General features: G+C 68.1%; 44 protein-coding genes (1 of these 44 running past the window's edge). 21 read left to right on the forward strand and 23 right to left on the reverse strand.

Annotation, left to right across the window (positions count from 1 at the left end; all coding sequences use genetic code 11):
• The 10 genes from SAHL_RS08050 to pilM form a co-directional block, all read right to left on the reverse strand.
• On the reverse strand, window positions 1-1,409 hold a 1,409-nt coding region (locus tag SAHL_RS08050; protein WP_123590897.1), incomplete at its 3' end, for an FAD-dependent oxidoreductase.
• Window positions 1,410-1,486: 77 nt separating this feature from the next.
• The gene (gltB, locus tag SAHL_RS08055; protein WP_123590898.1) at window positions 1,487-5,947 is read right to left on the reverse strand and encodes a glutamate synthase large subunit; all 4,461 of its coding nucleotides are present in this window, start codon (window positions 5,945-5,947) and stop codon (window positions 1,487-1,489) included.
• Between the two features lie 222 nt (window positions 5,948-6,169).
• The gene (gene aroB / locus SAHL_RS08060) at window positions 6,170-7,267 is read right to left on the reverse strand and encodes a 3-dehydroquinate synthase (protein WP_123590988.1); all 1,098 of its coding nucleotides are present in this window, start codon (window positions 7,265-7,267) and stop codon (window positions 6,170-6,172) included.
• Window positions 7,268-7,365: 98 nt separating this feature from the next.
• Window positions 7,366-7,896 carry a shikimate kinase AroK gene (gene aroK / locus SAHL_RS08065; protein ID WP_123590899.1) on the reverse strand — a complete coding sequence of 177 codons (531 nt, stop codon included), beginning with the start codon at window positions 7,894-7,896 and terminating at the stop codon, window positions 7,366-7,368.
• A 62-nt stretch (window positions 7,897-7,958) separates the two neighbouring features.
• Window positions 7,959-9,722 (reverse strand): Ig-like domain-containing protein, encoded by a 1,764-nt coding sequence (locus SAHL_RS08070; RefSeq protein WP_148045521.1) that lies wholly within the window; start codon window positions 9,720-9,722, stop codon window positions 7,959-7,961.
• Window positions 9,723-9,770: 48 nt separating this feature from the next.
• On the reverse strand, window positions 9,771-11,843 hold the full coding sequence (pilQ, locus tag SAHL_RS08075; RefSeq protein WP_245968451.1) for a type IV pilus secretin PilQ: 2,073 nt from the start codon (window positions 11,841-11,843) through the stop codon (window positions 9,771-9,773).
• 74 nt (window positions 11,844-11,917) lie between these two features.
• Entirely contained in the window at window positions 11,918-12,424 is a 507-nt protein-coding gene (locus SAHL_RS08080; protein ID WP_123590902.1) for a pilus assembly protein PilP, read from the reverse strand.
• Window positions 12,421-13,062, reverse strand: a complete 642-nt coding sequence (locus SAHL_RS08085) for a type IV pilus inner membrane component PilO (RefSeq protein WP_123590903.1) — start codon at window positions 13,060-13,062, stop codon at window positions 12,421-12,423. Before SAHL_RS08085 ends, SAHL_RS08080 begins: the two co-directional genes overlap by 4 nt.
• Window positions 13,059-13,667: a PilN domain-containing protein gene (locus SAHL_RS08090; RefSeq protein ID WP_123590904.1), complete on the reverse strand. Its 609-nt coding sequence runs from the start codon at window positions 13,665-13,667 to the stop codon at window positions 13,059-13,061. Before SAHL_RS08090 ends, SAHL_RS08085 begins: the two co-directional genes overlap by 4 nt.
• Window positions 13,664-14,701, reverse strand: a complete 1,038-nt coding sequence (gene pilM, locus SAHL_RS08095; protein ID WP_184947532.1) for a type IV pilus assembly protein PilM — start codon at window positions 14,699-14,701, stop codon at window positions 13,664-13,666. The genes SAHL_RS08090 and pilM overlap by 4 nt, the downstream gene beginning before the upstream one ends.
• Before the next feature lie 278 nt (window positions 14,702-14,979).
• Here pilM and SAHL_RS08100 point away from each other — a divergent pair, with 278 nt between their 5' ends.
• Genes SAHL_RS08100 through SAHL_RS08115 form a run of 4 tightly spaced genes read left to right on the forward strand, consistent with a single transcriptional unit; the run spans window position 14,980 to window position 19,924 of the window.
• A complete protein-coding gene (locus SAHL_RS08100) occupies window positions 14,980-17,361 on the forward strand; it encodes a penicillin-binding protein 1A (protein ID WP_123590989.1) in 2,382 nt (793 codons plus the stop codon).
• Window positions 17,362-17,405: 44 nt separating this feature from the next.
• The gene (locus tag SAHL_RS08105; protein WP_123590906.1) at window positions 17,406-18,038 is read left to right on the forward strand and encodes a hypothetical protein; all 633 of its coding nucleotides are present in this window, start codon (window positions 17,406-17,408) and stop codon (window positions 18,036-18,038) included.
• Window positions 18,016-19,491 (forward strand): DHA2 family efflux MFS transporter permease subunit, encoded by a 1,476-nt coding sequence (locus tag SAHL_RS08110; RefSeq protein ID WP_123590907.1) that lies wholly within the window; start codon window positions 18,016-18,018, stop codon window positions 19,489-19,491. Before SAHL_RS08105 ends, SAHL_RS08110 begins: the two co-directional genes overlap by 23 nt.
• Window positions 19,451-19,924 carry a universal stress protein gene (locus SAHL_RS08115; RefSeq protein WP_123590908.1) on the forward strand — a complete coding sequence of 158 codons (474 nt, stop codon included), beginning with the start codon at window positions 19,451-19,453 and terminating at the stop codon, window positions 19,922-19,924. The genes SAHL_RS08110 and SAHL_RS08115 overlap by 41 nt, the downstream gene beginning before the upstream one ends.
• 263 nt (window positions 19,925-20,187) lie before the next feature.
• Here the strand turns inward: SAHL_RS08115 and cysQ are convergent, their stop codons facing one another.
• Both cysQ and SAHL_RS08125 read right to left on the reverse strand, forming a co-directional pair.
• Window positions 20,188-20,985 (reverse strand): 3'(2'),5'-bisphosphate nucleotidase CysQ, encoded by a 798-nt coding sequence (gene cysQ, locus SAHL_RS08120; RefSeq protein ID WP_123590909.1) that lies wholly within the window; start codon window positions 20,983-20,985, stop codon window positions 20,188-20,190.
• Window positions 20,986-21,044: 59 nt separating this feature from the next.
• Window positions 21,045-22,364 carry a DEAD/DEAH box helicase gene (locus SAHL_RS08125; protein WP_123590910.1) on the reverse strand — a complete coding sequence of 440 codons (1,320 nt, stop codon included), beginning with the start codon at window positions 22,362-22,364 and terminating at the stop codon, window positions 21,045-21,047.
• 335 nt (window positions 22,365-22,699) lie between these two features.
• Here SAHL_RS08125 and trxA point away from each other — a divergent pair, with 335 nt between their 5' ends.
• Together trxA and rho are read left to right on the forward strand one after the other, a co-directional pair.
• The gene (gene trxA, locus SAHL_RS08130) at window positions 22,700-23,026 is read left to right on the forward strand and encodes a thioredoxin TrxA (RefSeq protein WP_123590911.1); all 327 of its coding nucleotides are present in this window, start codon (window positions 22,700-22,702) and stop codon (window positions 23,024-23,026) included.
• Between the two features lie 355 nt (window positions 23,027-23,381).
• Window positions 23,382-24,638 (forward strand): transcription termination factor Rho, encoded by a 1,257-nt coding sequence (rho, locus tag SAHL_RS08135; RefSeq protein ID WP_123590990.1) that lies wholly within the window; start codon window positions 23,382-23,384, stop codon window positions 24,636-24,638.
• Between the two features lie 85 nt (window positions 24,639-24,723).
• Here rho and SAHL_RS08140 read toward each other — a convergent pair whose 3' ends face one another.
• The 9 genes from SAHL_RS08140 to rph form a co-directional block, all read right to left on the reverse strand.
• Window positions 24,724-25,326: a PqiC family protein gene (locus tag SAHL_RS08140; protein ID WP_123590912.1), complete on the reverse strand. Its 603-nt coding sequence runs from the start codon at window positions 25,324-25,326 to the stop codon at window positions 24,724-24,726.
• Window positions 25,323-26,963 (reverse strand): intermembrane transport protein PqiB, encoded by a 1,641-nt coding sequence (gene pqiB, locus SAHL_RS08145; protein WP_123590913.1) that lies wholly within the window; start codon window positions 26,961-26,963, stop codon window positions 25,323-25,325. The genes SAHL_RS08140 and pqiB overlap by 4 nt, the downstream gene beginning before the upstream one ends.
• Window positions 26,964-28,223, reverse strand: a complete 1,260-nt coding sequence (locus SAHL_RS08150) for a paraquat-inducible protein A (RefSeq protein ID WP_123590914.1) — start codon at window positions 28,221-28,223, stop codon at window positions 26,964-26,966.
• 76 nt (window positions 28,224-28,299) lie between these two features.
• Complete coding sequence (locus SAHL_RS08155) at window positions 28,300-29,595, reverse strand: citrate synthase (RefSeq protein WP_123590991.1); 1,296 nt, start codon at window positions 29,593-29,595, stop codon at window positions 28,300-28,302.
• A 34-nt stretch (window positions 29,596-29,629) separates the two neighbouring features.
• Entirely contained in the window at window positions 29,630-30,901 is a 1,272-nt protein-coding gene (locus SAHL_RS08160; RefSeq protein ID WP_123590915.1) for a malic enzyme-like NAD(P)-binding protein, read from the reverse strand.
• Window positions 30,902-31,021: 120 nt separating this feature from the next.
• Complete coding sequence (locus tag SAHL_RS08165) at window positions 31,022-31,210, reverse strand: CPXCG motif-containing cysteine-rich protein (protein ID WP_123590916.1); 189 nt, start codon at window positions 31,208-31,210, stop codon at window positions 31,022-31,024.
• The gene (hemW, locus tag SAHL_RS08170; RefSeq protein ID WP_245968453.1) at window positions 31,210-32,397 is read right to left on the reverse strand and encodes a radical SAM family heme chaperone HemW; all 1,188 of its coding nucleotides are present in this window, start codon (window positions 32,395-32,397) and stop codon (window positions 31,210-31,212) included. The genes SAHL_RS08165 and hemW overlap by 1 nt, the downstream gene beginning before the upstream one ends.
• Window positions 32,384-32,992 (reverse strand): RdgB/HAM1 family non-canonical purine NTP pyrophosphatase, encoded by a 609-nt coding sequence (gene rdgB / locus SAHL_RS08175; protein ID WP_123590917.1) that lies wholly within the window; start codon window positions 32,990-32,992, stop codon window positions 32,384-32,386. Before rdgB ends, hemW begins: the two co-directional genes overlap by 14 nt.
• 1 nt (window position 32,993) lies before the next feature.
• Window positions 32,994-33,719, reverse strand: coding sequence for a ribonuclease PH (gene rph / locus SAHL_RS08180; RefSeq protein ID WP_123590993.1), 726 nt, complete (start codon window positions 33,717-33,719; stop codon window positions 32,994-32,996).
• A 130-nt stretch (window positions 33,720-33,849) separates the two neighbouring features.
• Here rph and SAHL_RS08185 point away from each other — a divergent pair, with 130 nt between their 5' ends.
• The 7 genes from SAHL_RS08185 (at window position 33,850) to SAHL_RS08215 (ending at window position 44,485) form a co-directional block, all read left to right on the forward strand.
• The gene (locus SAHL_RS08185) at window positions 33,850-34,713 is read left to right on the forward strand and encodes a YicC/YloC family endoribonuclease (RefSeq protein ID WP_123590918.1); all 864 of its coding nucleotides are present in this window, start codon (window positions 33,850-33,852) and stop codon (window positions 34,711-34,713) included.
• A gap of 342 nt (window positions 34,714-35,055) precedes the next feature.
• Window positions 35,056-35,910 (forward strand): cyanophycinase, encoded by an 855-nt coding sequence (locus SAHL_RS08190; protein ID WP_123590919.1) that lies wholly within the window; start codon window positions 35,056-35,058, stop codon window positions 35,908-35,910.
• A complete protein-coding gene (gene cphA, locus SAHL_RS08195; RefSeq protein WP_123590920.1) occupies window positions 35,907-38,540 on the forward strand; it encodes a cyanophycin synthetase in 2,634 nt (877 codons plus the stop codon). Before SAHL_RS08190 ends, cphA begins: the two co-directional genes overlap by 4 nt.
• 40 nt (window positions 38,541-38,580) lie before the next feature.
• On the forward strand, window positions 38,581-39,765 hold the full coding sequence (iadA, locus tag SAHL_RS08200) for a beta-aspartyl-peptidase (protein ID WP_123590921.1): 1,185 nt from the start codon (window positions 38,581-38,583) through the stop codon (window positions 39,763-39,765).
• Between the two features lie 96 nt (window positions 39,766-39,861).
• Entirely contained in the window at window positions 39,862-41,166 is a 1,305-nt protein-coding gene (locus SAHL_RS08205; RefSeq protein ID WP_123590922.1) for an ATP-grasp domain-containing protein, read from the forward strand.
• The gene (locus SAHL_RS08210; protein ID WP_123590923.1) at window positions 41,163-43,205 is read left to right on the forward strand and encodes a CocE/NonD family hydrolase; all 2,043 of its coding nucleotides are present in this window, start codon (window positions 41,163-41,165) and stop codon (window positions 43,203-43,205) included. Before SAHL_RS08205 ends, SAHL_RS08210 begins: the two co-directional genes overlap by 4 nt.
• Complete coding sequence (locus SAHL_RS08215) at window positions 43,205-44,485, forward strand: ArgE/DapE family deacylase (protein WP_123590924.1); 1,281 nt, start codon at window positions 43,205-43,207, stop codon at window positions 44,483-44,485. The genes SAHL_RS08210 and SAHL_RS08215 overlap by 1 nt, the downstream gene beginning before the upstream one ends.
• A 26-nt stretch (window positions 44,486-44,511) precedes the next feature.
• Here SAHL_RS08215 and SAHL_RS08220 read toward each other — a convergent pair whose 3' ends face one another.
• Window positions 44,512-46,197, reverse strand: a complete 1,686-nt coding sequence (locus SAHL_RS08220) for an ectoine synthase (RefSeq protein WP_123590925.1) — start codon at window positions 46,195-46,197, stop codon at window positions 44,512-44,514.
• Between the two features lie 535 nt (window positions 46,198-46,732).
• On the opposite strand from SAHL_RS08220, the gene gmk reads away from it, so the two are divergent.
• The 6 genes from gmk (at window position 46,733) to SAHL_RS08255 (ending at window position 54,610) form a co-directional block, all read left to right on the forward strand.
• Entirely contained in the window at window positions 46,733-47,326 is a 594-nt protein-coding gene (gene gmk / locus SAHL_RS08230) for a guanylate kinase (RefSeq protein WP_245968454.1), read from the forward strand.
• Between the two features lie 70 nt (window positions 47,327-47,396).
• On the forward strand, window positions 47,397-47,762 hold the full coding sequence (rpoZ, locus tag SAHL_RS18395) for a DNA-directed RNA polymerase subunit omega (protein WP_123590928.1): 366 nt from the start codon (window positions 47,397-47,399) through the stop codon (window positions 47,760-47,762).
• A 131-nt stretch (window positions 47,763-47,893) separates the two neighbouring features.
• On the forward strand, window positions 47,894-50,056 hold the full coding sequence (locus SAHL_RS08240; protein ID WP_123590929.1) for a RelA/SpoT family protein: 2,163 nt from the start codon (window positions 47,894-47,896) through the stop codon (window positions 50,054-50,056).
• 93 nt (window positions 50,057-50,149) lie between these two features.
• Window positions 50,150-50,545 (forward strand): RidA family protein, encoded by a 396-nt coding sequence (locus SAHL_RS08245; protein WP_416235846.1) that lies wholly within the window; start codon window positions 50,150-50,152, stop codon window positions 50,543-50,545.
• Window positions 50,523-52,646, forward strand: a complete 2,124-nt coding sequence (gene recG / locus SAHL_RS08250) for an ATP-dependent DNA helicase RecG (protein ID WP_123590930.1) — start codon at window positions 50,523-50,525, stop codon at window positions 52,644-52,646. Before SAHL_RS08245 ends, recG begins: the two co-directional genes overlap by 23 nt.
• 23 nt (window positions 52,647-52,669) lie before the next feature.
• Window positions 52,670-54,610: a CASTOR/POLLUX-related putative ion channel gene (locus tag SAHL_RS08255; RefSeq protein WP_123590931.1), complete on the forward strand. Its 1,941-nt coding sequence runs from the start codon at window positions 52,670-52,672 to the stop codon at window positions 54,608-54,610.
• Window positions 54,611-54,686: 76 nt separating this feature from the next.
• Here the strand turns inward: SAHL_RS08255 and SAHL_RS08260 are convergent, their stop codons facing one another.
• A complete protein-coding gene (locus SAHL_RS08260) occupies window positions 54,687-55,394 on the reverse strand; it encodes a ComF family protein (protein WP_123590932.1) in 708 nt (235 codons plus the stop codon).
• A 69-nt stretch (window positions 55,395-55,463) separates the two neighbouring features.
• Here SAHL_RS08260 and bioB point away from each other — a divergent pair, with 69 nt between their 5' ends.
• Entirely contained in the window at window positions 55,464-56,525 is a 1,062-nt protein-coding gene (gene bioB / locus SAHL_RS08265) for a biotin synthase BioB (protein WP_123590933.1), read from the forward strand.
• 7 nt (window positions 56,526-56,532) lie between these two features.
• Window positions 56,533-57,671 carry the 5' portion of an aminotransferase class I/II-fold pyridoxal phosphate-dependent enzyme gene (locus SAHL_RS08270; RefSeq protein ID WP_245968455.1) on the forward strand. Its footprint extends 64 nt past the window's final position, so the window shows 1,139 of its 1,203 coding nt (coding positions 1-1,139); it begins with the start codon at window positions 56,533-56,535; its stop codon lies beyond the right edge, outside the window.

The following is a 57,671-nucleotide window of genomic DNA, read 5'->3' on the forward strand; positions in this document are numbered from 1 at the left end:
CAGACCTCGAGGTAGTCGAGGATGCCCTTGGCAGCCTCGCGGCCCTCGAAGACGGCCGTGACGACCAGATCCGAGCCGCGGACCATGTCGCCGCCGGCGAAGATCCGCGGATTGGTGGTCTGATACTTGAAGCGCCCCTGTTCCGGAGCGATCACGCGACCGCCGTCGTCGATCTCGATCGCCTGGCTGTCGAACCATTCCTGCGGATTCGGCCGGAAGCCGAAGGCGATGATCACGCGATCGGCCTCGATGACTTCCTCCGTGCCGGGGACGGGTTCGGGACGGCGCCGGCCGCGCTCGTCGGGCGCGCCAAGCTTGGTGGTGACGACCTTGATGCCCTCGACGTGGGTGTCGCCGATGATCTCCACCGGCTGGCGGTTGAACATGAACTCCACGCCTTCCTCGCGCGCGTTCTGGAATTCGCGCGCCGAGCCCGGCATGTTGTCCTCGTCGCGGCGATAGGCGCAGACGACCTTCTTCGCGCCCTGGCGGATCGAGGTGCGGTTGCAGTCCATGGCGGTGTCGCCGCCGCCGAGCACGACCACCCGCTCGCCCTTCATGTCGATGTAGTCGCGCGGGTTCTTCTCCAGGCCCAGAACGCGATTGATGTTGGCCACCAGGAAGGGCAGGGCCTCGTGGACGCCGTCCAGATCCTCGCCGGGGAAACCGCCCTTCATGTAGGTGTAGGTGCCCATGCCGAGGAAGACGGCGTCGTATTCGGCCATCAGATCCGCCATGGTCACGTCCCGGCCGATCTCGACGCCGAGACGGAATTCCACGCCCATGCCTTCCATGATCTCGCGCCGGGTCTCCACGACGCTCTTCTCGAGCTTGAAGGGCGGGATGCCGAAGGTCAGCAGCCCGCCGATGCGCGGATACTTGTCGAACACCACGGCCTGGACGCCGTTTCGGACCAGGATGTCGGCCGCGCCCAGGCCGGCCGGCCCGGCGCCGATGACGGCGACCTTGCGATCGGTCCAGACCACGTCCGAGACGTCGGGCCGCCAGCCTTGCTTGACGGCTTCGTCGGTGATGTATTTCTCCACCGAGCCGATGCTGATCGCGCCCAGCCCGTCGTTCATGGTGCAGGCGCCTTCGCAGAGACGGTCCTGCGGGCAGATGCGACCGCAGATCTCGGGCAGGGTGTTGGTGGCGTGCGACAGCTCGGCCGCCTCGAACAGATTGCCCTCGTTGACGAGCTTGAGCCAGTTCGGGATGTAGTTGTGGACCGGGCACTTCCACTCGCAGTAGGGGTTGCCGCAGGAAATGCAGCGCCCGGCCTGCTGGGCGGCCGTCTCCTTGTCGAACTGGCCGTAGATCTCGGCGAATTCGTGAATCCGGACCGGCACTTCGACCTTTTTCGGGTCCTGGCGCGGGGTTTCCAGAAACTGCAGATGATTCGTTGCCATCGGTTACCTTTTGGTGACGCAGTCGCGCCCGCCGCCGCGCGATGACGCGGCGGGGGCACGGGTCGCGGTCTGTTCGATCAGGCCGCGCGGTTGAGCGTGTCCAGAATCGTCTCCACGCTCTCGGCCTTCGGCTTGACCAGCCAGAACTGGCCGACGTAGTCGCGGAAGTTTTCGAGAATCTCGTGGCCCCAGGCGCTGTCGGTCTCGGCCACGTGGGCCTCGATCAGGTCGCGCAGATAGTGGCGGTGGGCCTCCATGTTCTCCGAGACCACGCGGTGGATGTCGATCAGCTCGTGGTTGTAGCGGTCGACGAACTCGCGCTTCTCGTCCAGCACATAGGCCAGCCCGCCGGTCATGCCGGCACCGAAATTGATGCCGGTATGGCCGAGCACGACCACGCAGCCGCCGGTCATGTACTCGCAGCCGTGATCGCCCACGCCCTCGACCACCGCCGAGGCGCCGGAATTGCGCACGCCGAAGCGTTCGCCGGCCTGGCCGGCGGCGTAGAGTGTGCCGCCGGTCGCGCCGTAGAGGCAGGTGTTGCCGACGATCGCGGCCTCGCGGGCGACGAAACCGGCGCGCGGCGAGGGCCGGATGACGATACGCCCGCCGGCCATGCCCTTGCCGACGTAGTCGTTGGCGTCGCCCTCCAGATAGAGATGCAGGCCGCCGGCGTTGAACACGCCGAAGCTCTGGCCGGCGGTGCCGGTCAGGTCGAGCCGGATCGGCGCATCCTCCATGTCGAGGTTGCCGTGGCGGCGGGCGATCTCGCCGGACAGCCGGGCGCCGATGGAGCGGTTGTTGTTGTGCACCTCATAGGCGAACGTGCCGCCGGAGCGGTTCTCGATCGCGTCGAGCGCGTCGGCGACCATGCGCTCGGCCAGTTCGCCCTTGTCGAAGGGCTCGTTGTGCGGCTCGAGGCAGTACATCGGCACGTCTTCGGCGAGCCCGCCGTCCGACAGGATCGGCGACAGGTCCAGGCCCCGCTGCTTGGGCGTCTCGCCCGGCAGCAGTTCGAGCAGGTCGGTGCGGCCGATCAGCTCCTGCAGCGAGCGCACGCCGATCGCGGCCATGAGTTCGCGGGTGTCCTGGGCGATGAACGAGAAGAAGTTCTGCACCATCTCGGGGATGCCGATGAAATGGCGCTCGCGCAGGGTCTCGTTCTGGGTGGCCACGCCCGTGGCGCAGTTGTTGAGATGACACACGCGCAGATACTTGCAGCCCAGCGCCACCATCGGCCCGGTGCCGAAGCCGAAGGACTCCGCGCCCAGAATCGCGGCCTTGATCACGTCCAAACCGGTCTTGAGGCCGCCGTCGGTCTGCACCCGGACCTTGTCGCGGAGCTCGTTGGCGCGCAGCGTCTGGTGGGTCTCCGACAGGCCGAGCTCCCAGGGCGTGCCGGCGTAGCGCACCGAGGTCAGCGGGCTCGCGCCGGTGCCGCCGTCGTAGCCGGAGATGGTGATCAGATCGGCGTAGGCCTTGGCCACGCCGGCCGCGATCGTGCCCACGCCCGGGCCCGAGACCAGTTTGACCGAGACCAGCGCCTTGGGGTTGACCTGCTTGAGGTCGAAGATCAGCTGGGCCAGGTCTTCGATCGAGTAGATGTCGTGATGCGGCGGCGGCGAGATCAGAGCCACGCCCGGCTTGGAGTAGCGCAGCCGCGCGATCATCTCGTTGACCTTGTGCCCCGGCAGCTGGCCGCCTTCGCCGGGCTTGGCGCCCTGGGCGATCTTGATCTGCAGGACCTCGGCGTTGACCAGATAGTGCGGCGTGACGCCGAAGCGGCCCGAGGCGACCTGCTTGATCTTCGACATCTTGTCGGTGCCGTAGCGTGAGGCGTCCTCGCCGCCCTCGCCGGAGTTGGAACGCCCGCCCATGCGGTTCATGCCCTGGGCCAGCGATTCGTGCGCCTCGGGCGAGAGCGCGCCGAGGCTCATACCGGCGGAGTCGAAGCGCGGCGTGATCGCCTCGATCGCTTCGACCTCGTCGATGTCGATCGGCTCGATGTCCTCGCGCAGCTTGAGCAGATCCCGCAGCACGGATGCCGGCCGGCCCTGCACGATCGAGGCGTATTCGCGGTACTTGTCGTACTCGCCGGAGGACACCGCCTCGTGCAGCGTGGCGATCACGTCCGGGTTGTAGCAGTGGTACTCCTCGCCGTGGACGAACTTGAGCAGGCCGCCCTGATTGATCGCCACGCGCGGATTCCAGGCGTTTCGGGCCAGATGCGCGGCATCCGCCTGCAGATGCGCGAAGCCGGCGCCGGCGACGCGGCTGACCGTGCCGGCGAAGCACAGATCGACCACCTCGTCGGCCAGGCCCACGATCTCGAACAGCTGGGCGCCGCGATAGCTGGTGACCGTGGAGATGCCCATCTTGGACATGATCTTGTACAGGCCCTTGTTGATCCCCTTGCGGTAGGTCGCGCACAGGTCGTCGGCGTTGCGGCCGTCGATCTGGCCGCAGCGGATCAGGTCGTTCAGGGACTCGTAGGCCAGGTACGGATGGATCGCGGTCGCGCCGTAGCCGATCAGGCAGGCGTAGTGATGCGCGTCGCGGCAGCTCGCCGTGTCGACGACGATGTTGGCGTCGCAGCGCAGGTTCTCGGCGGTCAGGCGATGATGCACCGCGCCCGTGGCCAGCAGCGCCTGGATCGGCAGCCGGCCCTCCACGATCTCGCGGTCGGAGAGCACGAGGATGGTCTTGCCCTCGTCGCGCACGGCGGCCACGGCGCGGTCGCAGACCGCCTCGATGGCCGCCTGCAGGTCGGTGTCGGCGTCGTAGTTGAGGTCGATGACGGTGTGGGCGTAGTCCGCGTCGGTCAGCGACAGCAGGCGCCGGAACTTGCCGGTGGACAGCACCGGCGAATCGACCACCAGGCGCTTGGCGCGTGCCTCGTTCTCCTCGAAGACGTTGCGCTCGCGGCCGAAGCAGGTCTCCAGCGACATCACGATGCGCTCGCGCAGCGAGTCGATCGGCGGGTTGGTGACCTGGGCGAACTTCTGCCGGAAATAGTCGAAGAGCACGCGATCCACGCGCGAGAGCACCGGGAATGGGGTGTCGTCGCCCATGGAGCCCGTGGCTTCCTGGCCGGCCTCCGCGATCGGGCGCAGGACCTGATCGCGTTCCTCGAAGGAGACGTGGAAGAGCTTTTCGTAGACCTTGACCGTCCAGCGCTCCATCCAGGCCTCGTCGCGCGTGTCGCTCATGCGCGACTCGAGCATGCGGGCGTGCTTCTTGAGCCACTGCTTGTAGGGCGCCCGCGAGGCCAGGCGTTCGTCGATCTCGCGCGGCTGGATGAGCTCGCCGTTCTCGGTGTCCACGGCGATCATGTCGCCCGGCTTGAGCCGTCCCTTGGCCACCACCCGCTCGGGGTCGTAGTCCCAGACGCCGATCTCCGAGGCCAGCGTGATGTGGCGATCGTCGGTGATCACGTAACGCGCCGGCCGCAGGCCGTTGCGGTCCAGGCAGCAGGCCGCGTAACGGCCGTCGGTGAGCACGATGCCGGCGGGGCCGTCCCACGGCTCCATGTGCATCGCGTTGTATTCGTAGAAGGCGCGCAGGTCGGCGGACATGTAGTCGACGTTCTGCCAGGCCGGCGGCATCAGCAGGCGCATGGCGTAGAAGATGTCCATGCCGCCGGCCAGCAGCACTTCCAGCATGTTGTCCAGGCTCTGCGAATCCGAGCCGTTCATGGACACCAGCGGCAGGATCGATTCCAGCTCCGGCAGCTTGTCGGACTGGAACTTGGCCGCCCGCGCGGTCGACCAGTTGCGGTTGCCGGTGACCGTGTTGATCTCGCCGTTGTGGGCCAGATATCGGAACGGCTGCGCCAGACGCCACTGTGGCAGCGTGTTGGTGGAAAAGCGCTGGTGGAAGACACACAGCGAGGTCTCCAGGCGCTCGTCGGCCAGGTCCTTGTAGAACACGGTCAGATAGCTGGGCATGACCATGCCCTTGTAGGAGAACACCTTCGCCGAGAGCGACGGCACGTAGAACACGTCGTCGTCGGTCAGCGCGTTCTCGGTGCGCCGGCGGGCGAACACCAGCTTGGCCTCGAACAGGGCGGAGTCCATGTCGTCCGGCGCGGTCACGAAGACCTGCTCGAGATGCGGCAGCGTGGCCAGCGCCTGAGCGCCACAGGCCGATTCGGCGTCGATCGGGACCGCGCGCCAACCGGCCACGGCCAGGCCCTCGGCCTCCAGCTGCCGGCCGAGCTCGGCCTTGGCGGCTTCCGCGCGATCCGATTCGGGATGCAGGAAGATGATGCCGCTGGCGTACTGGTCGGCGAGTTCGATGCCGGCCTCGGCGGCGAGCGTGCGCAGGAAGGCATCCGGTTTCTTCATGAGGATGCCGCAGCCGTCGCCGGTCTTGCCGTCGGCGGCGACCGCCCCGCGGTGGGTCAGACGCTCGAGCGCGCCGATGGTGGTCTGAACGAGCCAGTGGCTCGGCTTGTCGTCCATGTTGGCGATCAGGCCGAAACCGCAGGCGTCCTTCTCGAACTCCGGAGAATAGAGTCCGCCGTTCATCTGATGCATATCGTTGTCCTCGCCTCGGGTCGGATTCGGCGCCGGTCGTGGCCGGTCGCGGCGCCCGGTGGAGCACCGGGCCGGACGCCGGGGGAAGGGCGTTGCGTGCCGGCGTAGCGCGCTTGGGGGCGGCCGGATCGGACGCCCGGGGCGTTCCTCTCGTGAACTTGGAGTATAAAAGGCGCCCCCGCCTCGATCAATCGGCGGGGCCCGGCGCCGGCCTGCCGGCGCTCAGGCCGCGAGATAGCGCGCCAGCGTTGCGTCCAGCGCCTGCTCGTCGGCGTCCACGACCTCGGCGTGGCCGATGGCGCGCAGCAGGATCAGGCGCAGGTCGCCGGCCAGCGCCTTCTTGTCGCGCGTCATCAGGGCCCGAATACGCGCGCGGCTGACCTCGGCCGGCGGTGCCAGCGGCAGATTCGCGCTCTCGATCACGCGCTCGATGCGGGCGACGTCGTCGGCGTCGAGCCAGCCCAGGCGCTGCGAGGTGTCCGCGGCCATGCACAGGCCGGCCGCGACCGCCTCGCCGTGGAGCCAGGCGCCGTAGCCCAGCTCGGCTTCGAGCGCGTGGCCGTAGGTATGGCCGAGATTGAGCAGCGCCCGGCGACCGGCCTCGCGTTCGTCGGCGGCCACCACGGCCGCCTTGTTGGCGCAGGAGCGACGGATGGCCTCGACGACGACGGTCGGCTCGCGCGCGTTGAGCGCGGCCATGTTCGTCTCCAGCCAGTCGAAGAAGGGCGCGTCGCCGATCAGCCCGTACTTGATGACCTCCGCCAGCCCGGCGGCGAATTCCCGTGCCGGCAGCGTCTCCAGCACGTCGGTGTCGACGAGCACCCGCCGCGGCTGATGGAAGGCGCCGATCATGTTCTTGCCGAGCGGATGATTGACGCCGGTCTTGCCGCCGACAGAGGAGTCGACCTGGGCGAGCAGCGTCGTCGGCAACTGGACGAAGTCGATGCCGCGCTGATAGCTGGCGGCCGCGAAGCCGGCGATGTCGCCGATCACGCCGCCGCCCAGGGCAACGAGCGTCGCGTCCCGGCCGTAGCCGCCCTCCAGCAGGCGGTCGTAGATGCGCTCCAGCGTGGCCAGCGTCTTGTAGGCCTCGCCGTCGGGCAGCTCCAGGATCTCGACTTCGTGATCGGCGGCCAGCGCGGCCGCGACGCGGGCCGAGTAGTGCCGCGCGATGGTGTCGTTGGTGACCACGAGCACGCGGCGCGCACGGATGGCGCCGCCGTAGGCCGCCGCCTCGGACAGCAGCCCGGGCGCGATCCGAATGTCGTAGCTGCGCTCGCCGAGATCGACGGTGAGCGTCGCGGCTGCGGTGTCGGTCATCGACAGCTCTCCCTGGACTCGATCCGTGGTGCGGCCGGGCCCGCTTCCGGTGACGGATGCGGCCTGTTCGGAATCACGCCGCGGCGTGCCGGCGCCCATCAGGCCGTACCGATGGCCTCGAGCTGCTCGACGATCTCGCGCGCCAGACGCCGCGCCTGCTGATCGCCGGTGGGCACCACGATGTCCGCGATCGAGCGATAGAGCGGATCGCGCTCTTCCATCAGACGAGTCAGGGTCGCCTCGACGTCTTCGCTGCCTTCGAGAATCGGGCGGTTGCTGGCCTTGCGGGTCCGCGAGATTTGCTGCTCCAGCGACGTCTCGAGGTAGACCACCACGCCGCGCGCCGAGAGCAGATCGCGGGTGGCGGACTCGAGCACGGCGCCGCCGCCGGTCGCCATCACGGTGTTCGGCAAGTCCGACAGCTCGGCGATCATTTCGCGTTCGCGCTTGCGAAAGCCCGCCTCGCCTTCCATGTCGAAGATGAAGGAGATGTCCACGCCCGTGCGTTTTTCGACTTCGTGATCCGAGTCGACGAACGACATGCCCTTGATCTCGGCGATGCGCCGACCGATCGTGGTTTTACCGGCCCCCATCGGGCCGACAAGATAAATGTTTGGATTAGCTGCCATACAATTTTTGTTGGTAAGACCTCTTTTGGAGATTACGCTGTATCGTCATTGCGGTAACTGAATTACCGGTCGACCGCGCAGTCGTATTCAAACGGGTTATCACCTGACGGCGAGCCCTCAAGATCGAATTCTAGACTCTCATCGCCTTCACTCCCGGCCGAATCGGCGGTAGCGGTCAACCGTACCTTGACGCGCTCTGCAAAACGCGAAAGATATGTAATATCGAAACGCGCCACACCACTACCGTCGAGCTCCGGTGAGGATGGCACCGTAACTACTTGGCCGGGGTCGAGCGTCTCATTATCGTTCCTATCCTCCCGCGGGTCGAGTACACCGTTGTTGTTTTCGTCCTCTGTCCTGCAACCGGTATCCGGCGAATCATTGGCTCGGTAGGCTATAGCTCGGACATTTAGACGCAACGTCGCGTCCGAAACGGGATTGCCGGCCGCATCACTGATCAGCGCCGCGTAGGGCGCGTCGTAGGTAGTGCCATCAGATGCCAACTCAGCCGGGCCACCGGTGCCTAGGCGAATACTCAGGGCCTCGCCGGCGACAGTGATAGTGGTCGAATCTTCGAGGGTCTCATCGGTTGCGACGCTCGAAACGATCTCTACTGGTTCGCTTACTGAACTCGGTGGGGCAGTGTATACCACCCGCGCTGTACCGCTCGTATCCGTGCGTGTCTGCGAAGAGGAAAGTGTGCCGGCACTATCCTCGCCCAGTCGGAAATTGATGGTCTCGTTCGCCACCGGATTGCTGAATCCATCGCGTGCGGTTGCGGTCAGGTTGGTCGTCGAATTGCCGGTTATCGTCGCCGACGCGGCGTTGAGTACCAAGGTAGCGGGTTCTGCCGCCATGAATCTGATAATGCGGGATGCCCTCTTCCCGTCGACCGACGCCGTGACGTTGGTCGCGCCGGCGACATTGGATTGGATCTGTGTAGTCGCTTCACCCTGGGAATCAGTAGTGACGACATCGTGTCCGAGTGTTCCACGTGATGCCGTAAAGGTTATGTCGCTGTCTGCGATCGGGCCGTTATTCCCGCTGTAAACTACCGTGATCTGTTCAGTGTCTCCGACAGTGGGGCTGTCATCTTCTTCGTCGGCCTGGCTGAAGGAGAGACCTTTGCCGCCCACAGTAATCTGCTTTTCTATTTCGGCGCCCCGACTTGAAACGCGAATAGTGTTCCGTCCAGCTTCCTGCTCGCTTACAGTGAAAGTCGCCTCGCCCGCGCTGTTCGTGTCCATCGTGCTCGCGCTCACTTGGGCAGTCGGGTCGGTGTCTACGTCGATGGTCGCGGCCGTGATGGGGTCTCCTGAAGAATCGCTCAGGCGCGTAGTGAAGGTTGCGCTTTCGCCGCGGGCAATGGCGTCAGGGCCTTCAAGCGTGAGTTCGGTGCCGGTGACATCGACTCTGATCTCATCACGGATGCCATCGGCTTCAGCTTGCACCGTAATTGTTCGGTTGGCGTGATCTGGGTCATTGAATAATACGGCTGTCGCGCTTTCTGTGCCTGCAGATTCGGTCTCGAGCCGACCCGCATCGGAACTGAAGGCTACATCTGGTTCGACGACTGAATTGTTGTTCGCATCTCGTAGGAGTGCCGTTAGGTCGACGCCGTTCTCAGACTGGATGGCGGCGGAGGGAAGCGAGGTCGAGCTCGCTATAAGATCGATTTGGGTGGCCGTGTTTCCATTTGGATTCTCGCCGTCCCCGGACTCCGAATCTCCGTCATCGTCTCCGCCGGACGTGGACCCTCCGCAGCCGGCGAGTGTGAGCACGAGAAGTATGAAAACCGAGATTTGAGAATATTTGCGAAAAGTCAAGGTAGCTCCCCCAAAAATAGTATCTTTCCTGATCTGGGCAGTTTATGCTTAGCGGTCGAGCTGAAGCGATTCTTTGAGAATCTTTGGCGTCACGAATAGCAGAAGCTCGCGCTTGTCGCGCTGGCGCTCCGTGCCTCTGAATAGCGCACCAACTAAAGGTAGTTCGCCAAGCAGGGGGACGCGGTCTGTCACATCGCGATTCTCCTGCTCATATATCCCGCCTAAAACGACAGTTTCGCCATCTTTCACTAGTACTTGCGTTTGGATGCTACGGGTATCGATAGCAGGTGCTGATCCTCCGCCCTGTACTGGAGCATCTTGGCCTCTAGAATCTTGGCTCACATCCAAACTCATTATTATTCGGTCATTAGGTGTAATTTGGGGTGTAACTTTTAGACTAAGTACGGCTTTCTTGAATTGCGTTGTCGCTGTGCCCTGCTCGGTAGCTTCGAGGTACGGAATTTCTTCGCCTTGCTCGATATTTGCTTCTTGTCCGTCGGCAGTAATCACTCTTGGAGCAGAAATAATATCGCCCCGATTCTCGGACTCTAGAGCAGAGAGTGCTAAGTCTAAATTGAAGGTATCGCTGATGATGCTGGTGGTGATTATGCCGGCGGGATTTGAAACAGGAAGTTCTACGGAATACCCGGAGTCGACGAGATAGTTTCCCCCGGTGGCGGACTCATAGGCGGCGTTGTCGATGGCGCTCGAAGATACGCCCAGATTCCGGGAAAAGTTCCGGTTGGCCACCACGATGCGCGACTCGATCAGCACCTGGCGCACCGGGATGTCCAGGCGAGCCACCAGCCGGCGGATGTCGTCGATCTTCTCGCGGGTCTCGTTGATGAGCAGGCTGTTGGTGCGATCGTCCACGGTCACCTGGCCGCGCGCGGACAGGAACGACACGTCGCGGCCGCCGGTTTCACCGGTGGCGGCATTGCCGTTGCCGTTTTCGGCCCGGCCGGCGCGCAGAATGTTGGCGATGTCCGCCGCCCGTGCGTAGTTGATCTGGATGATCTCGGAGCGTAGCGGGGCGAGATTGCGGGTGGCCTGGCGGGCGGCCAGTTCGGCCTGCTCGCGGGCGGCGATCTCGGCCAGCGGCGCGACGCTGATGACGTTGTTCTCGCGCCGCATGCCCAGGCCCTTGGCGTTCATGATGATATCCAGCGCCTGATCCCAGGGGACCTCCTCGAGCCGCAGCGCCATGTTGCCGGTGACGCTGTCGGAGACGACCATGTTGACATCGGCGACGTCGGCGATGATCTGCAGGACCGCCCGCACGTCAACGCTCTGGAACGACAGCGAGATCTTCTCGCCGGTGTAGCTTTCCTGCTCGGCTTCGCGCTCGGCCTTCTCGGCCGCGGTCAACGGCTGCAGTTCGACGATGAAGGCGTCGTCGGTCTGATAGGCGACCTGTTCGTACTCGGCATCGGCGACCGGCGTGATGGCGACCTGCGCGCCGCCGTTGCGGGCCAGCGTGTCGATCGCCTCGACCGGGGTCGCGAAGTCCAGAACGTCCAAGCGTTTCTCGAGGCGCCGCGGCAGGGCCACGCCCGGCAGTCTCGCCACGACCCGGCCGCTGTCGTCCGTGTCGACGTCCACGGGCGTGTCGACACCCTGGAGCCCGATCTCGACGCGGCCGGCGCCGTTCTCGCCGCGCCGGAAGTCGATATCGTCGATCGCGGGTCCGTTCGTGCCCGGCCGGGCGGGCGTCGAGGCGGGCACTGGGGCGGACCGCTCGGCGGCCGGTGCGCGCGCCGTGGGGCGGCCGCCGCCGATGTCGACGCGGACCTCATCGCCGCGCCGGTCGATGGCGTAGTCGACCATGTGTGTGAGTTCGACCACCACGCGCGTGCGGCCGCCCGCGGCCGCCAGGGCGACGGCCTGGACCGGCCCGGTATCGATGCGCTGATAGCGTTCGGCCACGTCCAGGTCGGTATTCGGCAGGTCGATCGACAGCCGGGCCGGTTCGTTCACGGTGAACACCGAGGGCTCCGGTGCGGTGCCGGCCAGCTTGAGCCGCAGCGTGACGCGCTGACTGCTGCGCTCGGCGGCGTCGATCGATATCAGGCGGTTGTCTGCGGCCTGCGCCGCGGTTGTGGCCAGCGCCCAGAGCAGCACGACCAGCCACCACCGGTGCCGCGGTGTGCGCAGAGGCGGGGGCGATAGCATTCGGCTCATACTGCGTGCTTCCCTCATTGCGTGGGTGCCAACGCGGCCGGCTGCTGGACATAGCCGCCGGCGCCGTCGGACACGATCTCGCTCAGGGCGATGCCATTTTCGGATACGGCGGTGACCTCGCCGTAATTCTGGCCCATGTGGTCCCCGCGCTTGATCCGGTGAATGACGTTGTCCGGCGCCTTGATCAGCGCGTACATGGTACCGCCCCGACTGATCGTGCCGACCATGCGCAGCGCATCCAGCGGATAGGCCTCGAGCGGCTCGCGCTCGCGATCCGTGTCCGGTGTCGGCCCGCTTCCGCCCCGCTCCGGCTCGGGCATGTTGGGCGTGAACGGGCCGCGGCGGTCGTCGGCGCGGTAGGTGTAGGGGGTATAGTCGGCGATCTCGGGGATCGGCTCGATCGGCTCGCTGGGACGAGCGCGCACTTCGGCGACGTAGCGCTCGAGGTCGCTGTTGTCGCCGCCACAGGCCGCTAGGCCGAGCGCGACCGCCAGCAACAGCACGACGGCGCGCCGAGTCATGGCGTGTCTCCGCTGGATTCGGTGGTCGCGCCGTCCTCTTCGAGATAGCGATAGGTGTTAGCGGTCATGCTCATGCGCAGCTCGCCGGTGCGCCCGTTCTCGTCTCGCAGGGGCTCGATCTCGACATCGCCGATGGTCACGATGCGCGACAGCGCCGCCACGCCGGAGACGAAACGGCCGAGTTCGTGATAGCCCCCGGTCACGATCAGGTCGTTGGGCAGTACGGCGTAGAAGTCGCGCATTTCCTCCGGACGTGGCTTGAACAACTCCTCCTCGAGGCCGCTGGCGATGCGGGTCTTGGAGATGTCGTTGAGCAGGCTGGGCACTTCGGTGCGGCTGGGCAGCTGCTGCAGCAGCTCGCCGAACTGGGCCTCCATCGTTTCGAGCTGGTCTCGGTAGGCGTCCAGATTCGCGACCTGCCGCTGCTTGATCTCGAAACGCTGCTTGAGCTCGCTTTCCTGTTCGCGCGCCTCGGCGAGGGTGTCCTGCTTCGGTAGCACGAAATACCAGGTGCCGATGCCCATGATGGTCAGCGAGACCACGGCGATCGCCAGCACGTAGGCGTACAGCGGCCAGCTGCCGATGTTGTGCTGGTCCAGGCTGCGCAGCTCCTCGAAGTACTCGTTAAGCGACTTCATGAGCGTGACTCGCTGTCCGGCGTGGTCGTCGCGGCTTCGTCGTCGGCCAGGTTCGGATTGGTGCTGTCCACGGTCAGTGTGAAATCCGCGTAGCGCTTAGGCCCGGTCTCGCTGGACTTGATCACGATCAGGCGCGGGTCGGCGAACCAGTCGGAGTCGTCGAGGTTGACCATGTAGTCCGAGACCCGGGCGTTGGACTCGGCCACGCCGTTGAGCGTGGTCGTGTCGCCCTGCTGGGACAGGGCGGTCAGATAGACGCCGTCCGGCAGCGTGGCCACCAGCTCGTCGAAATAGTGCACGATCGCCGAACGCGACTGCTGGAGCTGCTCGATGATGCGCATGCGCGTGATCAGCGCATCGCGGGTCTGCTCCAGTTCGCGGATTTCGCTGAGCTGTGCGTCCGCGGTCGCGATCCTGGCCTCGAGGAAATCGTTGCGCTCGCGCTGGTCGTCGATCAGGTGATCGTAATAGAGCATGGGCACGACACCGACGAGCACCACGCTGCCCAGCGCAGCGGCGACCAGCACCGTGAGGAAGCGCCGGCGCTTGGCCTCGCGCCGGGCCGCGCGCCAGTCGAGCAGATTGATGCGGACGATGTCGCTCATCGGACCGAACGCATCGCCAGACCCGTGGCGACCATCAGCGCCGGGCCGTCGTAGTCGACGTGGTTGCGGCGGGCCGCGGTGCTGGCGAGCATGCCGGCCAGCGGGTTGCCGACCGTGACCGGCCAGGACAGGCGCGAGGCGACGGCCTCTTCGATCCCGGGAAACAGGGTGGTGCCGCCCACCAGTACTACCTGATCGATGGTCTCCTCCTGACTCCCGGCCGACATGTAGAACTGGAGCGCGCGCTCGATCTGTCCGGCGGCCCGATGGGCGAACGCGTCGACTTCGTCGGCGATCGCCTCGGGCGCGATCTCGCCCGTACGCAGACGTCCGCGCAGTTGGTCGATCTCGCTCAGGTCGTGGCGTTCGAGCAGATCGCCGGCCAGCTGACGGCCGCCGAAGGACAGCTCGCGCGAATACACGTTGCGGCCGCCGTGGCTCACGCTCAGACGCGTCTGCTGATCGCCCAGATCGAACACGGCGACGTTCGCCCCCGCGGCCGCCAGCGCCGGCGACTGTTCGATCAGCAGGCTGCAGGCGTTCTGCAGGGCGTAGGTCTCGATGTCGACGATGCACACCTCGAGCCCGGCCATTTCCATCGCGCCGACGCGCGCCTCCACGTGGTCGCGTCGGCAGGCCACCAGCAGCACGCGATTGACGTCGGGATTGTCGGTATCGCGTTCGAGCACCTGGAAATCGAGGTTGACCTCTTCCTTGGGATGCGGGATGTACTGTTCCGCATCGAAAGCGATCTGCTGCTCGATCTCCGCGTCGCCGAGCTCGGCCGGCATGTCGATGATCTTGCTGATCACGGCCGGTCCCGAGACCGCGATCGCGGCGCGTCGCGTGCGGCTGCCGCTGCGCTCGAGCGCTCGTTTCATGGACGCCGCCACGGCCTCGGCATCGACGATCTGTTCGTTGGCGATGGCTTCGGCGGGCAGCGGCTCGCTGGCATAACTGAGCACGCGATGGGTGTCGGCACGACCGTCCAGTTCGAGCAGCCGGATTCGCGAGGCGCTGATGTCCACGCCCATGAAAGATCGTGGCCGTCTGTTGAACAATTGCCCGAAGCGCGTCATCGAATTACCTGAGCCCGGATACGGCCGCTCGCGCGGTCTCTCGGCAGGTATCGGCTTGAATCGGAAAACGTTGAGTCCGCCGCGCGAATCACGTCCGGCCGCTCGGCGGCTTTGGCGGGCGGCGACACCGGGTGTCCCGCCTGCGCCGAACCGCGGGCGCGCAAAAACCGACGGGCGTCGGTATCATGCGCTGCGGTTGTATTGTTCAGCGGCCCGCGGGCCGAGAGATGCCGATGAAAGCCATGCCGCGTGCGGCCCGTTTCGTGGTCTTTTTGATTGCCGGCCTGCTGTCCGCGGCAACGCTGGTCGTCTGCGCGGTGGCGGGCGTCTATCTCTATTTCGGCCCGCAGCTGCCCCAGGCCGGCGATATCGGCGAGACCGAGTTCAACGAGCCCCTGCGGATCTACACCGCGGATCGCAAGCTCATCGGCGAGTACGGCGTCGAGCGACGGCTGCCGCGCACCTACGACGAGATCCCGAAGGCCGTGGTGGATGCGTTCGTGGCCGCCGAGGACGATCGTTTCTTCGAGCACCCGGGCGTGGATTACCAGGGCATCATCCGGGCCGCGATCCATCTCATCGAGACCGGGCGCAAGACGCAGGGCGGCTCGACCATCACGATGCAGCTGGCGCGTAATCTCTATCTGACCAACGACCGCACCTATGTGCGCAAGATCAAGGAGATCATCCTCGCCCTGCGGCTGGAGTCGAAGCTGAGCAAGGAGCAGCTGCTCGAGCTCTATCTCAACAAGATCTACCTCGGCAACCGAGCCTATGGCGTCGGGGCGGCCTCGGAGGCGTACTACAACAAGCCGCTGGACGAGCTCGACGTCGCGCAGACGGCGATGATCGCCGGTCTGCCCAAGGCGCCTTCGCGCTATAACCCGCTGGCCAGCCCGGAGCGTGCCAAGCAGCGGCGCAACTATGTCCTTTCGCGCATGCAGGCGCTGGGCATGATCAGCGACGAGACCTACGAACAGGCCATCGACGCGCCGGTGACCGCGGGCGAGAACGACACCGAGCGCGAGGATCGACAGGAGGTCGATTACGTCGCCGAGATGGTTCGTCAGGATATGCTCGCGCGCTACGGCGACAAGGCCTACACACAGGGATTCGACGTCACCACGACGATCGAAAGCGGGCGCCAGCGCGCCGCGGATCGTGCCCTGCGACGCGATCTGCTGGCCTATGATGCGCGCCACGAATGGCACGGTCCGGAGAAGACGCTGGACAAGTCCACGCTGGACGACGCGCAGGCACTGCGCGAAGCGCTCGAGAAGATGTCGTTGATCGGAGGCCTCGTCCCGGCCGTGGTTGAGCGCGTCGCTCAGCGCAGCGCGACCCTGGCCACCGAACGCTACGGCGAGGTCACGCTCGACGCCGGCCAGATGCCCTGGCTCGGGCAGGGCCAGTCCGCGGGCGCACTGGTCGAGCGGGGCGACGTCGTCCGGCTGGCCCACACCGGCAGCGACGACGAGGATCAAGCCTGGACGCTGGCCGCGATCCCCGAGGTGCAGGGCGCGATGGTCGCCCTGGATCCGGATACCGGCGCGATCGAGGCCTTGTCCGGGGGCTTCGACTTCGACGCATCGAAATTCAACCGCGCGGTTCAGGCCCGGCGTCAGCCCGGGTCGTCGTTCAAGCCCTTCCTGTATTCCGCCGCGCTCGACAACGGATTCACGCCGGCCAGCATCATCAACGATGCGCCGGTCGTCTACGGCGGCGGTCTCGGAGAGGCCTGGCGGCCGCAGAACTACAGTGGCCGCATTCACGGCCCGACGCGGATGCGCGAAGGTCTGGTCCACTCGCGCAATTTGGTCTCGATTCGGCTGCTGCGCAGCATCGGTATCGACGCCGCGATTGACCATATCGCCAAGTTCGGTCTGCCCGCCGAACAGATGCCGCGGGACCTGTCGCTTGCGCTCGGCAGCGCGAGCTTTTCGCCCCTGCAGATGGCCCAGGCCTATGCCGTGTTTGCCAATGGCGGCTACGGCGTCAAGCCCTACTACATCAGCCGCATCGAGGACGGCCGCGGCGATGTCCGTTTCGCCGCGGAACCGCGTGTCGCCTGCGCGCGGGTCGCAAACTGCCCGGCGCTGGAGGCCACTGGCGGCGACGCCGACAGCGACCGGCTGGCGCCGCGTGTGGTGGACGCCGCCAACGCCTGGCTCATCGGTGACATGATGCGCGACGTCATTCGCCGGGGCACGGGCCGCCGCGCGACCACGCTCGAGCGGTCCGACCTGTCCGGCAAGACGGGCACGACCAACGACCAGATCGACGCCTGGTTCGTGGGCTTCAATGCCGACCTCGTGGCGATCAGCTGGGTCGGTTTCGACGAGCTCACGCCCATGGGATCGAGCGAGACCGGCGCGCACGCCGCGCTGCCGATGTGGATCGACTTCATGCGCGACGCCCTGGCCGGCACGCCCGAGGCGATGCCGCCGCGCCCGGCCGATCTGGTCACGGTCAACATCGACCCGGAATCCGGCCAGCGTGCCCTGGGCGGTGGCGGCATTCCGGAGACATTCCGGCCGAACAACGTGCCCTCCGAGGAGGAAGCGCGGCGCTCCGGGGACAACGCGCCGTCCAGCGAGGTCGAGAAACTGTTCTGAGCCGGTCGTCGCCAGGCGCCCGCGGTTCGTTTTCGGAGTCCGTCATGGCCAGTGCCCGCAAGCAGTCCGCCCAGCGCCAGCACATGGCGCAGCTCGCCGCCCGGCTGATGGCCGAGCAGGGCATCCGCGATTTCCGCGTCGCCAAGCAGAAGGCGGCCCAGCATCTGGGCATCGACGTGCGCAACAGCATCCTGCCGCGCAACAGCGAGATCGAGGCCGCGCTCGCCGAACATCACCGGCTGTTCGCCGGTGAGGAGCAGCCGCAGCGGCTGCAGGCCATGCGCGAGGCCGCGGTCCAGGCGATGCGCCTGTTCGCCGATTTCCGCCCGCGCCTGGTCGGCGACGTGCTCTCCGGCCTGGCTGACGCCCATTCGGATATCCAGCTGCACGTCTTCGCCGAACAGTCCGAAGCCTTCGATCTGTTTCTCCAAGGGCAGGGCATTCCCTACGAGATCGTCGACCGGCGCTATCGTTTCGCCGAGGGCCATCGGTTCTACCCGGCGTTTCGTTTCGTGGCCGGCGAGCATCGCTTCGAGGCGACGCTGTTCGGGGCCACGGAGATTCGCGAGGCGCCGCGCAGCCTGGTCGACGGCGCGCCGATGGCGCGCGCCAACGTGGACCGCGTCGAGCGCCTGATCGCCGACGAGCAGCTGCGTGCGCGCCTCGCCGACCTCTGAGCCGCCCGCGACCGAGGCCCGCAAGTGGCCGGTGACCGTCACGGTGATCCTGGGCACGGTGGCGGTGGTGCTGAACGCGACCGTCGTCAACGTGGCCATTCCGCCGATCATGGCCGATTTCGGCATGAGTCAGATGGCCGCGCAGTGGCTGGCCACGGGCTTCATGGCGGCGATGACCGCGACCATGCTCGCCAGCGCGCGGGTGATGGAGCGCTTCGGCCAGCGACGCACCTTCGAGGTCTCGCTCTGGGTCTTTCTGGCAGCGTGCGTGCTCGCCGCGGCCAGCCCCAGCGGCGGCGTGATGATCGCCGCCCGCCTGCTCCAGGGCGCCACCGCGGGCATGATCCAGCCGCTGGCGCTGGTGCTCATCTTCGATGTCTTCCCCGATCGTGAACGCGGCAAGGCGCTGGGGCTCTACGGCATGGGTGTGGTGCTGGCTCCGGCGCTCGGGCCGGCGGTCGGCGGCGTGCTCATCGACTGGCTGTCCTGGCGCGCGGTGTATCTGCCCGGCATCCCCTTCGGTCTGGCCGCGCTCTGGGGCGCGCGCCGGTATCTGGTCGAGCGCCGCTCGAACGCCCCGCTGGCCTTTGACTGGCTCGGCCTGCTGCTGCTTTCCGTCGGCCTGGCCGCGCTGCTGCTGGGGCTGTCGATGCTGGCCGGTACCGGGCAATGGGCTCTGCCCGCCGTCGTCGCCGGGCTCGCGCTGCTGGCCGGCTTCGTCTGGCGGGCTGCCACCGCCGAGGCGCCGCTGATTCAGCTGCAGGTCTTCGCCTATCCGCGCTTCGCCCTGGCCAGCCTGCTGGCGATGGCCTACGGCGCCGGCCTGTATGGGTCCACCTATCTCGTGCCGCTGCTGATGCAGGGCGTGCAGCAGTTCTCCGCGACCGCCACCGGGCTGGCGATGATGCCGGCGGGGCTGTCGCTGACGGTGATCTTTCCGCTCGCCGGCCGGCTGGCCGATCGTCTGCCGGCCCATCGCCTCATGCTCGTGGGGTGTGCCGGCTTTGCCTTCGGCATGCTGGGCCTGGCGTTCAGCCGGCCGGACACCGGCTTTCTGGCGCTGGTGCTGTGGATCGCCTTCGGCCGCATGGCGCTCGGCGTCATGATGCCGGCGTTGAACATCGACGGCCTGCGCAGCCTGCCGGCGGCGCACACACAGCAGGGGTCTGGGGTCATCAACTTCGCCCGCCAGCTGGGCGGTGCCCTGGGCGTGAACCTGTTCGCACTGCTGCTGGAATCACGCATCGGCGCGCGCCTGGAGGGTGCCGTCGATCTGCATCGTGTCTACGACCGCGCCGGCGATGGTCGCGACCTGCTCCCGGCCTTGACAAAGGGCTTTTCCGAGACCTTCATGGTATTGGGATTAGTGTTCGTCCTGGCGATGATCGCCGCGGGCTGGATGGGGTATCTGCATGCAAAACTTCGAAAAGATTCTGCTGGCCTACGACGGTAGCGAACAGGGGCGCGTGGCGCTGCGCCGCACCCTGCCACTGCTGGGCACCGGCGAGGTCGAGGTGCATCTGCTGGCGGTGGTGCCCCTGACCGGGGCGGTGGCCGCGGCCGAGGGCTTCTACACCGAGAGCATGTACGAGGCCGAACGCGAGCGCATCGAGGCGATCCTCGACGAAGGCGTGGATCTGCTCAAGCAGCGCGGCGTGGACGCGGAGGGCCATCTGCGCGCCGGCGAGCCGGCGCATCAGATCCAGCGGCTGGCCGACGATCTGGCCGTGGACCTGGTGGTCGTGGGCCACCAGCGCCGCGGGCTGCTGGCGCGCTGGTGGCAGGGCTCGGTCGGGGCCTCGCTGCTCGACCGGCTCAACTGCAGCCTGCTGGTGGTCCAGGCCGCGGCCGAGGAGCTGCCCGGGCGCGACGAGCCGGCGTCCTGAGCGAGCGCGCCGGGCCGCGACCGGGCGGATGCGGCCGTATCGCCGAGCCGTTCGATGCGAGGTTCCGCGCTCGCGACGCGGAATGATCGCAGGCGCCTTGCGGCGCGACCGGCGCAGAGGCGGGCCAGCGCATGACGGCGGGGCGCAATGCGATGTCCCGGCTTCGGCGCGTCCGCGGTGGCCGGCTTGGCGCATGGCGTGGCCGGCGTGCCGAGGGGGATGCGGGGCCGTGCGATCGTTAACGCGGGGCCTGTCGCTCGACGCTAGTCGCTGAGGTAGGCCCGCCAGTCGTGCTCGGTGTCGCCGAAGGCGATGAAGTGCGGGTTGAGTATGCTGTCGCCGTCGTTGTAGGCGAGCGCGTGGCCGTGCAGATCGGTGATGGCGCCACCGGCGGCGCGCAGCACGGCGTCACCGGCGCCGGTATCCCATTCGCTGGTCGGCCCGAGACGCGGGTAGAAATCGGCCCGGCCCTCGGCGATGACGCAGAACTTCAGCGAGGAGCCCATGGTCACGGGCTCGTAGTCGGGCATGCGCGCCAGCACGGCGTCCACTTCGCTGCCGCGGTGCGAGCGCGAGACCAGCACGCGCGGCGTGTCGGCCCGCGTCGACACGGCGATGCGCCGCGGCGCGTCGTCGCCGGTCTGGCAGAAGGCGCCGAGCGCGCCGGCGCCGAACCAGAGCGTATCCAGCACCGGCGCGTAGACCACGCCCAGCACCGGCACATGATCGCGGATGAGGGCGATGTTGATGGTGAACTGGTCGTTCTTGTTGACGAATTCGCGGGTGCCGTCCAACGGGTCCACCAGCCAGTGCTCGGCCCAGCCGCGACGCTCGGCGTAGGGTGTTTCCGCGCCTTCCTCGGACAGCTGCGGCGTGTCCGGCGTCAGCCGCGTCAGGGCGGCCTGGATGTGGCGATGGGCGGCGAGATCGGCCTGCGTCAGCGGGCTGTCGTCGTCCTTGGTCTCGACGTCGAAGTCGCTGTAGTAGATCGGCAGCGTCAGCTGGCCGGCCTCGACGGCGATGTCGCACACGGCGTCGAGCAGATCGCGGGTCAGTTCCATGGGTCGCGGTGGCTGGGAGTCCAGCGCCGCATCATACCGGCTGAGACAGCCGCCGTGGTTCAGCCGCGCCCGCCGCTGTGACGCCGCGGCCGGCCGCCGTCACGGCGGCCCCGGGGCTTGCGCCGGCGCGGCGCGGGTCGTTCGATCTCGTCGGCGAAATGGTCCGCGGGCGGCATCTCGGCGTCGATCTTGTGTTCGATGTAGGCTTCGATGTCCGGCAGCGAGTAGACGTATTCCTCGCAGGCGAACGAGATCGCGCTGCCGGTCTTGCCCGCGCGTGCGGTCCGGCCGATGCGGTGAACGTAGTCCTGGGCGTCCTGGGGCAGGTCGAAGTTGATCACATGGCTGACGTCCGGGATATGCAGACCGCGGGCGGCCACGTCGGTGGCGACCATGATCGGCAGTTGGCCGTCCTTGAATTCCTCGAGCAGCCGCAGCCGCTTGTTCTGGGCGACGTCGCCGGACAGCGTCGCCGCGGTGAAGCCGTTGGCGTTGAGGGTGTCCTCGATGCGCTCGGCCATGCGCTTGGTGTTGATGAAGATCAGCGTGCGCTCGGCCGCCAGGCGTTGCAGCGTGCCCACCAGCAGCGTCATCTTGTCGTCCTTGGACACGTGATACAGCTTCTGCGTGATGGCGCCGATGTTGACCGTTTCGGTATCGGTGCGCACCAGCTTGGGGCTGTTCATGTGCTCGTAGGCGAGCTCGAGCACGCGATGCGACAGCGTCGCGGAGAACAGCAGGTTCTGGCGCGCGTCCGGGGCCGGCATCTTGCGGAACAGATAGCGGATGTCGTTGATGAAGCCGAGATCGAACATGCGATCGGCCTCGTCGAGCACGGCGACCTCGATCGCCTGCAGCGTGTAGATCTTCTGCTTGTAGTAGTCGATCAGGCGGCCGGGCGTGCCGATGAGTATGTCCACGCCGTCGGCGATGGCCTGGCGCTGCTCGTCGTAGCCGGTGCCGCCGTAGCAGACCACGCACTTCAGGCCGGTGTCGGCGGCCAGCGGCAGGGCGTCGTTGTAGATCTGGTCGGCGAGCTCGCGCGTCGGTGCGAGTATCAGCGCCCGCGGCTGCGAGGCACCGACGGGGGCCTGGGCGCTCGGCTGCCTCGGCTGGCGCATCAGCCGGTCCAGCGTCGCCAGCAGGAAAGCCGCGGTCTTGCCGGTACCGGTATGCGCCTGACCGGCGATGTCGGTGCCGGACAGCGCCAGGGGCAGCGTTTCCGCCTGGATCGGCGTGGCGTGAGTGAAGCCGCGCTGGGTCAGGCCGGCGACGATCGTCTCGTGCAGGCCGAGGCTGTCCAGGCGGGTCTCGGTCAGCAGGCTGCCCGGGTCGTCGGTGGCGTTCGGCGGGGCGGCGTCGGTCGAGGTGTCGGTCATAGATGGCCTGGCTTGAAAGCAGGGACCCGGCAGGCGTCGCGATTTCGGCGTGCCGGGGGTTGAAAAACGCGTGCAGATAGGCTCCAATGGCAGGCAGTAACGCGAATACGCGATTTCGCTGCCCTGTCCGGGCACATCGCCCGTCCTCTGGCGCTGTTTTCTGCAATCCGCACTATAACAGCTTGTCGTCTCCGACGACCGTCGAGCGGCAGGCAGCCGCGCACCTTGCAAACAACTGTTCGTGCCCTCAATTATCCGCCCGTACGCGCCTCGACGGACTGCGTCGGGCGCCGCAACAGCCCACTTTCCATTCGAGATCCCTCGCGAGGACGCCCATGAGTGAAAACATAGTCAAAGTGACCGACGACAGCTTCGAGCAGGATGTGTTGTCGGCCAGTGGTCCGGTGCTGGTCGACTACTGGGCCGAATGGTGCGGTCCCTGCAAGATGATCGCGCCGGTGCTGGACGAGATCGCCGACGAATACGACGGCCGACTCACCATCGCCAAGCTCAACATCGACGAGAATCCCAACACGCCGCCTCGCTACGGCATCCGTGGCATTCCCACGCTGATGCTGTTCAAGGATGGCGATGTGGCCGGCACCAAGGTCGGTTCCGTTTCCAAGACCCAGCTGACCGAGTTCGTCGATCAGCACATCTAGACCCCCGAGCCGCCGCCGGCATTCGCCGGCGGCCGGGCTCCCCCGCCCGCCTATTCATGTCGAAGCGTGCGCGCTTCCTCGCAAACCGTAGATAGCCGTGTCTGAAGATACACTCGATGAACGCCAGTCGAAGGATTCCAGCAACGGCGGCAACGGCGGTGGCAACAACCGTCGCGGTCGGCGCCGCAAGAATCCGAACGGCGGCAACAAGCCGCGGAACAACAACAACAGCAATAACAACGGCAACCGCAGCCGCGGCGGTTCCGGCAACAAGGGGCCGAACAATCCGCCGAACGAGGATATCGACGAGGCGGAGTTCGAGGCCTATGCCGGTGCTGCCGGGGACGGCCCGATCCTGAATCTGTCCGAGCTCAAGCAGAAGACCGCCGCCGAGCTCATGGAAATGGCGCAGGAGATGGAGCTCGAGAACATCTCCCGCATGCGCAAGCAGGATCTGATCTTCGCCATGCTCAAGGGGCATGCGAAGTCCGGCGAACGCATCTACGGCGACGGCGTGCTAGAGATACTGTCCGACGGTTTCGGTTTCCTGCGCTCGAACGAGGCCTCCTACATGGCCGGGCCCGACGACATCTATGTCTCGCCCAGCCAGATCCGGCGCTTCGCGCTGCGCACCGGCGACAACATCCGCGGCCGGATCCGGCCGCCGAAGGAATCCGAGCGCTACTTCGCGCTGCTCAAGGTCGACGACATCAACGAGGACCCGCCCGAGAAATCCAAGGGCAAGGTCCTGTTCGAGAACCTCACGCCGCTGTTCCCGACCGAACGGCTGCACATGGAGCTCGGCAACGGGTCCACCGAGGACATCACCGCGCGCACGATCGATCTGGTCGCGCCCTTCGGCAAGGGCCAGCGCGGTCTGATCGTCTCGCCGCCCAAGGCCGGCAAGACGATGATCATGCAGAACATCGCGCAGTCGATCGCGCACAATCACCCCGACTGCCATCTCATCGTGCTGCTCATCGACGAGCGGCCCGAGGAAGTCACGGAGATGGAGCGCGGCGTGCGCGGCGAGGTCGTGTCCTCGACTTTCGACGAGCCGGCCTCGCGGCACGTGCAGGTCGCGGATATGGTCATCGAGAAGGCCAAGCGGCTGGTCGAGCACCGCAAGGACGTGGTCATCCTGCTGGACTCCATCACGCGCCTGGCGCGCGCCTACAACACCGTGGCGCCGTCCTCGGGCAAGGTGCTGACCGGTGGTGTCGATGCCAACGCCCTGCAGAAGCCCAAGCGCTTCTTCGGCGCCGCGCGCAACGTCGAGGAGGGCGGCAGCCTGACGATCATGGCCACCGCGCTGATCGAGACCGGCTCCAAGATGGACGAGGTCATCTACGAGGAGTTCAAGGGCACCGGCAACATGGAGCTCCATCTGGATCGCCGGATCGCCGAGAAGCGCATCTATCCGGCCATCCACGTCAATCGCTCGGGCACCCGCCGCGAGGAGAAACTGGTGCCGCCGGAGGAACTCCAGCGCATGTGGGTTCTGCGCAAGCTGCTGCACGGCATGGACGACCTGGCCGCGATGGAACTGCTCATCGACCGCATGAAGCAGACCAAGACCAACGCCGAGTTCTTCGAGTCGATGAAGCGCTGATCGACGCCGCGCTGCAGACGCATTAAGGCGGGCCGCGGCCCGCCTTTTTCGTGTGCGTCTCCCGCCCGGAACGGCCCCGAGACGATCAGTCGGCGTCGTTTTCCAGTCGTGGCGCGATCTCGGCGGCGATCGCTTGCGCGCTCTGTCGCCAGCCGCGGGACAGGCTGGCCACCAGCGCTTCGTAGCCGTCCTCTGACAGCGGTATACGGCGCTCGAAACGTGCCTGCGCCAGCTGCCGGCCGGCGGCGTCGGTCAGCGTCCACTGCCCGGCGATATGGGCCGACCCGTCGTAGTGGCCCATGAATTCGTCGACCCGAGTGCCCAGATGCAGCGCGGCATCCGGTTCGCCGCGACCAGCGCGCTGCACGAATACCCCGTCGAGCTCGGTGGCCAGTCCCGCGTAGAGGCCGTCGGTGAGCTGCGCGCTCAGCGGCGAGGCCCAGCGGTTGTCGTTGGCCAGGACCACGCGGTGGGCGGCGGTCTGATAGACGATGCCGCTGGCGTCCAGAAACGGCGCCACGTCCACCGGTTCGACGACTATCGCAGGGCGGCCGGCGGCCGGCGACGCCGCGCGTGTCGGCGTGCTGTGGTCGAGCATGTACAGCGCCGGGCCGCCGCCGGCGCCGGTGGCGCAGCCGGCCAGGGCGAGCACGAGACAGAGGGCGGCGATTCGGATCGGTGCAATCATCGTGCGGCCTTCGGGATCGGGTCCTCGGCGTCGGGTGGACCGAAGATGAGAGCGTTGGGATCGTCGCGCAGCGTGCGCGCGAGCGGCGCGACGTCGTCGAGCACGCGGTTGAGCCGGTTCAGTGAGCGGTTGAACTCATCGTAGGCCGGCGCGCCCTGCCGGTAGCCGCGCAACGTGTCGCGAAGATCCTCGAGCACGCCCCGGAGCTCGCCCGGCAGATTCTGTGTACCCGGTTTCTCGAGCAGCGCGTTGATGTTTCGCGTGGCGCGATGCATCTCGTCCAGGGTGGCGCTCGTGGTCTCCAGCGTCTGCTTGATATCGTTGGCCACGGGCCGCAGGTCGAGGCCGTTGAGCTTGTCCATTAGCCCCGAGAGCTGCTGCTGCAGGCTGGTGATGCTGCTGGGTTCGCTCGGGAAGACCGGATAGTCGCCGATCTCGGCCGCGGCGTATTCGCCCGCGCCGCCGTCGAACTGCAGGTTGATGAACATCGAACCCGTGAGCAGATTGCCGGACTTGATCGTCGCGCGCAGCCCGTTGTCGAAGAATCGGTGCATATTTCGGCGCCATTCGTCGCGCGACCAGTCGATCCATCCGGTGCCCAGGCGCTGTGGTTCGATCGCGATCAGCACCGGTATCTTGAAGTCGGTGAACTCGTCGAACTCGAAGTTCGAGCGGAAGAAGGGCACGGCCCGCACCGTGCCCACGCGGATGCCGCGGTACTCCACGGGCGCGCCCGGGTCGAGCCCGCGCACCGAATCGTCGAGGAGCATGACGTACTCGATCCGCTCGTCGAAACGGTCCTGGACGGCGGCGTTGCGGGTCGGATACAGCGCGTACGTCGCGCCGTCGTCGGCGGTCTCGCCGGCTTCGACTCCGTCGGGTTCGCCGAAGGTCACGCCGCCGGCGAGCACGCTCTGGAGCGAGCCCGTCTGGACGTCGATCCCGTCCGATCCCAGATGGAAATCGATGCCGGAGCGCAGCCAGAACTGGGTGCTGTCCGTCACGAGGCGCGCGAACGGCCCCCGCACGAATACGCTGTATTCCATGCGCTTGTCGTCGACGGTGAAATCCGCCGCCTCGATCTGGCCCACGGTCTGACCCTGGTAGATGATCGGGTCACCGACGGCCAGCGAGTTGTCGGTCTCGCTGGTCAGGGTCACGGACACCCCCGGCTCGTCGGTCGAGCGCGCCGGCGGGTTGGCGAGCACCGGGAACCGGCGCCGCGACGTCTCGGCGCTGCCCGGGCGCAGACGGATGTAGGCGCCCGAGAGAATCGTGTTGAGGCCGCTGACGCCCTGGCGGCCGACGCGCGGCTTGACCACCCAGAACTGGCTGTCCTCGACCAACAGGTCGGCGGTGTCGGGGTCCATCCGCACGGTGGCGATGGCGCCGTCGTAGTCGTCGGCCAGGCGCACGCTCTCGACGCGGCCGACCTCGACGCTGCGCACCTTGATCGCGGTCTTGCCCGCTTCCAGACCCTCGGCCGTCTCCACGGCGAGCGTGATCTCGGGCCCGCGCGAGATCATGTTCTGGTAGAGCAGCCAGAGTCCGATGAGTGCCGCGCCCAGCGGAATCAGCCAGACCGGAGAAGGTCGGCGCCGGCGGCGTTCGAGGGTGGCGGTGTCTTCGCGTTCCATTCAGCGGTCCCCGGCGGGTGCGTCGCGCCAGAGGGCGCGGGTGTCGAAGGTGAGTGCGGCGATCATGGTCACGACCACCACCGCGGCGAACGCGAGCGCGGCCGCGCCGGGGCGGATCGCCATGAGCGCACCGGCCTGGACCAGCGCGCCGAGTACGGCCACCACGAAGACATCGATCATCGACCAGCGGCCGATCTTCTCGGTCAGACGATACAGGCGCATCTGGCTGCGTGAATCGGCATGCCCGCCGCGGCCGGCGATTCGACACAGCCAGGCCAGCGCCGCGATCTTGCTGATCGGCACCACGATGCTCGCCACGAAGATCACCAGCGCGATGGGCCAGGAGCCGTGCGCGGCCAGGCTGATCACGCCGCCGACGATCGTCTGCGGGTCGGTGCTGCCGAGCGTGGTGACCGCCATGATCGGATAGACGTTGGCCGGGATGTAGAGGATCGCGGCGGTGATGATCAGGGCCCAGGTCAGCTGCAGGCGGTCGGCGCCGTGGCTGAGGTGTCGCCGTCCGCAGCGCGGGCAGCGGTGGCGCGCATTGTCGTGAAACGGGGCGTCGCAGCCGGCGCAGACGACCAGCCCCTGGCGGCGCCCGCCGTGCCCGGCACGCACCTCGGGCGCCAGGGGCGGCACCGGCGCCAGCGCGTCCCACAGCGTGACCCAATCGATCAGCATGAGCGTGCGCAGCAGGCACAGCGCGTAGCCACAGAAGGCCACGAACGAGGCGCCGATCTCGATCTCGGCCAGCGAGACCACCTTGATCAGACTGACCAGCACGCCGACGATGAAGACATCGGCCATCATCCAGGGCTCCATCGGCCGGAGCGTGCGGGCGAGCACGAGCGCGCCGGGGACTCGCGCGCCGGATTGCGCGGCGGCGGCGATATAGAGCAGGGCCGCCAGATAGGCGCCGGGCAGGAGCACCGTCGTGGCCAGGAGAATCGCGGCGAGACTGGGATAGTCGTAGCCGAGCATGGCGCCGGCGGCATCCACGAACGACATCGTGTGGCCGACGCCGCGGGTCGAGAAGCTCAGGAAATCGAAGGCGAACACCAGCCCCAGGAGTACGAGGCTGGCCAGCGCCCAGGCCATGGGACGCTGCATGTCCCGCTGGGCCGGGCCGGCCACGTGATGATGGCAGCGCGGGCAGTGGGCGGCCTCGCCGGGTGCCCGTGCCGGCAGGTGCATCACCCGGTCGCATTCGCGGCACAGCGCCAGGCGCGTCGATGCGGATCGCGAAAAATCGCTCATGCTCGCAGCCTACGCACGCACACCGCGGGGCGACGCATCGCCGGGGCACGGTCGGTGACCGCGCCCCGACGGCCGATCAGCGCTTGTCGATGTTGACGTAGTCGCGCAGCTTGTAGCCGGTGTAGACCTGACGCGGGCGGGCGATGCGCATGCCCGGATCCGCCATCATCTCCGACCAGTGCGCGGCCCAGCCGACCGTGCGCGCGATCGCGAACATCGGCGTGAACATGTTGATCGGGATGCCCAGCGCCTGGTAGATGATGCCGGAGTAGAAATCCACGTTCGGGTAGAGCTTGCGCTCGACGAAGTAGTCGTCCTCCAGGGCGATGCGCTCGAGCTCGAGGGCCAGCTCGAAGAGCCGGTCGTTCTGCATGCCGTAGTGCTCGAGCACCTCGTGACAGTAGCCGCGGATGACCGTGGCGCGCGGGTCGAAGTTCTTGTAGACGCGGTGCCCGAAGCCCATCAGCCGGAACGGATCGTTCTTGTCCTTGGCCTTCTCGAGATACTTCGGCACCTGCGAGGCGTCGCCGATCTCGTTGAGCATGTTCAGCACCGCCTCGTTGGCGCCGCCGTGGGCCGGTCCCCAGAGTGCGGCGATGCCGGTCGACAGGGCGGCATAGGGGTTGGCGCCGGTGGAGCCGGCCATGCGCACCGTGGAGGTCGAGGCGTTCTGCTCGTGGTCGGCGTGCAGGATGAACAGCACGTCCAGCGCCTTGGCCGCGACCGGGTCGACCTCGTACTCCTCGGCCGGCACGGCGAAGCACATGCGCAGGAAGTTCGAGGCGTAGTCGAGATGGTTCTTCGGCCCGATCTTGGGCTGACCGATCGAGTGCTTGTAGGCGGCCGCCGCGATCGTGGGCATCTTCGCGATCATGCGATGCGCGAAGATCTCGCGATGATCCGGATCGCGGATGTCGGTGGTGTCGTGATAGAAGGCCGACAGCGAACCCACGATGCCGGTGAGTATGGCCATCGGATGGGCGTCGTAGTGGAAGCCGTCGTAGAACTTGACCAGCGACTCGTTGAGCATCGTGTGATGCGTGATCGCGTGGCGGAAATGATCCATCTCCGAGGCGGTCGGCAGTTCGCCGTTTAGCAGCAGGTAGCAGACCTCCAGGAAGCTCGACTTTTCAGCCAGTTCCTGCACCGAGTAGCCCCGGTACATCAGCATCCCGTTCTCGCCGTCGATGTAGGTGATGTCCGACTGGCAGCTGCAGGTGGCGGTGAACGCCGGATCGTAGGTGAACACGCCCTGCTTGCCGGCCAGACCGCGCACGTCCACGCCGGGTGTGCCGAGCGTGCCCTCGACCAGCGGCAGTTCGGTGGTGGTGTCGTCCTGCGGATTGCTCAGCTTGAACGCTTGCGTCGTCATCTCCATCTCCCGGTGTTGTCCACAGTGGGTCGATCTAGTCCCGGTCGGTTTCGACCACCGGCTGCGGATAATGCGAAGGGTATTCGGTGCGTGCCACCCCGGTGTCCACGGCGGCACGGGCCACCGCCGGCGGGATGTAGTCGATCAGGCGCGGGTCGAACGGACTCGGCACGATGTAGTCCGGGCCGAACGCCATCTCGCGCTGCTCGTGTGCCTCGAGCACGCTGTTGGGTACGGGCTGGCGGGCGAGTTCGCCCATGGCGCGGGCCGCGGCCACGCACATCGCCATGTTGATCCGGCGCGCGCGCACATCCAGCGCGCCGCGGAAGATGTAGGGAAACCCCAGCACGTTGTTGATCTGGTTCGGATAGTCGCTGCGGCCCGTCGCCATGATGAGGTCGTCGCGCACGCTGCGGGCGTCCTCGGGGGAGATTTCGGGCGTCGGGTTGGACAGCGCGAAGACGATCGGCCGCGCCGGCATGGTCGCGATCTGTTCCTTGGAGACCGTGTCCGGCCCCGACAGGCCGATGAACACGTCGGCCTGCGCGATCGCGTCGTCGACGCTGCGCAGATCGGTCCTGGTGGCGAACTGGGCCTTGTGTTCGGACAGATCGTCGCGATCGGCATGGATCACGCCGCGGCGGTCGCACATGAAGACATTGTCCAGCTGCGCGCCCATCTCCAGCAGCAGCTTCATCGAGGCCACCCCGGCCGCGCCCGCGCCCATGCACACGATGCGCGCTCCGGCGAGCGTCTTGCCTTGCAGTTCCAGCGCGTTGATCAGCCCGGCGGCGACGATGATCGCGGTGCCGTGCTGGTCGTCGTGAAAGACCGGGATGTCCAGGCGCTCGATGAGCGCGGCCTCGATCTCGAAGCAGTGCGGCGCGGCGATGTCTTCCAGATTGATGCCGCCGAAGGTCGGCGCGATGCGCTCGACCGTGTCGATGAAGTCGGCCGGATCGTCGGCGTTCACCTCGATGTCGAAGACGTTGACGTCCGCGAACTTCTTGAACAGGACCGCCTTGCCCTCCATCACCGGCTTGCTGGCCAGCGCGCCGGTGTCGCCGAGCCCCAGCACGGCGGTGCCGTTGGATATCACGGCCACCAGGTTGCCCTTGGAGGTATAGCGGTAGGCATCCTCCGGGTCGTCGCGGATCGCCTTGACCGGCTCGGCCACGCCGGGCGTGTACGCCAGCGACAGTTCGCCGTAGGTCGTGAATGGCTTGGTGACCGATATCGCCAGTTTCCCCGGCCTGGGTTTGGCGTGATAATCCAGCGCTTCCTGTTTGCGGGAATACTCGGTCATGCAGTCTGTCGGATCCGGCCTCGGACGCTCGCCCGGCTCGATGAGTTGGGCAAAGTCACGGTAAACGAATCGACAAGTATACCGTCGGGCCGGCGCCGGGACCAGCGATGGCGGGCGCGATCACGCATTCTCCGGCTGGGCGTCGATGCCCACGAGTTCGCCGTCGGTGGTCACCGCGATCGTCAGTTCAATCGGCTGGCAGCAGACGAAGCAGTCCTCGACGTAGCGCTGGTCGCCGGCGCTGCAGTCGATCAGGACGGTGATCGACTCGCCGCAGTACGGACAGGTCACGGCCGCCTCCTCCAGCATCAGGGCACCACTTCCGCGAGAATGTCGTCGAGGTAGTGCCAGCCGCGTTCGCTGGCCCGCAGGCCGTGGCCGTCGGCCACGAGCAGGCCGGCGGCGAGCGGCCGCGCGACGTGGTCGAGCAGCGCTGCCCAATCCAGGCCGGTGCGTGTCTCGTAGTCGCGGCGGGCGAGCCCGTCGCGCCGGCGCAGGGCGTTGAGCAGACACTCGAAGCGCAGCGTCTCGGCGTCCGGCGTGCGCTGCTCGGCCAGGGCGGCGGGCGTGCCGGCGACACTCATGTAGCCGGTGGGCCAGCGCAGGCGCGCGCTGCGCCGGATCGCGCCGTCGTCGCCGCTGAGCTTGCCGTGGGCGCCGGCCCCGATGCCGATGTAGTCGCCGAAACGCCAGTAATTGTCGTTGTGCCGACAGGCCACGCCCGGCCGGGTCCATGCCGAGACTTCGTACTGGGTGAAGCCCGCGGCCTCGAGCCGCGCCGCCCCGGCGTCGAAGATGTCGGCCACGGTGTCGTCGTCGGGCAGGGCGGGCGGCCTGCGGAAGAAGGGCGTGTTCGGTTCCAGCGTGAGCTGGTAGTAGGAGATATGGCCCGGGTCCAGCGCGATCAGGCGCTCGAGATCGGCGATGCCGCCGGCCCGCGTCTGCTGCGGCAGACCGAACATGAGGTCGCAGTTGAGACGCTCGAAGCTGGCGGCGCGAGCATCCGCGATCGCCGCTTCGGCGTCGGCGGCATCATGGATGCGTCCGAGCGCGGCCAGGCAGTCGTCGTCCAGGCTCTGTACGCCGAGCGAGAGCCGGTTGACGCCGGCCGCGCGCAGGTCGGCGAAGCGGCCGCGCTCGGTCGTGCCCGGATTGGCCTCGAGCGTGATCTCGCAGTCGCCGGCCAGCGGCGTGATCCCGTCGATGGCCGCGAGGATGCGCGCGATCGACGCCGCCGAGAACAGACTCGGCGTACCCCCGCCGAAGAACACGCTTTCGATCGGGCGCCTGACCCCGGCCGCCGCCATTCGCCAGTCGGCCAGCAGGGCGTCGACATAGGCCTGTTCCGGCAGCTGCCCCGGCGCCCGGTGCGAATTGAAATCGCAGTAGGGGCATTTCTTCACGCACCACGGCAGATGCACATAGACCGACAGCGGGACGTCGGCGGCGTGCACGCGCGGTGTGGTCCGCGCGGGATCGGCTTCAGCCGCCTGCACGCAGGCGCTCGATGAGTTCGTGCATCGCGCGGGCGCGATGACTGACGCGGTTCTTATGCTCGGCGCTCATCTCGGCTGCACTCGCGTTCTCGGATTCGACCCAGAACAACGGATCGTAGCCGAAACCGTGGTCGCCGCGCGGCTCGGTGAGCACCCGGCCGCGCCAGACGCCGTGGGCGATGATCGGCACCGGGTCCTGGGCGCTGCGGGTGGCCACCAGGCAGCAGTGAAAGGCCGCGCCGCGCTCGGCCGCGGGTATGTCGGCGAGCGCGGAGACCAGTTTGGCGTTGTTGGCCGCATCATCGCCGTGGACGCCGGCGTAGCGGGCCGAGTGCACCCCGGGGTCGCCGTCCAGCGCATCCACGGCCAGGCCGGAATCGTCGGCGATCGCGGCCAGCCCGGTGTGCGCGGCGGCGTGGCGCGCCTTGATCAGGGCGTTGTCGACGAAGCCGATGCCGGTCTCCTCGGCGTCGGCCACGTCGAATTCGCTCTGGGCGACGAGGTCGATGCCGAGGCCGTCCAGCAGCGCGCGCATCTCCGCCAGCTTGCCGGCGTTGCCGGAGGCCAGCACCCAGCGCCGGGGCAGGCCGTTCATGCTATTCCCCGCGGGCGCCGCGCTGCGCGGCGAGCAGTTCGCCGATGCCCTTTTCGGCGTGGCCGAGCAGGGCGTCGAGCTCCTCGCGCTGGAAGGCGTGGCCTTCGGCCGTGCCCTGGATCTCGACGAAGCCGCCGGCTTCGTTCATGACCACGTTCATGTCGGTCTCGGCCTGCGAGTCCTCGGCGTAGTCCAGATCCAGCACCGGCGTGCCGTCGTAGATGCCCACCGACACGGCCGCGATCTGGCCGTGCATGGGGCTGCTCTTGAGCTTGCCGCGCTGGACCAGGGTGTCCATGGCGTCGGCCAGGGCCACGTAGCCGCCGGTGATCGCCGCCGTGCGGGTGCCGCCGTCGGCCTGGAGCACGTCGCAGTCGATGGTCACGGTGCGTCCGGCCAGCGCGTGCATGTCCATGACCGCGCGCAGGCTGCGGCCGATCAGGCGCTGGATCTCGACGGTGCGACCGCTCTGTTTGCCGCGCGCGGCCTCGCGCGCGCCGCGCGTGTGGGTGGCGCCGGGGAGCATGCCGTACTCGGCGGTGAGCCAGCCCTGGTCGGCGCCGCGCAGCCACGGCGGCACGCGTTCCTCGACGCTGGCCGTGCAGAGCACGCGGGTGTCACCGAAACTCACCAGTACCGAGCCGGCGGCATGCTTGGTGAACTGGCGCTCGAAGTGCAGGCTGCGGAGTTCGTCGGGCGCGCGCCCGCTCGGTCGGGTGGTCAAGATCTGGCCTCGCTTGGGTCGACGGGTGCCGGGTGTAGGGGCGCGAGAGTGTAACAGCGCCGGCGGTCGGCCCGGCTCCGGCGGCTGTGCGATACTGCCCGGCCAGCGTACCGCCAACCCGATGCAGGCTTTCATGACCCGCAGCATGACCGGATTCGCGCGCAGCCAGAGCCAGGGCACGTGGGGCGAGCTCGTCTGGGAGCTGCGCAGCGTCAATCATCGTTATCTCGACATCCATCTGCGCCTGCCCGAGGCGCTGCGGTCGCTCGAGCCGGCCATCCGCGAGGCCGTCGGCCGGCATCTGTCGCGCGGCAAGGTCGAGGTCGGGGCGCGGTTCGCGCCGGCCGAAGCCAGCCGTGCGGTCGAGATCGACTACGCGCGCCTGGACGCGGTCAGCGAGGCGCTGTCGGAGATCCGCGCGCGGGTCATCGACTGTCAGGCCCCGGATGCGCTGCGTCTGCTGACCTTCCAGGGCGTTCAGCGCGAAACCGAGCCCGATACCGAGGCCCTGCAGCGCGACGCGCTGGCCGCGCTCGGTCAGGCGCTGGAGCAGCTGAGCGCGGTGCGCGCGGAGGAGGGCGCGCGCATGGAGGCCATGCTGCGCGAGCGCGCCGCGACCATCGGCGAGCGCGCCGAGGCCGCCGCCGCCCGGCTGCCGGTCGTCAAGACCGCCTGGGCGGACAAGCTCAAGGCACGGCTGGCCGAGCTCGACGTCGAGGCCGACCCCTCGCGGCTCGAGCAGGAGATCGTGTTCACCGCTCAGCGCATGGACGTGGCCGAGGAGCTCGATCGTCTGCACAGCCACGTGGCCGCGCTCGAGGACGCGCTCTCCCGCGACGAGCCCATCGGCCGGCGGCTCGACTTCCTCATGCAGGAATTCAATCGCGAGGCCAACACGCTCGGCTCCAAATCCCAGGATGCGGAACTGACCGAGCACGCGGTCGAGATGAAGGTGCTCATCGAGCAGATGCGAGAGCAGGTCCAGAACATCGAGTGACCGCCGCCTGCGCCGACTCGCGCAATTCGCAGCGACGGGAGCGGGCCTAAGCCGGCAGTGACGGTACGGGCCGACCGGCATTAGGAAGAGTCGTCGTCGGAACCGCGGGTCGGTCGCCGGGCGCTCGGCCGATCGGGCAATTCGCGACGGTTGTCTGGCGACGGATCACCGGGCGCCGCGATCGGCGTTGGGCGCTTTTGCTGGCTTGTTGCGGGCGTCGCGAGTACTCTTGACGCAGGCGGGCCATCCGGACGGTATGGCCTGCGTACGGGCCACCGCGCTGCAGTGTTCGTCGCATGAGTTCACCCGCCGGGAGGTGTCGCTTACGCGACGAGAACGCCCATGCCATCTGTCGCTTCCCGCACCCGTGGCACCCTGGTCGCCATAGGCGGCGCCGAAGACAAGACCTCCGAGCGGGTGGTCTTGTCGCGGGTGGTGTCGCTGGCGTCGGCACCGCATCCGGAAGTCGCCGTGATCGCCACCGCCAGCGGGATTCCGGAGCAGGTCCTCGCGGCCTACGAGTCCGTGTTCAGTCAACTGGGGGCGCGCCGCGTGCATTCGCTGCCGGTGAGTACGCGCGAGGAGGCGGCCTGTGCGGAGACCTTGCGCGCGATCGAGAGCAGCGACCTCGTGTTCTTCACCGGCGGCGACCAGCTGCGGCTGACCCATATGCTCGGCGGTTCACCCCTGCTGATCGCGATCCGGCAGCGGCTGCGGAGCGGCGCGGTGATCGCCGGCACCAGTGCCGGCGCCATGGCCCTGTGCACCACCATGATCTACAACGGCAACGCATCGGACGCGCTGCGCAAGGGCGGCGTCAACATGAGTTCAGGGCTTGGTTTCGTCGACGGACTGATCGTCGACACCCATTTTCTCGAGCGCGGCCGGTTCACCCGCCTGATGGAGGTCGGCGCGACGAATCCCGAGGATCTGGGCGTCGGGCTCGGTGAGGACGCGGCGGTCATCGTGCATCCGAATGGCATCCTCGAAGCGGCGGGGCCGGGGCACGTCATTCTCGTCGACAGCCGCGATCTGGCCCGCTCGAACGTCGCCGAGCTGGCGATCGGCGAGCCGGTGGCGGTGGAGAACATGGTCATGCATGCGCTGATCAGCGGCCATGGCTTCGATGTCGCCGCGCGCCGCTATCTGTCACCCCGGGAGGTCGAGGCGCGCATGCAGCCCGGCGCGTCGTCGTGAAGATACTCGAACACCGGGCGCTGCGCGGACCGAATTACTACAGCCGCTACCCCGCCATGCTGATGCGTCTAGACATCGGCGCGCTCGAGGCGCGGCCGAGTGACTGTGTGCCCGGCATCGTCGATCACCTGAGCCGGCTGATGCCGAGCCTGGCGGAGCATCGATGCTCGGTCGGCCGGCCGGGCGGCTTCCTCGAGCGCCTGCAGCGCGGGACGTGGGCGGGGCACGTGGTCGAACACGTGGCCATCGAGCTGCAGAATCTGATCGGGTTTTCGGTGGGCTACGGCAAGACCGTCGATTCCTACGAGACCGGCATCTACAACGTTGTCTACCGCTATCGGGACGAGGCCTGCGGACTGGCGGTCGGGGTCGAGGCGGTCGATCTGACCGAGCGGCTTTTCGACGGCCGGGACATCGACCTGGAGCCGGTCCTGTCGCGCCTGAAGGCGGTGCGCGACGCGCATATGCTCGGGCCGTCGACCGCGGCGATCGTCGACGAGGCCCGGCGTCGCGGTATCCCCTGCACGCGCGCCAGCGACGAGAACAGCTACCTGCAGCTGGGCCATGGGCATCGCCAGCAGCGTATCCAGGCCACGGTGACCGGCAATACCAGCCTGATCGGCCACGGCATCGCCGACGACAAGAACTGGACCAAGCAGATTCTGGGCGACGCCGGGATCCCGGTGCCCGATGGTCGTACCTGCGACAGTGTCGAACAGGCGCTCGAGGCCGCCCGCGCGCTCGGCTATCCGGTCGCGGTCAAGCCGATGGTCGGCAACCACGGCCGCGGCGTGAGTACCGACGTGGGTGACGACGAGGCGCTGCGCGCGGCCTACGAGGCGGCCCGGCTGCGCCACGACACGGTGGTGGTCGAGAACCACATCAGAGGCGAGGATCATCGCCTGCTCGTGATCGACGGCCAGCTGGTGGCGGCGGCGCGACGACGCCCGGCACACGTGATCGGCGACGGCGAGTCGACACTGCAGGCGCTGGTCGATGCCGCGAACCGCGATCCACGGCGCGGCATCGGGCACGAGAACCTCCTGACACGCATCGATATCGACGAGCAGTCGCATCGGTTGATCGCTCAGCAGGGCCACACCCTCGACAGCGTGATCGCCGCGGACGAGGTCGTCTGGCTGAAGTCCACCGCCAATCTGAGCACCGGCGGCACCGCGGCCGACGTCACCGACGACGTGCATCCGGAGGTCCGCTACGCCGCCGAACGCATCGCGCGCCTGATCGGGCTCGACATCATCGGTATCGATCTGCTCGCCGAGACGCTGACCCTGCCGCTGGCCGAACAGTCCGCGGCGGTGGTCGAGGTCAATGCGGGGCCGGGCTTTCGCATGCACCTGTCGCCCACGCACGGCCGCGGCCGCGATGTCGGCCGGCACGTGGTCGACATGCTGTTCGGCCCGGCCGAGGGCGCGGCCGGGGCCGACGGGCGCGTCCCCATCACCGCCGTGACGGGCACCAACGGCAAGACCACGACGGTACGCCTGATCGCGCATCTGCTGCGCCAGGCCGGGCGCCGGGTCGGCCTCGCCTGTACCGGGGCGATCGAGATCGACAACCACGTGATCATGCAGGGCGACTACAGCGGCCCGCAGGCGGCCGCCATCGTGCTGCGCGAGCCCACGGTCGAGCAGGCGGTGCTGGAGGTGGCGCGCGGCGGCATCATGCGCCGCGGGCTGGGCTTCGACGAATGCGAGGTGGGCGTGCTGCTCAATATCGCCAGCGATCATCTGGGCGATCACGACATCCACACGCTCGACGAACTGGCCCGCTGCAAGAGCGTGGTGATCGACGCCGTGCGCGCCGGCGGCACGGCGGTGCTCAACGCCGACGACCCGCGAGTGCTCGCCGCCCGGGAGTGGGCGCGCGGCGCGATCGTGTTCTTCACCCTCGATCCGGATTCGGTGCCGGTGCGCGAACATGTCAGCGAACACGGCGTCGCCTTCACGGTGCACGAGGGCTTCATCGTGCTCCGCCAGGGCCAGGTCGAGGCGCGCATCATCGCGGTGGCGGATATTCCCATCAGCTTCGGCGGCCGGGCGCGTTTCAACGTCGCCAACGCCCTGGCGGCAGCGGCCGCCGGCCACGCGCTCGGCTTGACTGCGGGCGATCTGCAGATGGGCCTGCAGACCTTTCACCCGACCCTCGGTCAGAATCCCGGCCGCACCAATCTCATCGAAGTCGATGGCCTGCGGGTGCTCATCGACTACGGCCACAACGTGCCCGCGCTCGAAGCGCTGGACGAGCTGCTGGGCAGTTTCGGTGCCGCGCGCAATCTGTGTGTCGCCAGCGCGCCCGGCAATCGCCGGAACGAGGATATCGAAGCGCTCGGCGGCCAGCTCGCGCGCATGTACGGCGTGGTCTATATCTGCGAGACACAGCCGCGCGGCCGGCCGTTCGGCGAGGCCGCCGAGCTGATGCGCCGTGGCGCCGAGGCCGCGGGCGGCGCCTGCCGGATCGAGGTGATTCTGGACGAACACGAGGCGGTTGGTCGCGCCCTCGAGGTCGCGGACGCGGAGGATCTGCTCGTGCTGTTGGTGGATGACGTCGACGCGGCCATCGCACAACTCAGGGTGCGCGGTGCCCGCGCCGCGCCGGCGCCCGGTGCGTGATGATGAGCCAGCCGATCTTTCCACCCGGCGGGCCCCTTCTATGACGGGAGGGCCGGGCGATGAGGCGTTGATCACGCTGCTGCGGGTCGGGCGGATCCACGCGCCCGAGCCGCTGGCGGCGACCGATATCCTGATCGCGGACGGCCGGATCGCGGCGCTGGGGCGTGATCTCGCGATCCCGGCCGGCTGGCCCATGAAAGTGCTGGAATACGGTGACCTGACCGCGGTGCCGGCCTTCATCGATCAGCACGTGCACGTCACCGGCGGCGGCGGCGAGGGCGGCTGCGGCACGCGCTGTCCGGAGATCGAGGCTGCCGATATCGCCGCCATGGGTATCGGCACGGTGGTCGGCGTGCTGGGCACGGACAGTGTCAGCCGCTCGCCCGCGGACGTGCTCGCCAAGGTACGCGGCCTGCGCGCCGAGGGCATCGCGGCCTATATGTACACCGGTGCCTACCGGGTGCCGCCGCCGACGCTGACCGGCGATCTGCAGCGGGATCTGGCCTGGATTCCCGAGGTGATCGGTCTCGGCGAGATCGCGATCTCGGACCATCGCTCCAGCCAGCCGCAGGCCCACGAAATCGCGCGGCTGGTCTCGGAAGTACGGGTCGGGGCGATGCTCGCGGGCAAGCGCGGCATCTGTCATTTCCATCTCGGCGACGGCGCGCGCGGACTCGAACCGCTGCGACGGCTGCTGCGGGACACGGAGATTCCCGCGGATCAGGTGATCCCGACCCACGTCAATCGGCGCCACGCCCTGCTCGAGGAGGCGGCCGCGTTCGCGCTGGAATTCGGCGCGACCGTGGACGTGACCGCATTCGACGATTGTCCGGGCGAGCACGAATTCTCCGCCTTCAACGCCGTGTCGCGCCTGCTCGCGCGGGGCGTGCCGGCGGACCGGATCACCATGAGTTCGGACTGCAACGGCAGCCTGCCCGTCTTCGATGCCGAAGGGCACTACGCAGGCATGCGCATCGCCGGCAACACCGCCCTGCTGTCCGACTGGCAGCGGCTGGTGCGCGAGTCGGTGCTGCCGATGGAACAGGCGCTGGGGCTGATATCGGGCCACGTCGCGCGCGTGCTCGGCCTCGAGGCGCGAAAGGGGCGCCTTGCCGCGGGTTTCGACGCCGATATCACACTGCTCGACGACGACCTGCAGCCGCGGCATACGTTCGTCGCCGGGCGTCGTATCGCCCCGGAGCGGCGTGCGGCGCGGCCCGGATGAGCTGCAGGGGATGACAACACGCGAGCGGCGCGGGCAGGCCGCAACCACTCGTTTCTCGAATCTTGTGCCGCGCACCGCGGCCCATGGAGCCGCCGGATGACACAGCACAATGTGTTCGTATTGGGTCTGGACATGTTCAATCGGCGCAAGCTCGAAAACACGAGCGCCGCGTCGGAGTGCCGCTTCATCGGCCTGCTGGATCCCGCCGAGATCATGGAGGCGGATCATTTTCCGATCGCCGACATGCTCGAGCGCGCCGTGGCGCAGATCGAGGCGCATGACGGCCCGCCGCATGCCGTGATCGGCTATGTGGATTTCCCGGTCAGCACGATGATCCCGATCATCGCCCGTCGCTTCGGCCTGCGCGCGCCAACGCTGGAAAGCCTGCTGCGCTGCGAGCACAAGTACTGGAGCCGTCTGGTACAGCGCGAGGTGGTGGCCGAGCATATTCCGGCCTTCGAGCTGGTGGACCCGTTCGGCGACGATCCCGCCGGTGCGCTCACGCTGGATTATCCGTTCTGGATCAAGCCCGTGAAGTCGGCCGGCTCGTTCCTGGGATTCCGGGTGGACGACCGCGAGGCCTTAGAGCACGCGCTCGCCACCATTCGCGAGCACATCGGCATCTTCGCCGAGCCGTTCGATCACATCCTGGCCCATGCCACCCTGCCGCCGGCCGTGGCCGAGGTCGGCGGGCATTACTGTATCGCCGAATCGCTGATCGGCGGCCGCCAGTGCACGCTCGAAGGCTATGTGTTCGACGGTGCGGTGCATTTCCACGGCGTCATCGACTCCATCCGCGCGCGCGACCGGCCGACGTTTCTGCGTTACCAGTATCCCTCGTGCCTGCCATCGGCCGTGACCCAGCGCATGGAGGCGATCGCGCGCACCGTGCTGGCGCATATCGAGTTCGATCAGTCGGCGTTCAACATCGAGTTCTTCTGGGACGCGGCGGCCGACCGGGTCTGGCTGCTGGAGATCAATACACGGATCGCCCAGCACCACAGCGACCTGTTCGAGAAGGTGGACGGAGTATCCAATCACGAGGTGGTGGTGGACGTGGCCCTCGGGCGGGCGCCGCGGTTCGTGCACGGCCAGGGCGAGTTCGCCTATGCCGCCTGCTGTTTTCTGCGCCACTATCGCGATGGCGTGGTCGGCCGTGTGCCGGAGGCCGCCGAGGTCGAGGCGCTGGCGGCGTCGGTTCCGGGTATGATCTTCGAACCGCATGTGGAAGCCGGCACCTGCCTGTCGGCGCTCACCCATCAGGAAACCTACAGCTATGCGCTGGCGCTGCTCTATCTCGGCGGCGACGATCCGCAGATGCTGCGTGAACGCTATCGCCTGTGCCGGCGTACGCTGAACTTCGACATCCAGCCGGTCGCCAACGAGGACACCCAGCCATGAGACGCGTGCGGATCTTTCCCAACCCGGTGCGCGAGGTCGACGGCGTCTGGATCACGATGGCCGACGGCGTGCGACTGGCCGCCCGGATATGGATGCCCGAAGACGCGGAATCCGAGCCGGTGCCCGCGATTCTGGAGTACATCCCGTACCGCAAGAGCGATCACACCCGCGCCCGGGACGACCTGAATCACCCGTATTTCGCCGGCCACGGCTATGCCTCGATCCGCGTCGACATCCGCGGCAGCGGCGACTCCGAGGGCGTGCTCACCGACGAGTACACCAGCCAGGAGCTCGAGGACGGCGTGCGCATCATCGACTGGCTGGCCGGCCAGCCGTGGTGTGACGGCAATGTCGGCATGATCGGCATCTCCTGGGGCGGCTTCAACGGCCTGCAGATCGCCGCCCTTCAGCCGGAAGCGCTCAAGGCCGTGATCACGGTCTGCTCGACCGACGACCGCTACGCCGACGACGTCCACTACATGGGCGGCTGCATGCTGCTCGACAACCTGTCCTGGGCGTCGGTGATGTTCGCCGGCAACGCCAGCCCGCCGGACCCGGCCGTGGTCGGCGACAACTGGCGGGCCATGTGGCTGGACCGGCTCAAGGGCAGCGGGCTCTGGCTGGATCAGTGGACCCGGCACCAGCACCGCGATCCGTACTGGAAACACGGCTCGGTATGCGAGGATTTCTCGCGTGTCCAATGCCCCGTATTCGCGGTCAGCGGCTGGGCCGACGGCTATTCGAACGCCGTGTTCCGGCTCCTGGCGCGGCTCGAGGCGCCCTGCAAGGGCCTGGTCGGCCCGTGGAGCCATCGCTACCCGCACCTCGGCAAGGCCGGCCCCGCCATCGGCTTTCTGCAGGAGTCGCTGCGCTGGTGGGATCACTGGCTCAAGGGCGAGGACACCGGCGTCATGGACGAGCCGGCGCTGCGCGCGTGGATGCTCGATAGCATCGCTCCCGCGCGCAGCTACGAGGTGCGCCCGGGCCGCTGGGTCGGCGAGGCCGGCTGGCCGTCGGCGCATATCGTCGAGCGCCGATTCGCTTTGGGCGACGGGACGCTGGTCGATGCCGCGGACCCTGATGCGACCGACGCCCCGACCGACGCATCGGCGCCGCGCAGCATCTGTTCGCCGCTCAAGACCGGCCTGATGGCCGGCAAGTGGTGTTCCTACGCCAACGGTCCGGATCTGGCCGGGGACCAGCGCGACGACGATGCCGGCTCGCTGGTCTTCGACACGGCGCCGCTCGCCGAACCGCTGGAGATTCTGGGGGCGGTGGTGGTCGAGCTCGAGCTCGCGGTGGACCGGCCGCTGGCCATGATCGCCGCGCGCCTCAACGACGTACGGCCCGACGGCAGCGTCACGCGCGTGACCTACGGCGTGCTCAACCTCACCCATCGCGACAGCCACGAGAACCCCGAGCCGATGGTGCCGGGCGAGCGCTATCGCGTCCGGCTCGCGCTCAACGATATCGGCCAGCATTTCCCGGCCGGCCATCGGCTGCGGCTGTCGCTGTCGTCCTCCTACTGGCCGCTGGTCTGGCCGTCGCCGGAGCCGGTGACACTCACCGTCTGGCCGTCGGCAAGCGTGCTGTGCCTGCCGGTGCGGCCACCGAACGACGCCGATCGCCGCCTGCCCGAGCTGGCCCGGCCGACCGGATCGATGCCGACGCCGAACACCGTGATCGAACCCGGCGCCAACGACTGGCAGATCGTGCACGACCTGGGCAGCGGGCGTTTCAGCCTCGACGTGACCGACGCCGAAGGCGTCTATCGTCTGGAGAACACCGACACGCAGATCGAGCAGCGCGGCACCGAGCGCTACACCGCGGTCGGCGACGACGTCCTCTCCGTCGAGGGCGAGGCCCGCTGGACGCTGGGTTTCCAACGCGAGGGCTGGCGCGTGCGCACCCATACCGAGACACATATGCGGGTCGACGCCGACTATTTCTATATCCGTGCAACGCTGATGGCCGAGGAGGACGGCGAGCCCGTCTACCACGACGAATGGAACATCAGCGTGCCCCGGCATCACGTCTGATGGACGATCGCACGACACTCATCGACGGCCAGCGGCTGCGGGAGCGGCTGGTGGACCTGGTGCGCATTCCGTCGGTGACCGGCGACGAAGAGGCCGCCATACGCCGCATCGCCGACTGGCTGAGCGCCTGCAACGCCGAGGTCGACTACTGGTATGACGGCATCGGCAAGCTGGTCGTCGACCCGGATTACCCCGGGCACGAGATCGAGCGCGCCTGGGTGCCGGTGGTCGCCGGCACCATCCGTGGGACCCGGCCCGGGCCCACTGTCCTGCTCACCGGGCATGTGGACGTGGTCCCACCGGGCGACTACAGCCAGTGGACGCGCGATCCCTTCGCCGGCGTGATCGAGGACGACCGCCTCTACGGGCGCGGCGCCTCGGACATGAAATCGGGTCTGGTCGCGGCGCTGGAGGCGTTCGAGGCGTTCGCCAGCGGCCCGCGGGATTTTCCGGGGCGGGTGGTCTTCGTCGCCGTTCCGGCGGAGGAGGACAGCGGCCTGGGCACGCTGGCGGCGATCCGACGCGGCTGGCTCGCGGATGCGGCCATCGTCACCGAGCCGACCTGCCGCAACGGCTCGCCCGAGCTCATCGTGGCCCACGCCGGGGCGATGTCCTGCGTGCTCGAGATCACCGGCCTGTCGGCCCACGCCAGCAAGCGGTTGATGGGCGAGAACGCCCTCGATCACTACCTGGCCGTGCACGCGGTGCTGAGAGAGGGCGAGCGGCGGCTCAATGCCGAAGAGCGGCATCCACTGATGCAGGATCTGAGGCTGCCATATGCGACCAGTGTGGGCACCATTCACGGGGGGACGTGGTCCTCCAGCGTGATGGACCGGCTGGAGGTCGAGGTCCGTATCGGCGTGGCGCTGTCCGAGACCACCGCCGAGGCCAAGGCCCGCTTCGAGCGCACCCTGAGCGAGGGGCTGGCGAGCGATCCCTGGCTGAGCGCGCATCCGCCGCAGGTGCGCTGGCGGGCGGCGGGGTTCGGTTCCGCCGAGACCCGGGCCGATCACCCGCTGGTGGATGCCTTGTGCGCGGCCGGCGAAGCCGTGTTCGGCGCGCAGCCCGCGGTCTCGGCCGCACCCTATGGCTGCGACATGTCGGCCTGGGTGCGCATCGGCGGCGTGCCGACGGTGGTCTACGGCCCCGGCGACATCGAGCAGGCCCACGCGCCCAACGAGTGGGTGTCGCTGGCCACCACCGAAGGGGTCGCGCGCACGCTCGTCCAGGCGACCGCCAGCCTGCTCGCCATGGAGCCGGCCGCCCTGCGCCGTCTGTAACGCGTCGCGACCCGGTACGCGGCGCGCTACTCGGCGAGCGGCGCCAGTTCGAAGTCGAGGATCTCCACCGCCTGTTCGTAGCGGCGCTGCAGCTGGCGCGGCGAACTGGCGCCGATCCACAGCAGCGCCAGGGTGTAGCTGTAGCTGTCCTGGTCCATCATCGCGGACAGTCGTTGGCCGGGTTCGGCCATGATCCGGACGACGGTATCGGGCATGAGCCGCTCGATCTCGGCCAGTTGCTGGGGCCCCGGCACGCCGGTGACGACGGCGTCCTGGTACGCCCGAATGAAGAACTTGCCGGCGCAGCTGTATTCGCCGTCGCGATGGGGCAGGCGCGGGCGGGCGCCCAGCGACAGATCGGTGGCGATCTCGTGGTGGGAGGCGCCGTCGACCTTGCGGAACAGCTCGGCGTGCGATTCCGAAATGCGCGGGTTGACCTCGAGCAGCCAGATGCGGTCGCTGTTGGCGTCCCAGAAGAACTCGACGTTGAACGGCGCGTTGTCGTAGCCGATATGCGCCATGAAGGTCTCGATGATGCGCGTCATGCGCTTACGCACCGCCGCGGGCAGCCGCGAGGGATACTGGTAGCTGGCGAACGAGGAGCCGTTGGGCTCGCGCAGTGAATCCACCGTGCCGTAGACGCGCAGCTTGCCCTTGTGGACATAGCCTTCCTGGGTGCACATGCGGCCGCCGATGATCGATTCGGCGATACAGCTGCCCCCGCCGATGCCCGCGACCTCCGGCGGCATCTGCACGCGCGACAGCAGCCGGTCGAAGGGCGCTTCGAAACGGCCGATATGGGCCCGGATCTCGGCGATCGCCTCGGACCAGTCCCGCTCGTTGCGGATCATGAACCCCAGGTACGACGAGAACGACTTGATCGGCTTGACCCAGAACGGAAACTCGAGCCCGAGTGTCGACAGGGCGTCGTTGTCGAACGGATCGAAGGCCGCGAACTGCGGAATATGCTCGGCGATGCACTGCTGCTGCTCGATCCGGCTCCAGTACTTGTGCTCGCACTTGAGCACGGCCTCCAGCGAGGCGGACGGCAGGCCGTATTCGCTGCACAGGATCGGCACCGTCGTGCTCACCGGAAAGTCGATGTAGTGGATCAGGCCGTCCACGCGGCCGGGATAGCGTTCGAGTTCGGCCCGCGCCTTGGTCAGAATGGCGTCGATGTCGTAGTGATCCTGTTCGAGCACGTCCGACGCATCGAGCAGTTTGAGGAAGTTGTAGTTCTCGGCGTTGCGAATCGAGCGCAGGCGTCCCAGATTGAAGTCGTTCAGGTTGACCACGAAGACGTTCTTCTTGCGCAGGGCGGGTCGCGCGTCGGCGGGCACCGGGAAGCCGCCCTGGTCGTCCAGCCGCTCGCCGCCGATCAGCGGCGGGGTCACCGTGCAGATCAGGCGCAGGTCCGTATGCGCATGCAGGCGGATCCGGTCGAGCGCCTCCAGGCCGTAGACGGTGCCGGGCGTGATTGGATGACGGCGCCCTTGAACCAGGTCCTCGAGTTCGCCTTCGCCCTCGATGCAGTAGGCCGATTCCAGATGATGCGGATAATCGATCAGCGTGTGGCTGCCGGCGCGCATCAGCGTGTCGTGAAGAGAATAATCGCGACCGTCGCGCGCCAGCACCAGCCGTCGGCTGGCCCAGTCACCGGTGTCGACGGTGGCTTCCGATTGCGTTATCTCGTCGAGATGTCGAACGAACATCAGTCATCACTCCAGTCGAAACGCGCCTTGCGGCGAATGGGGGTGGGCGGGTACGAGATCGCATCGGGGTCGCGCGAGACTGGGCTACAGCCGTTTTCCGCGCTGCGAACGCGCTTGCAAATGACGATCGAGAGTCGCGGGGCGCGCATCAGCACCGTATCGATAGCCCGTGGCAGGACCTGGAGACGAAACGTTGCTGTGGGCCGGAACGGCAACGACGTCACCATAGTCCTAAAATCACGGGCCGGGAAGTGGTTCCGCCGGCAGGGTGAGGGAAAGCTGACGGACCAGGCCGGCACCGACACGATCGAGCCGGATGAGGCCGCGACAGGCCCGGATGCCCGGGATGGGGCGCAATCGCGCGTGCGGCGGGCGGCCTGCTAAGATTCCGCGCCTGACGGCGCAGGCGCTGTCGGGCACGGGGCGAGATCATCGCCGCGGTTTGCCCCATGCCACGCGCCGGGCCATGGGGCGGACATATCGTCGCCGGACCGCTCGCGGGAACACATACAACGCCAGAGCATCGAGTAGCTTCTTGTCCTCGGAATCCTCCAGTACGCCGCGTCGCGGCCAGCTCTACGTCATTTCGGCGCCCTCCGGTGCCGGCAAGACGAGCCTGACCCATGCGTTGATCGATCGGCTGGCGCCGCACGGGCGCACGGTGCGGTTCTCGGTGTCCTACACCACCCGAGACGCGCGCGCCGGCGAGATCGACGGCGTGGATTATCACTTCGTCGGTATGGACGTCTTTCAGCGCATGATCGCGGCAGGGGCCTTCCTCGAGTACGCGCAGGTCTTCGATCGCTACTACGGCACCGGCGCCGCCGAGACCGAGCGCTGGCTGGCGGCGGGCCATGACGTGGTGCTGGACATTGACTGGCAGGGGGCGCGTCAGGTGCGCGAGCGCGCGTCCGAGGCGGTGACCATCTTCATCGAGCCGCCGTCCCGGGCCGAGCTCGAGCGCCGGCTGCGCGATCGCGCCTCCGACGACGATGCCGCGATCGCGCGCCGTCTGGCCGAGGCCGACGACGAGATGGCACGGGCGCACGAATACGACCATCGCGTGGTCAACGACCATTTCGATGCCGCGCTCGCGGCTCTGGAGCGGATCTTCGCCGCGGCGGCCTGACTCGCCGGGGTAGGCGCGGCGCGTCATAGGCGCTATACTGCGCGGTTTACACCCGCGCGCGAGAACACTCATGGCCCGAGTCACCGTCGAAGATTGCCTGGAGCATGTGAACAACAAGTTCGAGCTCGCCAGCATCGCATCCAAGCGCGCTCGCCAGCTTGCCCGCGGCGCGAACGCATATCTGCCGTGGGAGGACGACAAGCCGACGGTCCTGGCGCTGCGCGAGATCGCGGCCGGCGAAATCACCATCGCCATTCTCGACGAACCCGATCTGCCGCCGGTCTCGGCCAGCATGGAGACCCAGCAGCCGCCGGGTCCGAGCCCGGAAGAGCTCGAGGCCGAGGGCGAGACCCGGCTGCGCGCCGAGGAAGCGGCCGAAAAGGCCGAGCGAGCCGACAAGGCCGATGCTCAGGAAAAGCCCGACGCCGAGGAATAGCGCCGCGGCCGATGGCGCACGGCGTCTCGTGATCGAAAGGGCCGCTGGGGACAGCGGCCCTTTTTCGTTGGCGGCTCGCTCGGCCGGCGCGGGTGGTCGCCACGTCGGCGCAATCGCAGTAATCTGGAGGGATGGAGATCACCAGCGGCCTGACGCGCATACAGGGCAAGATCCGGACTTCGCGCATCTCGCGTGAGTTCGGCATCGATGCGCTCGCGGAATATCTCGAGCGCTACCTGTCGGAGCCCACCATCGCCAAGGTGCGGGCGGCCTACGAGTTCGGCGAGCGCCAGCACCGCGGCCAGTTCCGCAAGACCGGCGAGCCTTATATCTATCATCCGCTCGCGGTCGCGCGCATTCTCGCCGAGATGCGCATGGACGCGACCACGCTGATCGCCGCGATCCTGCACGACGTAATCGAGGACACCGACGCCGCGCGCGATGAGGTGTCCCAGCGCTTTGGCGCCGAGGTCGCGCATCTGGTCGACGGCGTGTCCAAGCTTGACCGGGCGCAGTTCCACAGCCGCGAGCAGGCCACCGCCGAAAGTTTCCGCAAGCTCATGCTGGCGATGACGCACGATCTGCGCGTCATCCTCGTCAAGCTGGCCGATCGGCTGCACAACATGCGCACGCTCGCCGGCATGGCGCCGCGCAAACGGACCCAGATCGCGCGCGAGACGCTCGACATCTATGCGCCGATCGCGCGGCGGCTGGGGATCAACAGCATGCGCGAGGAGCTCGAGGAGCTGGGCTTCGCCAACCTCTACCCGCGCCGCTACGACGTGCTGCGGCGGGCCAGCCGGTCGGTGACCGGCGACCGGCGCAGCCTCCTGCGCGAGATCGAGGAGACGCTGTCGCGGGCGCTGGCGGCCGAGGGTATCGGCGCCAACGTGAAGGGCCGGCGCAAGAATCTCTACAGCATCTATCGCAAGATGCGCGAGAAGCACCGGCGTTTCCTCGATGTGTTCGACCTCTACGGCGTGCGTGTGATCGTCGACGCGGTGGACGAGTGCTACCGGGCGCTGGGCATCATCCACCACCAGTACCGCCCGATCACCGAACAGTTCAACGACTTCATCGCCAACCCCAAGCTCAACGGCTATCAGTCGCTGCACACCACGGTGATGGCGCGGGGCGGAATCAAGTTCGAGGTCCAGATCCGTACGCGCGAGATGGACCAGATCGCCGAATCCGGCATCGCCGCGCACTGGCAGTACAAGCTCGGCGACCGGGCCGGCAAGCTGGGTACCCTCGACGCCGAGGAATGGCTCGGGCATCTGGCCGAGATGCACGCCGGCGAGCACGATTCGCTCACGTTCGTCGACAATCTGCGCATGGACCTGTTTCCCGACGAGGTCTATGTCTTCACCCCGCAGGGGCGCATCATCCGGCTGGCCAAGGGCGCGACCTGCGTCGATTTCGCCTACGCCGTGCACACGGAGCTGGGCGATCGCTGCGTGGCGGCCCGCGTCGACGGCAATCTCGCGCCGCTGAACAGCCAGCTCGAATCCGGGCAGACGGTCGAGGTCATCACCGCCAAGCACGCCCGTCCGAACGCGGCCTGGCTGCATTTCCTCAAGACGGCCAAGGCGCGCAACGGAGTGCGCAACTTCCTCAAGAACCAGCGCGAGGACAAGGCCCAGCGCCTGGGCGAGCGGTTGCTGGACAAGGCGCTCGCCGATCTCGGCCTGTCCCTGCGCCGGTTGTCGCGGTCCGACATCGACCGCGGGCTGGCGGAGATGGAAGAGCCCAGCCTGCCGGCGCTGTACACCGCGATCGGCCTCGGGCGCCGGCTGGCGCCGCTGGTCGCGCGGCACTTTCTTACCAGCGATGCGCCGATCGCGAAGAACCGGCGTGCCAAGCCGCTGGCGGTCGAGGGTACCGAGGGGCTTGTGGTCGAGTTCGCCAAGTGCTGCCATCCGGTACCGGGCGACGCCATCCACGGCCAGGCGAGCGTGGGCCGGGGCCTGGTGGTTCACCGCTTCGGCTGTGCCTACTCGGCTCGCAAGGGCGCCTCCGCGGATCGTGTCGAGCTGACCTGGGCGGACAACGTCAGCGGCGAGTACGACGTCGAACTGCGCGTGACCGCGAGCAACAAGCGCGGCCTGCTCGCCAATCTCACGGCCAAGTTCGCCGATGCCGACTGCAACATCGAACACATCGAGTTCCCCGAGTCCAGCGGCGCCCTCATCACTATCCGTTTTCTGATCGACGTGCGCGATCGACACCATCTGGCCGGCATCATCCGGCGGGTGCGTCGTATCCCGGCAGTGGAGAAGGTCGAGCGTTTCTAAGCGCGTTGCACGCCCGCCGTGCCGGCCGCAGGGTGCCGGGCGGCGGCCGGCTGTGGGACAATCGAGCACCGCTTTTTCGACGCCGACGCGATCATGATTCAGCCGATCACCCATCAGATCATCGACACCAAGAGCGCCCCGAGCGCGATCGGGCCGTATTCACAGGCCGTCAAGGCCGGCGATGCGGTCTACATCTCGGGCCAGATCCCGCTCGACCCGGCCAGCGGCGATCTGGTCGACGGCGACATCGACGCCCAGATCGAGCGTGTGTTCGACAATCTGGAGGCGGTGGCCGAGGCCGCGGGCGGATCGCTCGCCCACGTGGTCAAATTCACGATCTATCTCACCGACATCGACGATTTCCCCCGGGTCAATGCGCTGATGGAGCGCAAGCTGCAAAAGCCCTATCCGGCGCGGGCCGCGGTCGGGGTCGCGGCCCTGCCCAAGGGGGCGCGCGTGGAGGCCGATGCCATCCTCGCGCTCGGCTGAGGCGCCGGCCTCGACCCGCCGTCGGGTAGCGCGGGCCGACGACCCCTGCCGGCGCCTGGACGGCGTCGGCCCCAAGCTCGCCGAGCGACTCGCGGCGCTCGGCATCGAGTGTGTCGGCGACGTGCTGCTGCACCGACCGCTGCGCTACGAGGACCGTAGCGTTGTCACGCCGGTCGCGGCGCTGGTCATGAATCGTCCCGCGCTGGCGGTCGTGCGTGTCGACGCCGCCGAGATCCGGCACGGCCGCCGGCGCAGCCTGCTGGTCAGCTGCAGTGACGGCGACGCGCGCCTGTGGCTGCGATTCTTCCATTTCGCGCCCGCCCAGCAGGCCCGCTTCGCGCCGGGCGTCTGGGTGCGGGTGTTCGGCGAGCCGCGCGCCGGCGTCTACGGCGTGGAGATGGTGCATCCCGAATATCAGATCGTCGCCGATGCGGCCGCGGGCCACGCCATCGAGCCCGAGCTGCGGCCCATCTACCCCACGGCCTCGGGCGTGTCCCAGAAGCGTCTGTTCGACATGACCGGGCAGGCGCTGGCCCTGCTGGATACGCCCGGTTTCTGGCCCGAGGCGCTGCCCGCGGATCTGGTCGCGGGGTTCGATGTCTGCGAGTCCGCCGCCGCGCTGCGCCGCATCCATCGTCCGGGGCCGGCGGATGATACCGCGGCGCTGGTCGCGGGCAGTCATCCGGCGGTGGCGCGCCTGGCCTTCGAGGAGCTGCTGGGCCATCAGCTGGGCCTGCGCTCGCGCCGGCGCCGGGTCAAGGCCGAGAACGCGCCGCCGCTCGGGGACGCCGGTCGCGGGCTCGCGCCGTTGTTCGCCCAGCTCGGCTTCGAGCCCACCGCCGCCCAGCGCCGGGTGATCGGCGAGATGCTCGCCGACATGGCGCTGCGCCACCCGATGCTTCGGCTGATCCAGGGCGATGTCGGCTCGGGCAAGACCGTGGTCGCGGCGGCGGCGGTGCTGACCGCGGCGGAGAACGGCTGGCAGGCGGCGTTCATGGCGCCGACCGAGCTGCTGGCCGAGCAGCACGCGGCGAGCCTGGCGCGCTGGCTGGAGCCGCTGGGCGTCCCGGTCTGGCTGGTCACCGGGAAGCGGCGGCGCGACGAAGCTCTGGTTGCGACCATCGACGCCGGCACGCCCGGGGTGGCGGTCGGCACCCACGCGCTGTTTCAGGAGGCGCTGACCTTCGGCCGGCTGGGACTGTGCGTGGTCGACGAACAGCACCGCTTCGGGGTGAATCAGCGCCTGGCCCTGCGCAACAAGGCCGATCGCGGCGGGCTGACCGCACATCAGCTGATCATGACCGCGACCCCCATTCCGCGCACGCTCGCCATGAGCGCCTATGCCGATCTGGACACCTCGGTGATCGACGAGCTGCCGCCCGGGCGCACGCCCGTGGTGACGGTCGCCGTGCCCAACACCCGCCGCGACGAGGTGATTGAGCGCATCGGCCGGGCCGTGGCGGCGGGGCGACAGGTCTACTGGGTGTGCACGCTCATCGAGACCAGCGAGAAGCTCGAGGCCCAGGCCGCCGAGGCCGCGGCGGAGGCGCTGTCGACCGCGCTCGACGGCGTCCGGGTCACGCTCGCCCACGGCCGCATGAAGGCCGAGGCCAAGGCCCGCGCGATGAGCGCCTTCAAGGAGGGACGCATCGATGTGCTGGTCGCGACCACGGTGATCGAGGTCGGCGTGGACGTGCCCAACGCCTCGCTGATGATTATCGAGAATGCCGAACGCCTGGGCCTGGCGCAGCTGCACCAGCTGCGCGGCCGGGTGGGGCGCGGCTCGGTCGACAGCCATTGTGTGCTGCTCTACCAGCCGCCGCTGTCGGAAACCGCCCGCCGCCGGCTGTCGGCCCTGCGCGAGACCACCGACGGCTTCGCGATCGCGCGCGCCGACCTGGAACTGCGCGGCCCGGGCGAGGTGCTGGGCACGCGCCAGACCGGCGCCGCCGCGTTCCGGGTGGCCGACCTCTTGCGCGACGCCGCACTGGCCGAGCGGGCGCTCGCGGTTGCCGACGACGTGCTCGTCTATCATCCGCGCGAGGCCGAGCGGCTGATCGAACGCTGGGCCGGGGCGCGCGACGGCTACGCGCGCGTCTGAAATATGGTCATGGGAGCCGCGGCATGCGCCTGATCACGCGTCTGCGCCATCTGATCCAGTTCAAGCTCGAGCAGTTCATCCTGCGCGGCGTGGTCTCCCGGCTCATGGTGATCGCGCTGGCCATGGCCCTGATCGCGCTCGGCGCCGGTCTGCTCGTCTACAGCGCCGGACCGGACGCGGCCTACGATGACCCGGGGGCGGCGGTGTGGTGGGCCTTCCTGCGGCTGACCGATTCCGGCTATCTCGGCGACGACCAGAGCACGCTGCTGCGCAGCGTGTCCACCGTGCTGACGGTGCTGGGCGTGGTGCTGTTCGTCGGCGCGCTGATCGCGACCATGACCCAGTGGCTCAACGACACCATCGAGACGTTGGAGGCCGGCTATACGCCGATCGCCCAGAACAATCACCTGCTCATCCTCGGCTGGAACAACCGCACCGCGCGGATGGTCGAGCAGGTGCTCGCCTCGGAAGGCCGGGTGGCGCGCTTTCTCAGCCGGCACGGCGGCCGGCGCCTGCATATCGTGATTCTGGCCGAGCGCGTCTCCCAGGCCATGGTGCAGGAGCTCAAGGACCGGCTCGGCCCCCGCTACGATCCGCGTCGCATCACGCTGCGTTCGGGGACGCCCCTGCGCGCGGACCACCTCAAGCGGGTCGATTTCGGCCACGCGGCCGCCGTGCTGCTCCCGGGACGGGAGTTCGAGCGCGAGGGCGCGCCCGATGAGGCCACCATCAAGACGCTGATGAGTGCGGCGACCGCCGACGCGGAGACGCTGCCGCTGATGGTCACCGAGATCCTGGACGCCAGCCATCTCGAGACGGCGGGGCGGGCCTATCCGGGGCCCGCCGAGTTCATCGGTACCGCCCTGATCGTCAGCCGCCTGCTGGCCCAGAATGCCCGGCATCCCGGCCTGTCCTGGGTCTATAACGAGTTTCTCGACGGCGTCGGCAGCCAGATATTCGTGCGCGAATGTCCGAGCCTGGCCGGCGAGCGGCTGGTCGACGTCGCGGCCTGCTTCGAGCGGGCGGTGCTGCTGGGCGCGGCGCGCGACGGCCATCTGGTGCCGCTGCACGCGCGTGACGACGATCGCGTGGAGGCCGACGACCGGCTGGCATTCATCGCCGCGAGCTTCGAGGACTGTCGGCCCACCGCGCCGGTGCAGGCGCTGGCGACGCCGGATCCGGTGGCGCGTTCGGCGCGCGCGGCGCGGCGCGCGGGCCACCGGCGGGTGCTGGTGCTGGGCTGGAACCGCAAGGTGCCGGCGCTGCTGGCCGAGTTCGACGCCTATCGGCGCGAGACGGTGGCCCTCGATGTCTTCTCGCAGCTGGCGACCGATGTCCGTGACCGCGAGCTCGAACGCACGGGCGCGGTGTTCGCGCATGCGGCGGTGCGCCAGCTCGAGGGCGATTTGACGGCCTATCATGACGTGGGCCGCCTGGCGCCGGCCGACTACGACACCATCATCCTCGTGGCCAGCGATTGGCTCGGTTCGGCCGAGGCCGCCGATGCGCGCGTGCTCATGGCGTATCTCGTGCTCTCGCGGCTGCTCGAGAGCGCCGACCGGCCGCCGCGGATCCTGGTCGAGACGCTGTCCGCCGACAATGCCGGTCTGTTCGAGGCGCCCCACGTCGAATGCCTGATTTCGCCGGATCTGCAGTCGAGCATGCTGACCCAGATCGCGCTGCGTCGCGAGCTGCACTGGGTGATGGAGGAGGTGTTCGGCGCCGGCGGTGCGGAGATCGCCTTTCGCGACGCGCAGGCGCTGGGCGTGGCCGCTCGCGGTGTCGACTTCGCCGCGCTGCAGGGCCAACGCGCGGCCGAGGACGAGATCCTGCTCGGGGTGATGCGCGGGGCGGGCGGCGCGGCCCGGCTGGAGCTTAACCCCGCCGACAAGCAGGCGGATCTCGAACTGGCGGCCGGCGACGAGCTCGTCGTGCTGGCCGTGCCGTCCCCGCCCGCCGCCTGAACGCGGGACGATCGGTGGGGCCGGCGATGCGTCTCGCCTCGCACGCCGGCGGCACCCGGCCGCCGCAGCGGCCCGCTCAGGCGCGCCCCACGCAATAGAGCGTGATCCGCTGCGCGCCCGCCCGCCGCAGCGCGTCGGCGAGCGCTGCGGCGGTCCGCGTGGTGGTGACCACATCGTCGACGATGGCCACGTGCGCGGCCGGCGACGGCCCACGACAGGCGAAGGCGCCGCGAACATTGGCGGCGCGGCTGCCGGCCGGCAGTTCACGCTGGGGCGGCGTGTCGCGAACGCGTGCCGCGGCGCGCGGGTTCACCGGTCGGTCGAGCGCATGCGCCAGCCGTTCCGCGATCAACGTGGCCTGGTTGAAGCCCCGACGGCGCAGGCCGGCCGGATGGAGCGGCACCGGCACGAGCGCGTCGGGCCGTTCGGATTCCGGCGTCGCCCGCGCAATCCGTGCGCCGAGCAGATCGCCGAGCACGCGCGCATGGGCGAGCGCGCCGTTGAATTTGAGCCGGGCGATCAGCCAGCGCGCCGGCTCGTCATAGTGGAATGCGGCCACGGCGTGCTCGAAGCGGGGCGTCGGCCGGCAGTGACGACAGTGCGCGGTCCGCGCATCGCCGGGCAGCGGCAGGGCACAGCCGGCACAGGCGCGATCCAGCCAGGGCAGCTCGGCCCGACAGCCGCTGCAGATCGCGGGATCCAGCGGCGCCGGGGCGCGGCAGAGTACGCAGCGCGGACCGACGATCGCCGACTGGATGATTTTGCACCAACGGTCAATTTTCATTTCTTTTTTGATTTGACAGCCGCGCGGCGCTCGCCAAAGCTATACGGACATTTCACTGCCGATCCTGCCATGTCCGAGACCGCCGCCGCGCACGCGCCGCGCCACGACTGGAGCCACGAGGAAGTCGTCGCCCTGTTCGCGCTGCCCTTCACCGATCTCATCTGCCGCGCTCAGCAGGCGCACCGCGCGCATTTCGATGCCAACGCCGTGCAGCTGTCGACGCTGATGTCGATCAAGACCGGCGCCTGCCCGGAGGACTGTGCCTACTGCCCGCAGAGCGTGCGCTTCGATACCGGCCTGGAGCGCGAGGCGCTGCTGCCGTTGGAACAGGTGCGCGATGCGGCGCGCCGTGCAAAGGGCGCGGGCGCGACCCGTTTCTGCATGGGCGCGGCCTGGCGCAGCCCGAAGGATCGCGATCTGGCGAAGGTCATCGACATGGTCCAGGCGGTCAAGAACGAGGGCCTGGAGACCTGTGTGACGCTGGGCATGCTCAAGGCCCGCCAGGCCGAGCAGCTCAAGGAAGCGGGCCTCGACTACTACAACCACAACCTCGACACCTCGCCCGAGTACTACGAGGACATCATCAGCACGCGCACCTACGCCGATCGTCTGGACACGCTCGAGCACGTGCGCGAGGCCGGCCTGAAGGTGTGCTGCGGCGGCATCGTCGGCATGGGCGAGGCGCCGGCCGACCGCGCCGAACTGCTGCGCCAGCTGGCCAATCTGCCCGAGCATCCGCAGAGCGTGCCGATCAACAATCTGGTGCAGGTCGAGGGCACGCCGCTGCACGGCGTCGATCCGATCGACGAACTGGATTTCGTGCGCACGATCGCGGTCGCCAAGATCATGATGCCGGCGTCCTATGTACGCCTGTCTGCCGGCCGCGAAGAAATGTCGGAGGCGACCCAGACGCTGTGCTTTCTGGCGGGCGCGAACTCGATCTTCTACGGCGATCAGCTGCTGACCACGAGCAACCCCGAACATCTCAAGGATCTGGCCCTGCTCGACAAGCTCGGCATGGCGCCCGAAGCCTCGCCCAAGTACAGCGATATCGGCCCCGCCGAGGCGCCGAGCGCCGACCACGCGCCACAGGCCGAGCGGGCCGCGGCGCGGGCGGCCGAAGCCGGCTGAACACGACGTGAGGCTGGCCGAGCATTGCCGTGAGCGTCTGGCTACGATCCGTGCCGCCGATCGCTTTCGTCGGCGGCGGGTGATCGAGGGTGCCCACGGCCCCGAGGTCGTGGCCGACGGGCGCCGCTGCATCAATTTCTGCAGCAACGACTATCTTGGTTTGGCCGCCGATCCGACGCTGTCGCGTCGGCTGGCCGCGGCCGCGGGCGATGTCGGCACCGGCAGCGCGGCCTCGCAGCTGGTCACCGGCCACAACGCCGAGCACGCCGCGCTCGAAGCCGAGCTGGCCGAGTGGGTCGGGCGCGAGCGCGCGCTCGTCTTCGCCACGGGTTATGCCGCCAATGTCGGCGTGGTCAGCGCGCTGATGGGCAAGCGCGATCACATCGTGGCCGATGCGCTCAATCACGCGTCCCTGATCGACGGCGCACGGCTGTCGGGCGCGGCCAAGCATGTCTACGCCCATGCCGACGCCGGCGCGGCGGACGCGGCCCTGCAGGCCTGCGAGGGCGGCAACCGGCTGCTGGTGACCGACAGCGTGTTCTCGATGGACGGCGATACCGCGCCCCTTGCCGCGCTCGCCGCCAGTGCACAGGCGCGCGACGCCTGGCATGCGGTCGACGATGCCCACGGCCTCGGCGTATTCGGCCCGGCTGGTGCCGGGCGCGTCGCTGAAGAGGGGCTGGGCAGTGACCGTGTGCCGCTGCTGCTGGCGACGCTCGGCAAGTCGGTCGGCGCGGCCGGGGCGTTCGTGGCCGGTGACGACGACGTGATCGAGGCGATCCTGCAGAGCGCGCGTTCGCTGATATTCTCCACCGCGCCGCCGCCGGCCCTGGCCGCGGCGGCTCACGCGGGCGTGGCGAGCGCGCGCACCGGCGACGATCGCCGTCGGCATCTGCACGGGCTGATCGCGCGTTTTCGCCGCGGCGCGGCCGAGCTCGACCTGCCGCTTGAGACGTCGGACAGCCCCATTCAGCCGCTGGTGCTGGGCGCCGAGGCGCGAGCGCTGACGCTCAGCGATGCGCTGCTCGCCCGCGGTTACCTGGTCGGGGCGATTCGTCCGCCGACGGTCGCGCCGGGCACGTCGCGCTTGCGCGTCACGCTCACGGCCGGCCACAGTGCGGCCCAGGTGGACGGGCTGCTGGCGGC

The organism is Salinisphaera orenii subsp. halophila YIM 95161, assembly GCF_003732545.1.
GTDB classification, from domain to species: Bacteria; Pseudomonadota; Gammaproteobacteria; order Nevskiales; family Salinisphaeraceae; genus Salinisphaera; species Salinisphaera orenii_A.

Bases quoted from the DNA above. Each gene is read 5' to 3' on its own strand.
- gltB (WP_123590898.1), bottom strand. From the start codon at position 5,947: ATGCATCAGATGAACGGCGGACTCTATTCTCCGGAGTTCGAGAAGGAC.
- aroB (WP_123590988.1), bottom strand. From the start codon at position 7,267: ATGACCGACACCGCAGCCGCGACGCTCACCGTCGATCTCGGCGAGCGC.
- aroK (WP_123590899.1), bottom strand. From the start codon at position 7,896: ATGGCAGCTAATCCAAACATTTATCTTGTCGGCCCGATGGGGGCCGGT.
- SAHL_RS08080 (WP_123590902.1), bottom strand. From the start codon at position 12,424: ATGACTCGGCGCGCCGTCGTGCTGTTGCTGGCGGTCGCGCTCGGCCTA.
- SAHL_RS08085 (WP_123590903.1), bottom strand. From the start codon at position 13,062: ATGAAGTCGCTTAACGAGTACTTCGAGGAGCTGCGCAGCCTGGACCAG.
- SAHL_RS08090 (WP_123590904.1), bottom strand. From the start codon at position 13,667: ATGAGCGACATCGTCCGCATCAATCTGCTCGACTGGCGCGCGGCCCGG.
- pilM (WP_184947532.1), bottom strand. From the start codon at position 14,701: ATGGGCGTGGACATCAGCGCCTCGCGAATCCGGCTGCTCGAACTGGAC.
- SAHL_RS08100 (WP_123590989.1), top strand. From the start codon at position 14,980: ATGAAAGCCATGCCGCGTGCGGCCCGTTTCGTGGTCTTTTTGATTGCC.
- SAHL_RS08105 (WP_123590906.1), top strand. From the start codon at position 17,406: ATGGCCAGTGCCCGCAAGCAGTCCGCCCAGCGCCAGCACATGGCGCAG.
- SAHL_RS08115 (WP_123590908.1), top strand. From the start codon at position 19,451: ATGCAAAACTTCGAAAAGATTCTGCTGGCCTACGACGGTAGCGAACAG.
- cysQ (WP_123590909.1), bottom strand. From the start codon at position 20,985: ATGGAACTGACCCGCGATCTGCTCGACGCCGTGTGCGACATCGCCGTC.
- SAHL_RS08125 (WP_123590910.1), bottom strand. From the start codon at position 22,364: ATGACCGACACCTCGACCGACGCCGCCCCGCCGAACGCCACCGACGAC.
- trxA (WP_123590911.1), top strand. From the start codon at position 22,700: ATGAGTGAAAACATAGTCAAAGTGACCGACGACAGCTTCGAGCAGGAT.
- SAHL_RS08140 (WP_123590912.1), bottom strand. From the start codon at position 25,326: ATGATTGCACCGATCCGAATCGCCGCCCTCTGTCTCGTGCTCGCCCTG.
- pqiB (WP_123590913.1), bottom strand. From the start codon at position 26,963: ATGGAACGCGAAGACACCGCCACCCTCGAACGCCGCCGGCGCCGACCT.
- SAHL_RS08150 (WP_123590914.1), bottom strand. From the start codon at position 28,223: ATGAGCGATTTTTCGCGATCCGCATCGACGCGCCTGGCGCTGTGCCGC.
- SAHL_RS08155 (WP_123590991.1), bottom strand. From the start codon at position 29,595: ATGACGACGCAAGCGTTCAAGCTGAGCAATCCGCAGGACGACACCACC.
- SAHL_RS08160 (WP_123590915.1), bottom strand. From the start codon at position 30,901: ATGACCGAGTATTCCCGCAAACAGGAAGCGCTGGATTATCACGCCAAA.
- SAHL_RS08165 (WP_123590916.1), bottom strand. From the start codon at position 31,210: ATGCTGGAGGAGGCGGCCGTGACCTGTCCGTACTGCGGCGAGTCGATC.
- rdgB (WP_123590917.1), bottom strand. From the start codon at position 32,992: ATGAACGGCCTGCCCCGGCGCTGGGTGCTGGCCTCCGGCAACGCCGGC.
- SAHL_RS08185 (WP_123590918.1), top strand. From the start codon at position 33,850: ATGACCCGCAGCATGACCGGATTCGCGCGCAGCCAGAGCCAGGGCACG.
- SAHL_RS08190 (WP_123590919.1), top strand. From the start codon at position 35,056: ATGCCATCTGTCGCTTCCCGCACCCGTGGCACCCTGGTCGCCATAGGC.
- iadA (WP_123590921.1), top strand. From the start codon at position 38,581: ATGACGGGAGGGCCGGGCGATGAGGCGTTGATCACGCTGCTGCGGGTC.
- SAHL_RS08205 (WP_123590922.1), top strand. From the start codon at position 39,862: ATGACACAGCACAATGTGTTCGTATTGGGTCTGGACATGTTCAATCGG.
- SAHL_RS08210 (WP_123590923.1), top strand. From the start codon at position 41,163: ATGAGACGCGTGCGGATCTTTCCCAACCCGGTGCGCGAGGTCGACGGC.
- SAHL_RS08215 (WP_123590924.1), top strand. From the start codon at position 43,205: ATGGACGATCGCACGACACTCATCGACGGCCAGCGGCTGCGGGAGCGG.
- SAHL_RS08220 (WP_123590925.1), bottom strand. From the start codon at position 46,197: ATGTTCGTTCGACATCTCGACGAGATAACGCAATCGGAAGCCACCGTC.
- rpoZ (WP_123590928.1), top strand. From the start codon at position 47,397: ATGGCCCGAGTCACCGTCGAAGATTGCCTGGAGCATGTGAACAACAAG.
- SAHL_RS08240 (WP_123590929.1), top strand. From the start codon at position 47,894: ATGGAGATCACCAGCGGCCTGACGCGCATACAGGGCAAGATCCGGACT.
- SAHL_RS08245 (WP_416235846.1), top strand. From the start codon at position 50,150: ATGATTCAGCCGATCACCCATCAGATCATCGACACCAAGAGCGCCCCG.
- recG (WP_123590930.1), top strand. From the start codon at position 50,523: ATGCCATCCTCGCGCTCGGCTGAGGCGCCGGCCTCGACCCGCCGTCGG.
- SAHL_RS08255 (WP_123590931.1), top strand. From the start codon at position 52,670: ATGCGCCTGATCACGCGTCTGCGCCATCTGATCCAGTTCAAGCTCGAG.
- SAHL_RS08260 (WP_123590932.1), bottom strand. From the start codon at position 55,394: ATGAAAATTGACCGTTGGTGCAAAATCATCCAGTCGGCGATCGTCGGT.
- bioB (WP_123590933.1), top strand. From the start codon at position 55,464: ATGTCCGAGACCGCCGCCGCGCACGCGCCGCGCCACGACTGGAGCCAC.